Below are 56404 nucleotides of genomic sequence, written 5' to 3' on the forward strand. Positions count from 1 at the left end.
TGCGTTGTCTCTAATCCTCATTCGGGGCCGGTCTCTCCGGCCCGTCGGCAACCGCATGAATCACCGCCGATATGCCTTTGCTCCCGCCTGCCTTCACTCCGCAACACTCTTCCCCGGGGACACGACATGCTGAAAAACATCTATGCCTGGACGATGGCGCTCGCCGCGCGCAAAACCGCCGTGTGGTGGCTGGCAATCGTGGCTTTCGTGGAAAGCTCCATCTTCGTTGTGCCTGCCGATGTGCTTTTCCTGCCCATGGTGCTGGCCAGGCCGAAAAAGGCGATGTTTTATGCGCTCGTGGCAACTGTCGCCTCGGTTTTTGGCGGAATCGCCGGCTGGTTCCTCGGCCACTATGCCTTTGAAAGCATCGCGCGGCCCATTCTCGAATTTTACGGCAAGCTCGACAGCTTCGAGCATCTGAAGAACTCCGTTGACTACGAAACCATCGTTCTCCTGCTGGTGACATCGGGGCTCGCGCATCTGCCGCCGATCAAGGTCGTGACTATCCTGTCCGGCGCGGCCAATATCAGCCTTGGCCTGTTCATTCTTTCGGCCGTCGTCACGCGCGGCGCGCGCTTTTTCATCCTTGCCGGATTGCTGCAGAAATACGGGGAATCGGTGCGTCATTTCATCGAAAAACGCCTTGGCGCCATCACCGCGGCAGCCGCCGCCGCGCTCATCGCGGTCTATGCGGTTTACGTTTTCGTGCGTTGATCAAGCGCAAATTTTCCACTCTTACAATACTGTCGCATAACTTTCAGCTTACTGTCAGAATCCGTCTGTATCGGTTCTCTCGTCGAATGAGGGAACCGTTTTATTATGCGAAGATTTTGGAAGTGCTCCTTTTGGGGCATGGGTATTGCTGTGCTTGCCGCAGGCGGTTACCTCTACGCCATTCAGCTCCTGGGCAATTTTCACGAGGTTGTCGCGGGGCAGCTTTATCGCTCCAACCAGCCGAGCAATGAGCAGCTCGTCCGCTATACCAAAGACCATGGTATCAGGACGGTCATCAATCTGCGCGGTGCGAACGAATCCAAGGCCTGGTATCGCGATGAGGTCGAAACCGCCCGCGAACTGGGACTTAATCATATCGATTTCGGCATGTCGGCAAGTCAGGAGCTCGACATGAACAGGGTCAACGAGCTGGTCGCCATCATGCGCGATGCGCCGAAGCCCATCCTCATTCATTGCAAGGCCGGTGCGGACAGGACAGGCCTCGCCACCGCGCTCTATCTCAGCCGCGTGGCAAAGCTTGATGAGGAACAGGCGGAAAGCCAGCTTTCCTTCCGCTTCGGCCATATCGGCATTCCCTATCTCTCGGAAACTTACGCCATGGACCGGACTTGGGAGAACGCGGAAAAGATGCCAGTCGTCGACGATTTCGCCATCGCCTCCAACGAGTTCTGAAGTCGGCTCGGGGGCATTTCCCACAGGGCACACTTCAATGATCTGAACGGGATCTTGCGTCCTGTCTCGATGGCGGAGGTTATCGGGACGGGCGCAACCCAAAGATCTTGGCCGGCTGAGGGCGCGGCAGCGCTGCATCTATCGCCGCCGCCCAGCGCAATATTTCTCCGACATGCATTTTACCGGAAATGACAATTTTCATTTTTATATTAGCAACTTATGCGATCTTGCAATTTAAGTTGACTCGCAGTGTCACCTTTTATACAGCGGCATTGTTTCAACTTCTGGATCGCATCATGACCCGCAAAAAATTTATCGGCGGCCTTGCCGCATCGTTCTTATCCGTTTTCTTTATCGCACCTTCCGCCACCGCTGCAGAGAAGACCATCACTGACGTCATCGGACGCGAGGTGAAGGTTGATCTTCCTGCAAAACGCGTCGTTCTCGGTTTCTATTTCGAGGACTACATGGCGGTCGGTGGCGAAAAGGCCTATGATTCCGTTGTCGGCATTTCCCGCGAAGCGTGGGAAGGCTGGGTTCCCGCCAACTGGAAAATGCATCTCGCTCACCGCGCCTCGCTTGCGGATATTGCCGATGTCGGCGAAGTCGAAGCCCAGACCTTCTCGGTCGAAAAAGTTCTGAGCCTCAATCCTGATCTGGTGATCCTGGCGGATTGGCAATACAAGGCGCTCGGTCTCGATGCCGACCGTCTGGAAGAAGAGGGCATTCCCGTCGTTGTCGTCGACTACAACGCCCAGACGGTCGAGCGCCACGTCGCCTCCACCCGGCTTTTCGGCGAACTCACCGGCCAGCAGCAGCGCGGCAAGGAAATTGCGGAATTCTACGCCGGTTCTCTGAAGGATGTCGCCGAACGGGTGGCGAAATCCGGTCAGCCGAAACCGAAGGTCTATGTCGAATTCGGCAATAAGGGACCGGCCGAATATTCCTTCACCTATGGCAAGAACATGTGGGGCGCCATGTCCACCGCCGCTGGCGGCGACAATATCGCAGCACCTTTCGTCGAGTGGTGGGGACCGATCAATCCCGAGCAGGTTCTGGCTTCGAAGCCCGACGCCATCTTCATTTCCGGCCGTGAAAACAACAAGAACCCCGCGGCGCTGCCGATGGGGCAGGCGGTGAAGCCCGCGGATGCCCGCGAAAAGCTCAAGGCCTTCGAAACCCGTCAGGGCTGGAGTGAAGTGCCTGCCATCAAGAACGGTCAACTGTTCGGTGTCTATCAGGGGGCGTCGCGCACACTCTCCGATTTCGCCATGGTGCAATATATCGCCAAGCAGCTTTATCCCGAGCAGTTCAAGGATGTCGATCCGATCGCCAACTATCTCGGCTATTACAGGAAGTACCTGCCGGTCACGCCTGAAGGCACCTTTGCCATCGCCGTCAAGGATTGATGGTTCTGTGGCCGGCGGCGGAAAAGCATATTTGCTTGCCGCTGAAGGTTAAATTCCGCGGACGCCACGGCACGGCGTCCGTTTTTCACCGTCTTTTTCAAACAGGTTTTCCATGACAATTGCCGCCCGCAATGCCGAAGCCATCGGTGCGCACCGGCTGCGTGAACGTCGTCGCTGGCGCGTCGTCTTGGTCGTTTTCGTGCTGATGGCGGTGAGCCTCGTTCTCGATATCGCCACCGGTCCATCGCTGCTGTCGCCCGCCGAAGTGGTGAAGTCGCTGACCGGCCTTGGCGAACGGGCGGCGATGACCGATTCCATCGTGCGCGGCCTTCGCCTGCCCATGGCGCTGATGGCGCTTGCCGTCGGAGCGGCGCTCGGCGCCGGCGGCGCGCAGATGCAGACCTTGCTGAATAATCCCATGGCAAGCCCCTACACGCTCGGCATGGCGGCTGCGGCGGGCTTTGGCGCCGCGCTGGTGCTTTCGCTCGGCGGTCTCGGGCTGGATGCCATGATTGCCGTTCCGCTCGGCGCTTTCGTCTTTTCCATGCTCGCTGCGCTTTTCCTTTTCATGCTGGCCTCCATGCGGCAGATGACGGCCGAAACCATCATTCTCGGCGGCATCGCACTTCTTTTCCTGTTTCAGTCGCTTCTGTCGCTCATACAGTTCCTGTCCTCGCCGGAACTGTCGCAGCAGATTCTTTTCTGGCTGTTCGGCAGCCTCACCAAGGCGACCTGGCCAACGCTCGGTCTGACGGCCGCCGTCACCGCCTTCTGCTGCGCCCTGCTCATGGCGGATTGCTGGAAACTGACGGCGCTGAGGATGGGGGAAATGCGGGCAGCCAGCCTCGGCATCAATGTGCGCCGGCTGCGCATGAAGGTTCTCATCATCGTCGCCATCATGACCGCGACGGCAACGAGTTTTGTCGGGGTCATCGGTTTCATCGGGCTGGTCGCGCCGCACATCGCCCGTATGACGGTGGGCGAGGATCAGCGCTTCTTCTTGCCCATGTCGGTACTGAGCGGCGCGCTGATGCTTTCGGCAGCCTCGATTCTCTCCAAATCAATCATTCCCGGCGCTCTGTTCCCGGTCGGCATCGTAACCGCCATTGTCGGCGTGCCGTTTCTCCTTTGGCTGATTTTCGCTCCGAAGAGGCGCGGCCGATGATGGTTCTGGATAATATTTCCGTCGAACGGGGCGGGCAGGTAATTGTGAGAGACCTCTCGGCACGCCTGGAATCCGGGCAAATCCACGCCGTCATCGGCCCAAACGGAACGGGCAAGACGACGCTTCTCAGAGCAATCTTCGGCGACCTGCCGCTCGCCAGCGGCGCGATCAACCTCGGCGATCGTCGCCTTCAGGCTGGGGAAAGGGCAGGGCGGCACAGAAGGGAATGGCGGGATCGTTTCGCCTATATGCCGCAGGATACGGCCGCCGATATAGCGCTCAGTGTGCTGGAGGTGGTGGCGCTCGGCCGCTTCGGCCGGCTTTCGCTTCATATCGACGACGAAACGCTCGATCTGGCGATGACACGCCTGCATCAGGCCGGAATAGCCCATCTGGCGGGCAGGGAGATCGCCTCGCTCAGCGGCGGGCAACGGCAGATGGCGCTTTTTGCGCAGGTCCTGATGCGTGAACCGCAGGCGATGCTGCTCGATGAGCCTGTCAGCGCGCTGGACCTCAAGCATCAGGTGGCGCTTCTCGATCTGGTGCGGCGGGAAACCCGCGCCAATGGCCGGGTGACGCTTGTTGTGCTGCATGATCTCAATCTCGCCTGCCAATATGCCGATAACCTGCTGGTGATTTCGGATGGCGCGCTGAAGGCGACCGGCGCACCGGGCGATATCGTCACGCCGAAGCTTATTTCCGAGACCTATGGCGTTGCCGTGGAGGTGTTGCGCGACCGGCGCGGCAATCCCGTCATCCAGCCGGCGGGCGATCCGCCGCTCGAACATTTCAAAACCCTTGAAGGAATAATTGCATGAAACGATTTTTGATGACGCTTGCCACGGCTTTGGCCGTAATCCTGCCCGCCACACCATCCCTTGCCGCCGAACACAAGATCCTGATGCTCAATTACGGCAAGGATGGCGGCATGGTGTTCGAGCCTTCCTATGTGAAGGCGGAGCCGGGCGACACCATTACCTTCGTGCCGCAAAATTCCAGCCACTATGTGCAGTCCTATGCGGTTCCGGAAGGCGTTAGCCCCTGGAAAAGCAAGCTCGATGAGGCCTTCACCGTCACTGTCGAGAAGGAGGGTGTCTATCTCTATTATTGCCCGCCGCATCTGATGATGGCGATGATCGGCATCATTCAGGTCGGCAAGCCCGTCAATCTCGAAGCCGTCAGACAAAAGGCCGAGAAGCTGCGGCCCAAGCTCGTCATGAAGAGCGAAAGGCTGGAGACGGCGCTCGGGCAGGTGACGCCCGCACAATAACGCCCCGCCTTTCAGGCCGCGCCAATCCGCACCGCAAATCCGCTTCTTCAACCCCGAAACCAAGGATGAAACCATGGCAAACAAAGTTATCGAAACGACGCTAAACGATCTCCTCAATGGCGAGCTGCGCGCCCACCACGCCTATCTTCAGGCGGCCGCATGGGCGGCGGAACGCAATCTCGACGGTTGCTATAAATTCCTGCTCGGCCACGCGGCGGAAGAGCTGGAGCACATGCACCGCATCTTCGGCTTTCTGAACGATCTCGGCGCACGCGTCACCTTTTCCGAACTGCCGGCGCCGCAGGTCACGGCAAACGACATCAAGGGGCTGTTCACCATCGTGACGGAGCACGAATCCCGCGTCACCGCCGCCATCAACGCGGCAGTCGATCTTGCCCAAGTGGAAAAAGACCACGCCACAACCTCATTCCTGCAATGGTTCGTGGATGAGCAGCATGAGGAAGACAGCCTTTGCCGCACCATACTCGGCAAGATCGAGCTGATCGGCGACGGCCCCAACGCGCTTTACCTGATCGACCGCGAAATCGGTCAGCTGGCGGACAAGGGCTGATTGCTGCGCCAGTTTTCTTGCGCTCCACAAGCTGCATCGAACACGGCTTGTGGAGTGGAGGCCGTTGGCTCAATCGCGTCCGATATCCGGCGTCCATCCACGCGTGTATCCCTTTCCCATGATGGCGACCGCCAGGGAAAGCTGTTCCTGCAGATGCTCGATTTCGCCGAGAAGAGCTTCGACAGCCGCCTTCGCATCGCCGTCGTGACACTGGATGACATATCCGGCTATGTCGTCAGGCCGTATGGGGGTGATTTTTTCAGCGTCGGACATAGTGGATGACCTCTCTTTTGTTCACTAAATGTTCTAATTTTAGCAGAGAGTCAACAACGCAATGGGCGTCGCCCTTTACAGTCCGGCATTGCGGAATTGAACGTTAGTGAACAGACGGTTCTTCGCCATCCAGAAAGCTGCGAATCCCGTCCTTCTCACACGTTGCCAGGAATTCTTCCCAGGCGTCTTTGTCGGTCGCGAAGGGTTCGTCCCAGGTGGTGACATCGTCGTGCTCGCTGATGACCTCGAGCGTCCAATCCTGCTGGGTGCCAGCGGGCCGGTAGATATCAACCAGAACCGTGATGCCGTCGTCTTCAAACTCGCCCGAGAATTCTGAGTGTTCTATTTTCGTTTTTTTGGCCATCTCGGCACACCTCATTCTCAGGCCTGGACAAACGCATAGCCCAATCCGGGCTTTTAAATTCGCGCATGGCGCAGGTTACCAGATAGCTGAAACAAATATAGCCAGCTCTGGGGGAACTGGCTATCTATCTGATTTTAATGGTCGGAGCGGCGGGATTCGAACCCACGACCCCTTGACCCCCAGTCAAGTGCGCTACCGGGCTGCGCTACGCTCCGAACCTGAAAGCCGTTTATATATAAGCCTGTTAGGGCGCAAGCGGAAAATGGTCTTTTCATAAAAAAAGGAGCAAAGGGTGTGGATGGCCTAGAGAGGGCTAAGCAGCCCGGATGGGCGGCCGTCAAACGCATGACACATCCCCTTTCCATCATTGCCGGAACAAGCCGCCCGCTTCGGCGTTCAATCGCAGCGGAAGTGAAACTCAGGGAGACGAACTATGTCCGAACTCGTCGTTGTTGGTTTTGACGGAACGGAAGTGGCCGACAGGGTGCTTCTGAAGCTTGCAGGCCTTAAAAAGGAATATCTGGTCGATCTGGAAGATGCCGTGGTTGTCGTTCGCGATGAAGATGGCAAGGTGCATCTGAAACAAAGCGTCAATCTGACGGCGATCGGCGCAAGCTCCGGTTTCCTGTCCGGCGGTCTCTGGGGCGGCCTCGTCGGCCTGCTTTTCCTCAATCCACTGGCGGGATTTGCCATCGGCGGCGCGATCGGTGCCGGCACGGGGGCTCTTGCGGGTTCGCTAACGGATTTCGGCATCGACGACGATTTCATCAAATCGCTCGGCGAGACCATTCCCAACGGTTCTTCAGCGCTGTTCGTGCTGATCCGCAAGGTGCAGCCGGAAAAGGTGCTGGCGGAATTCGAAGGCCTGCGCGGGCGGGTCATCAAGACGTCGCTGTCGCCGGCGCAGGAAGCGCAGTTGCAGAAGGCGCTTTCCGGCGGAGCCGAAACGGCTGCCGCACCTGCCGTCTGAGCAGACGTTGAAAGCGAGGCTGCGGCATTTTCCATGTCGCGGCCATCCGCTCGGGCATCGGGGAATTCAGCTTATACGGTCAAAGTGCCGTTTTTCGCCTGCGGCCAGGTGAGATAATAATAGCGGCTGCCGACACTGCCGAAAAACGCGTTGTCGCCGGAAACGGTATCGACATAGGCGCCGGTCTCGCTTCTCGCATAGGCCGAGCCGTCGCGTTTGAGATGGTCTTTCAGAAAGTCGCTCCATCCCGTCATGGCGATATCCGTGGCCGGCCTGGAGGTGGTCTCTTTATCGGAGGCCACATCCCAGGCCTTTATTTGCGCACCCTCGGCGGGATCGGAGACGGTCAGCGTGCCGGCCGTCAAAGCCTCCAGCATGGCCTTGGCCTGCGAAGCCTTGTCCGGATCCGCGGTCAGTTCTTCCAGCGTCTCCTTCAGCTCCTTCATGAAATCGGCCTTGGTGATATCGCCGGAAGAAAGCTGGGTATCCGTGTCGTCGGTCTGCGTATCCTCGTTCGAGGTCTGGGCATATTGCGCCAGAAGCTGCGTGAGCCGCGTGTTGGTGGAAGACGAGGAGGAGGTGGTGTCCAGCCCGTAAGAATCGAGGAGAGACGTCCGCGTTGTGGAGGAGGATGTGACGGCGGAATTGTCTTCCTGCTCCTTGATGGCCTTGAGGGCCAGTCTGGTGGCGGTGAGGCGTGTGGACAGGTCGATGGAGGAGACCATTGCGCTAGCTGTTTCCTTGATCGGGCGATACGCATCATTCGTACCGAACCGGCTCGGCGGGCATCGATCCCGCCTTTCGTCTCCTCTCATAAGAAGACCGGGCGAATCCCTGCCGCGTTCGGCTTGGGATGCACCCGGTCTTAATGGCCGGACTTTGCGCGACGCTTGCGGATCAGTTCTCCTGAACGGAGACGCCGTTCGGGCCGATATTCATCTCGATCCCCTTCGGCTTGCTTTCCTCGTGCCAGACATAGACGCCAAGGCCTGCGATGACCACGATGAGTGCGCCGATGATAAGATAGAGATTATTGGTCTGCGTCATTAAGATGTCTCCCCGTTTGACAATCAGAATCCGGGGCTAAACGCATGAAATGGCGTAAGGTTCCGTAAGGGTAAGCGGTTTAGGCGACACGCGTGCGGCGGCGCAGGCTTTCGCGTTTTTCAAGCGCCATGCATCCCCACAATATGCCGAGCAGCAGGAAGAAGTGTCGCCAGTGGTCGGTATCGATGACGGCGCCGATCATTACATGCCCGACGAACGTCACCCAGGAAATGATGAGGAACGGCTGCCAGGGGCGTGGCCGCAGCAGGTGCCTGAAACCGGCGGCGATGGTCCAGCAGATCAACACGAGATAGATCACGAAACCGAACCAGCCATGCGTCGTCAGGCTCTTCAGCCAGATATTATGTTCGGCGGCGGGAAAAATATTGTCGAACACCATGGGGCCGATGCCGAGCGGGTGCTCCATGGCGAGCAGGAAGCCGAGATAGTGGCGGGCAAAACGCCCGAGATGGCCGCCATCATAAGATTGTACCGCCGAAGCGCGGCTGGAGAACAGATCCGCCACCTGCTTGAACTGCAGCGCGATGATGACCGCCGCGACCATCAGCCCGGCGGTGACTAGAAACAGCACGAGGATCTTCAGGCGAAACGCGGCCGTGCGCTCTTTCAGCAGCATCACGAAGACGAGGAGGATGGTGGCGAACAGAAACAGGCCCCAGGCCGCGCGCGAGAACGACAGGAACACAGCAAGCGAAAGGATGAGCAGCCCGGCGATCCGCCAGGGCCCATGCATCGCCTTGCCGGTGAGAAGGCCGTAAATGAGGTAAAGCGAGGGCGTCACCAGAAAGGGGCCGAAAACGTTCGGGTCCTGAAAGGCGCCCTTGGCGCGGTCGTAAAGGGTAAAGACTTCGAAACCCGGAATGGCGTGGAAATATCCGATGATGCCGAGCAGGGCGGTGATCAGCGCCGCCGCAAGCCAGGCCCGGAAAATCAAAAGCAGCCGCTGGTATTTGTCCTCTATGATCGCCGCATAAAAAACCGAGGTCAGCGCCAGAAAGGTCGAGACGGCGAGATAAAGCGGTCCCTCATCCAGATCGGCCATGGTGGTGAGCGAAAGATAACCGCCGACATTGAAGGCCAGCAGCAGGCACAGAAGCAGGATGACGGTGCGCGAAAGGCGAAGGCCGAGCAGGAACCACAGGGCCACCTGTCCCACCATCATCAGCTCATAGGGCGCCGGCTCGGAAATGACGAAACCGGAAAGGAACACGCCGAATGCGATGAAGAACGAACCGACGAGCCGCATGGCGGCCAGCGGCGCGTCGAAATCCGGTGCGTGCTGGTAGCCGGTGTGGGTCAATAGGCGTTTTCCGATTTCAGCAGCCGTATCGGCGTGAGGAACAGGATCTTCAGATCGAGGAACAAAGACCAGTTCTCGATGTAGTAGAGATCGTATTCGGTGCGGAACTTGATCTTGTCGCCATGGTCGATCTCGCCGCGCCAGCCGTTGATCTGCGCCCAGCCGGTAACACCGGGCTTGACCTTGTGGCGCGCGAAATAGTGCTCCACCACCTCGGTATATTTCAGGTCGCCCGTCTGGGCATGAACGGCATGCGGACGCGGCCCGACGAGCGAAAGATCGCCATAAAGAACGTTGAAAAGCTGCGGCAGTTCGTCCATCGAGGATTTGCGCAGGAAGCGGCCGACGGGCGTGACGCGCGGGTCGTTCTTCGTCACGGCCTTTTTCGCGGTCGGATCGCTGAGTTCCGTATACATGGAACGGAACTTCCAGACGTTGATCGTCTCATTGTTGAAGCCGTGGCGCTTCTGCTTGAAGAGGACCGGGCCTTTCGAGGTCGCTTTCACGGCAATTCCCGCGCCCACCATCACCGGCCATAAAAGGGCGATGCCGATGAGGCTGAAGGTGATGTCGAACACCCGTTTCGCCACCGAATCCCAGTCGCGGATCGGCTTGTCGAACACATCGAGCATCGGCACCTTGCCGACATGGGAATAGGCGCGGGGGCGGAAACGCAATTTATTGGCATGCGCCGCAATGCGGATATCGACCGGCAGCACCCACAGCTTGCGCAGAAGCTGGAGAATGCGCGCCTCTGCGCTGAGCGGCAGGGCGATGATCAGCATGTCCAGCTTCGTCAGGCGGGCAAATTCCACCAGCTCCGCAAAGGTGCCAAGCTTGGGATAGCCGGCGACAACCTCGGGAGAACGGGCGCTTTTCCGGTCATCGAAGATGCCGCAGATGCGGATATCGTTATCGGACTGCTGCTCCAGCGAGCGGATAAGGTCCTTGGCGGTATCGCCGCCGCCGACGATGACGGCACGGCGTTCCATGACGCCGTTGCGGCCCCAGTGGCGAATGGCGAAGCCGAGGATCAGCCGCCCGGCGAAGATCGCCACCGCACCCGTTGCATACCAGATGCCGAAGGCCTGCCAGGAATGCAGCGCATCGGGAAAGAAGAGGAGAAGGAAACAGGCAATTCCCACGAAGGAGAGGCACACTGCGCCCTGAATGCGGGCGAACATCTTCAGCGGCGTGCGCAGTGTCGGAAGCTGATAGCAATCACCGGCCTGCAACAGAAACACGCAGAGCGCCGCCCCCAGCACGCCGCCGCCGAAAACCGACAGAAAGGTTTCGAGACCGCGATCGGCTGCGATGCCGTTGACGATGGCGGCGATGACGACGAGCATCGTGAATTCCAGAAGCCGCAATTGCCCGATCACCATGTTGGGCGAATGGTTGCCGGCGCGAAGCTGGTTGGCGATCTGCCGTGCAAGCGGATTGAGAACGACGGTTTCGGAGGCCGCAGCCCCGCCGGCTTCATGGTCGGAGAGTTTCTTGCGCAATGACGCCAGATCGAATTGCAGCCTGTCCTTGTCAGTCTTGGTCATTGCCTTGGTCCGCACCCTCCAGCGCATCGGCCTTAAAATCGCATTGGATTTTCGACCGGAACGATGCGCAACCTCAAAGTGGTAGAGCGCCCTTCGTGCATCCGAATGGACACGCGGCGCTCTACGAGCAGAAAACTAGCCGAAACATGCTAAGAAACGTTTATGATGAGTTTCTACAGGACGGCCGGAATATACAATTAAAAATCGTGTTTTTGAAATGACTATCAGGTCGATAACAGGTCGCGATAGAGTTTCATCATCTCATCCGCCATGACCGGGGTTGAAAATTTCGCCTTGAAGCTGTCCGGGCGAGGCATGATCCGCTGCGCCCAGCCGGCATCCTCGGCATCCTTGACCATGATCAGTGCCAGCGCATCGGCGTCGCCAGCCGGCACGAGCGCCTCGCTGTCTTTTCCAAGGACTTCGGGAATGCCGCCGACATGCGAGGCGATGACCGTTTTTCCCGCCGCAAGCGCTTCGAGCACGATATAGGGCATGGCTTCGGCGCGCGACGGCACTACCACTGTCGTTGCCAGTTCGAAGGCCTGCCTGGCGGGCATGGCCGCATGCATGGAAATCCGTCGGGAAAGCCCGGCCTTGTCGATCATCGCGGCATATTTGTCCCTGTCCGGTCCGTCGCCGACGATCACGCCGGTCATCGGCTGGCCGATGCTGCGTTCCATTTTTGCGAATGCCCTGATGAAGACATCCGGTCCCTTGAGGTCGCGCAACATGCCGATATAGAGAAAACGGGCCGCATCTTCGCGGGCGGGCACGGTTTCGAACTCGCTTTCCTGCACGCCGTTATAGATCATCGCAGTGCGGGTGCGTGGCCTGCCGACCTTGGCCTCGTAAGTCGCCTGCTCGAAATTGCAGACGAAACAGAGCGCATCGGTGAAATGCTCCTGAAACCGCTCCAGCCGCAGGAAAAGCTGCCCTTTGAGGCTGTTTCTGGCGTAATGCAGGCTGCCGCCATGCGGTGAATAGAGGCGGGCTACGCGATACCTGTTCGCCCGCAGGAGTGAGCCGATCAGCCGGGCAAGAGCGCCACCCTTGGCGCTGTGCCCGTGCAGAATGTCCGGCCGCAAACTTTTGATGTGCTTGTAAGATTTCCACAGCGCCATGAAGTCGCCGGGGCTGATGGACCGACGGATGGGCAGACGGGTGAGGCCAAGCTCCAGCATCGGGGTGATCTGTGCGAAAAGCCGTTCCTCATGCGCGCCGCCGGTGGAGCTGTCGCAGACGATGCCGACCTTGTGGCCCTGTTTCACATGTTCTTCGATGAGGTCGCGCACATGGCGGAAGACACCGCCCACCGGGGAGCGGAAGCAGTGAATGATGCGCAGGGGAGGGCCGTCATCCGACACGTTCGCCACTCCGTTTTCAGAAGAAGCGTTCACGCACATAGACGGTATCGCCGGCCAGAATGGGGGCGGTGATACCGATCCGGCCGGTCATCACCTCGGCATTGATCTTGCGGGTAATGTCGACATCGGCCTGATTGGCGCGCGGGGTGAAGCCGCCGGCAATGGCGATGGCGTTTTGCACGGTCATGCCCGGCACGTAGGAATATTGGCCGGGACGGCCGACTTCGCCCATGATGAAGACCGGGCGATAACGGTCGATCTCGATCGTCACGTCCGGATCGCGAAGATAACCCTGGCGCAGTTTGGCGGCGATGGCGGCTTCGAGCTGCGGCAGGGTCTTGCCGCGTGCCGGAACCTGGCCGACGAGCGGGAAGGCGACATAACCGGCCTGATCGACCGTATAGGTATTGGTCAGCCCGGCCTGCTCGAACACGTTGATGCGCAGCCTGTCGCCGCTATCGACATGATAGGGCTGCAGGGCGGCTTCGTTGAACGACCTCGGAGCGGGTTGATATGCCGCGCAGCCGGAAAGGGCCGTCAGAACGGCGAGCGTCAGTGCGGTGACATGTCGTGATCCGGCGAGCGGCATCTCATCTGGCTCCGAGTCGAACTTTGATCATTCTTATCGTTCTGTTAGGGTTAATGTGCGGTAAACGACCGGCGCGAGCGTTGGTAATATCGGCTTTATTTCGTCGGATTCGCAGGGATTAACTGTTGTGTTACCGGCAAGACTTAAGCTTCGCGAAAATTGACCATCTATATTTGAGCGCCCGAGGTTTGTCTCGGTTACGGAGCCCGCATGAACGGCGATCGCATTGACGACAGGGATGTGGATATCGATCTTGCGCAGCTTGTCGCGGCCATTTGGCAGCGCAAGGGCCGGATCGCGGCAATCACGCTTCTTGCCGGGGGCGCCGCCTTCGTGATCTCAAGCATGATGTCGCCCGCCTACAAGGGCGAGGCGCGCGTGCTTATCGAATCCCGCGCGGCCTCCTTCGGCGCCTCGCAGCAGTCCAATGCGCCCGCCGAACCCGTGCTCGACGAATTGACCGTTTCCAGCCAGGTGCAGATCCTGCAATCGGTCGACCTCATCAAGCAGGTCGCCAAAGACATGAAGCTTTACGAGCTGGATGAGTTCGATCCGGAGGCCCATCCTTCGCTCATCTCGCAGCTCCTGGTCGCCGTCGGCGTCAAGAAGGACCCGCTTCAGGTGCTGCCAGAAGAGCGGGTGCTGAGCGCCTTCCGGGAAAAGCTGCAGGTCTATCAGGTCGAAAGCTCGCGCGTCATCACGGTCGAATTTTCCTCGCAGGACCCCAAGCTGGCCGCCGCCATCCCCAATGAGATGATGAAGGCCTATATCGCCCTGCAAAGCGGCGCGAAGCTGGATACAAGCACGGAAGCGGCGCGCTGGCTGGAGCCGGAAATCGCCAATCTGCGCGAAAAGGTGCGCGAGGCCGACAGAAAGGTCGCGGATTACCGCGCCTCCTCCGATCTTCTCTCGGCGGGGCAGGGCGAAACGCTCGCCACCCGCCAGCTCAGCGATATCTCCACCGAACTCGGCCGTATCCGCGGAGAGCGCGCCAATGCGGAGGCGCGGGCGGAAGGCGTACGCAGCGCGCTTGCAAGCGGCCGTCCACTCGATACTTTTCCCGATGTCGTCGGTTCCCCGACGATCCAAAGGCTGAAGGAAAACGAAACGACGATCCGCAGCCAGATTTCCGATCTCTCGTCCTCGCTGCTGGAAGGCCATCCGCGCATCCGCGCGCTGCGCAACCAGCTCGACGGCATACAGCGGCAGATTCAGGAAGAGACCCGCAAGGTGCTGGCGAGTCTCGAAAACGAAGCCAATGTTTCGCGCCTGCGGGAGCGACAGCTGGTCCAGCAGCTGAACATGCTGAAATCGGAAAGCGTGCGGGCGGGCGAACAGCAGGTCGGCCTCAACGATCTGGAACGGGAAGCCTCAGCGCAAAGGCAGCTTCTGGAAACCTATCTTGCCCGTTACCGCGAAGCGACATCGCGCGCCGGCTCGGTGGATTCCACGCCGGCCGATGCGCGCGTCATCTCGACGGCGGTGGAGCCGCGCGAACCCTATTTCCCGAAGACGGGCGCCATCACCATCGTTGTGACGCTGGCGGCGTTTCTGCTGTCCTGCATCGTCGTCATGCTGGTGGAGCTTTTCACCGGCCGGGCTCTAAAGCCGATGGGCAGGAACCAAGTTCCGCCGCTCTCCGATCCGCCTTCTCCTTCGCGTGCTCCAGCCGATCCGGACAAGACCGCGGACGTGCCGGAACAGCCTGTAGCGGCGCGCCCTGAAACCGTGCAGCCTGCTGCGCGGGCCATGCCGGTCGCGGCATACCAGCCCGTTGCCGAAGAGGAAGAACGGCATGTACCGGCCGTCGCCGCTGCTGCCATGCCGGCCTTACCGGTGGAAGATGTCGCGACTGCGAAAGAGGAGGCAATGGAGGAGGAAATCGATAGCGATGACGATTTCTCCATCGACGCCGTTGCAGGTTTCCTGGCCACCCGCCTCGCCAAACCGGTCGCCGCAATCGTGTCGCCGGTCGGTGATAGCGGTTCGACCACGTCCGTCATGCTGGCGCGTGCTTTGTCCGAAATGGGCCGTTCGGTCGTTCTCGTCGACATGACGGCGTCAGCCTGTCCGACGCGGCTGATGGCGCCGGAAGCCGGGCTTCCCGGTGTCATGGACCTTCTGGCGGGCGCGGCCGCCTTCGGTGAAACCATTCACGGCGACCGCCTGTCCGACGCCCATATCGTGCCGCGCGGCAATGCGCAGCCGCGTGAGGCCATGCGCGCGATAGACCGTCTGACGATGATCCTCGGCGCGCTCTCCGACGCTTATGATACCGTCCTCGTCGAATGCGGCGCGGTGCAGATTTCGAGCCTCGGGAAAATGCTGCGCAACCTGCCGGCGGAAATCATCGTCTCGGTTCCCGGTAAGGATAGCGAATTGCTGGAAAAGACGCTCGGTGAACTGGTTGCTGAGGGCTATGAACAGGCATTGCCGATGACCGGCATGCGCAAGCCGGACCATCTGAGCGCGGCCTGAGACGCGGCAAAAAAACTGCTCAGTCGGTGGCAGTGTCCAACTTCGAGCGTCCGGCGCGAAAACGCTGTATGAGCGCATAAAGCGCCGGGTTGGATTTGATCAGGCTCTTTGTCCGGGCGATGGCGACATAGGCTGAGGCCGCAACACGACCCTTCAACGTCACCGGCAGGAATATATCGTGCTGCACGGTGAAAAGCGGGCACCAGCTGCGCTTATAGAGCTGGTCGCCCACGCCGAAATCGAAGATCGCCGCCTTTTCGCGGCATGCCCTTTCGATCATCAGCCAGAACAGCAATTCACCGGGGCTGAGTTCCGAAACGGATTCATCGATCGAACCGAACTGGCAGATGATGTGATCCTGCTTGCGCGAAAGGCCGGCGATCGCGGCGATGACGCCCTCGCTTTCGCCATGCAGGCGAATGGCATGCAATTCCAGCAGACTGTCCGTGCCCGTCTCGGGAAAATTGGCCAGATCGTAGAAGAAATCCCGCACCGATTGATCCCGAAACACATCCGGAATGCCTTGCGAGGCGAAACGGGCAGCCTTCTGGCGGAAAAATGCCTGCAACAATTCGCACTTTTCCTGTGGTGACCGTGCGATCACATGGCTGTAACCGCCCATTTCCTCGGCCCTTCGGCTCTGGATGCGGAATTTCTTCCGTCGCCTCTTGGCATTGACCTGCCGGAGCGTGGCTTCGAAGCTTTCGAACAGCGGAAGCTGGAAGGCCGGATTCTGGTTTTCGACGGAAGCAAGATGCGAGAGCGGATTGGTCCTGTCGCGCCACGTCAGCGGTATGTTCTGCAAGGCCAGGATATCGGCCCGGCCATGCAGCAGCTTGCGCGCCTCGCGGGCAATCGCTGCTGCGATTTCCTGTCCGGCCTGTTCGGCAAAGGAGGGGTCGAAAAGCCCCGTATTGATGTTGTTGAAACGGCCGCCGGGAAAACGCGCCTTGCGGATGCCGCCTTCCAGTACGATTTCGAGTGGCAGCAGAAAGATCGTCTTGCCGCCCTGCCGGCCGCGAAGCGTCAGGAGCGCGCTGTCCTGCGTCTGCGCCCAGATGGAGCACCAGCCGAAACCCTGATGCAGCGAATTGAGCGGGTCGTTTTCCAGCCGCTCCCAGTCGGAGCGGATGGTGGAGGCGTCATCGACCAGATCGATCAACAGACGATCAGAACTCCGCCGCTCGTTTTGCACGGCGGTCGGTGCTTGCTCGTCGCTGATAAAGACCGGCCCCTCAGCCGCCATCCACTCTCTCCGGTTGTTTCGGTCGGACTATATCGCTGAGCGGCAAACAATCGGTTTATAAAATTGCGACCTCAGGGTGTCATGCGATGGCTGGCGCTTAACCCTGCTTTTTGGGTCCGGCCATCCATTTGATGATCAGCATCGCCGGCAGAACCCACAAGATTCCGGTCAGCACGAAATAAGCGAGATGCACCCACCAGGGCGATTGCGCCAGCGCCGCCGATGCAATGGCCGTCGCCACCACGGCGTAAACGACGACGAGGCAGATGATGACGATGGTGCCGATAAGCGATCTGAGGCGAGGGTGCATGAAGTCTTCCGTCATTGAGTATCTGCGCGGGACTATAGCGCCGCGACCGCATGCCGCAAACCCTGAGGCCTTGTTTTGTGGTGCCGGTTGGGGCTAATCAACATGACTGTATGAGGGAGACCTGAAAGATGCGTTCGAGCGGCATGACGATGGCAAATGGTTCTGCGGAAATGGTGGTGGAGGCTGCCCTGCAGAAACAGGAGAAGGACCGCCGCCTGCTGCGCATCTGGCTGCGCGTCGTGCTTTTCACGCTCTTCTGTCTGGTCCTCGTCGGCGGCGCCACGCGGCTTACCGAATCCGGCCTGTCGATTACCGAGTGGAAGCCGATCCACGGCGCCATTCCGCCGCTTTCAGTCGCCGAATGGGAAGAGGAATTCCAGCTCTACAAGCGCATTCCCCAATATCAGGAAATCAACAAGGGCATGTCGCTCGACGAGTTCAAGACGATTTTCTGGTGGGAATGGGCGCATCGCCTGCTTGCCCGCACCATCGGCGTCATCTTCGCTTTGCCGCTTGCCTTCTTCTGGCTCACCGGCCGCGTCGAAAAGCGCTTGCGCCTGCCGTTGGTCGGCCTTCTGGCGCTGGGCGGCTTTCAAGGCTTCATCGGCTGGTGGATGGTGTCCTCCGGCCTCGTTAACCGCACGGATGTCTCGCAATATCGCCTTGCCACGCATCTGACGATCGCCTGCCTCATCTTTGCGGGCTGCATGTGGATTTTGCGCGGGCTGTCGCATCATTCCCCCGAGGCCGCCGACGAAAAGACGGGCAGGGGTTTTGCCGCGCTGCTGACGGTGCTCTGTCTCTTCCAGATCTATCTCGGCGCATTGGTGGCGGGGCTGAATGCCGGCCTCTCCTATAATACCTGGCCGCTGATGGACGGCTCGCTGGTGCCGGGCGATCTCTTCCTGCAACAGCCCTGGTGGATCAACCTCTTCGAGAACCCCAAGACGGTGCAATTCGTCCACCGCCTCGGCGCCTATACGCTGTTTGCCGCCACGCTGTGGCATATGGTGTCTATGACGCGCGCCTTGCCTAATACACCGCATGCCCGCCGCGCGGTGCTGTTCTTCGTGCTCGTCTCCATTCAGGCGGCGCTCGGCATCACCACGCTGCTCATGCATGTGGATATTCATGTCGCGCTCGCCCATCAGGGCATGGCGCTGATCGTGCTCGGTTTCGCCGTTGCCCACTGGCGCGGATTTATCGGCGAATATCCGGCGCCTGTTGCGGTCGAAGTCAGGGACTGAGGCGGCTTAGAACTGCCCGAGCACCGTTTTGATGGTGGCCGCGACGGCGAGTTCGTTGTCGCGTTCCTCCGCATTGCCGTCCTCTTCGTGCCACGCGGCAGAAAGGCAGCCATAGGCAAAGGCATATTGCAGCAATAGCCGTTCGTCCCGTTGCAGAGCCTTCGCAAAAATCGCCGCCATGGAGGCGATGCGCGCCTCGCTGCGGGTAAGGTCGAAACGGTCGAGCGGGTTGGAGAACATGTTGGCGACATCGAGCGCCGCATCGCCGATCAGGCCGGCCGGGTCGATGATGATCCAGCCGCGTTCACTGCGCATGATGTTCTCGTGATGCAGATCGCCGTGCAGCGGCTTGATATCTCGCTGCCGGTCGATCAGTGCCTGCGCCAGCGCGGCGCCCTCGATATAGGGGCTGTCCACGCCGTCAGTACGGTCCTGTTCGGCCTTGCGGAACAGGCTCTCAAAATAGAGCGGCAGCGCCAGCAGGCTTGAGGGCGGCGGCTGCTGCGATGGCTGGTGATATTTGAGCAGGACATCGGCGGCGATTTCCGTGGTGGCATTGTCGTTGCCGTCGCGAAACAGCACGTCGCGCAGGGTCTCCGTGCCGGCATGTTCCATCAGCAGAATATCGTCGGAGCGGTCGAGCAGCTCCACGCAGCCGATGCCGGCGCGCCATTTAATGAAATCCGCGCCGCGAAGGCTATCCTTCAGTACTCTCTGTTTCAGAACCTTGGCGACGGCGAGGGAACCGTCGCCGCGCGTAAGCTCGTAAACCACCCCGGCCGGCGTATCGGCAATCTGTTTTGCGGCCTCGATATTCCACGAGGCCGGAAAAGATGGGGTGGTGGTCACGAGATAACTCTCATGCGGAGAGCATCAGTTCCATGTTCTGCACGGCAGCACCGGATGCGCCCTTGCCGAGATTGTCGAGCAGCGCGACGAGGTTGATGTGTTCGCCGCCCGGCGTACCGAAGACGAAGAGTTTCATCGTGTCCTTGCCTGCCAGTTCCTCGGCGTCGATGCGCGCGAGCCCCTTGCTTTCGGCAAGCGGCACCACGTTGACGATGTCCTGTCCCGCATAGTGGGCAGTCAGCGCCGCATGGATCGTTTCCACGGTCGCGCCTTCCTTCAGGTCGGCGGCAAACAGCGGCACCTGCACGATCATGCCCTGCGGGAAACGCCCGACGGAAGGCGAAAACAGCGGTGCGCGGTCGAGCTGGCCATGAATGGTCATTTCCGGCACGTGCTTGTGCTTGAGCGTCAGGCCATAAAGGAAATTATTGGCGCTGATCGCGTCATCGCGGCTCTGGTCTTCCATCTGGGCGATCATCTGCTTGCCGCCGCCGGTGTAACCGGAAACCGCATTGACGCTGACCGGATAACCGTCCGGCAGCAGGCCTGCGGCGCGCAGCGGGCGAATAAGGGCGATAGCACCGGTCGGGTAGCAGCCGGGATTGGCTACGAGGCGGGCAGAGCGAACCTTCTCGCCCTGGTCCTTATCCATTTCGGCAAAGCCATAGGCCCAGTCCTGATGGACGCGATAGGCGGTCGAGGTATCGATGATGCGGACATTATTGTTGCCAGCCACCATGGAAACGGCTTCCCGGGACGCGTCGTCCGGCAAGCAGAGGATCGAAATGTCGGCGCTATTGAGCATATCCTCGCGCATCGCCGCATTGCGGCGCTCGGCCTCGGGTATGGACAGCAGCTCAATATCGCGGCGACCGGCAAGGCGCGTGCGGATCTGCAGACCCGTGGTGCCGTGTTCGCCATCGATGAAGATCTTCGCTGTCATGTCCTTGTCCTGACTTTTCAAAGGGTTGCGAGGGTAATCGGAATCAGTTTGGCAGGCGCCGGCTCCTTTATCAGCCGGCCTTGGCCAGCCGTTCGGCGCGCAGGCCAAGCATATACATTGCAACGGTGGCTCCGGCAATGGTGGTAATATCGGCATGGTCGTATGCGGGCGCGACTTCCACGACGTCCGAGCCGCGAATATCGAGCTGGCCAAGCCCGCGCAGAACGGAGAGAATTTTGGCACTGGTCGGCCCGCCGGCCACCGGCGTGCCCGTTCCCGGCGCAAAGGCGGGATCGAGGCAATCGATATCGAAGGTCAGATAGGCGGGCATGCCGGCAGTATGTTTGACGATCAGCGAGGCGATATCGCTCGCCCGCATTTCCTCCACCTCATAACCGTGGAGAATGCGAATGCCGAAATCGTCAGGCGCATGGGTGCGGATGCCGATCTGGATCGACCGGTCGGGGTCGATCAAGCCATCGCGCACGGCGCGGGCCACGAAGGAGCCGTGGTCGATGCGCTTGCCGTCATCGAACCAGGTGTCCTGATGCGCATCGAACTGTACCAGCGCCAGCGGTCCATGTTTGGCCACATGCGCCTTCAAAAGCGGCCATGTAATGAAGTGATCGCCGCCGAGCGTCAGCAGGTAATCCGTCTTGGAGATGATCCGGCGCGCTTCCTTTTCGATTGTATCAGGCGTTTTCCAGTGATTGCCATAGTCGAGCAGACAGTCGCCATAGTCGATGGTCGGCATATGGGCGAAAAGATCGCGCGCGAAGGGATATTGCGGGTCATTGTCGAAGATCGCCGAGGCGCGGCGGATCGCCTGCGGCCCGAAACGGGCGCCCGGCCGATTGGAGGTGGCCGCATCGAAAGGAATGCCCCAGATGGCCGTCGATACGCCCTTGAGGTTCTTGGTGTATTTGCGCCGCATGAAGGAGAGGACGCCCGCATGGGTCGGGTCGGTGGCGGCCGATGTCAGGGTCGTTGCGGTGAAGGCATGGTCGATGGTTTTATTGGGCATTATTTATCCGCCTTTTCTGCAAGATCGGCGAAGTTGCGAATTTTGATCGCGCGGCCGTCGAAGCGCGCGACGATTTCAAGTTCGCCGCCCATCGCCTCGATGAACCGGCGTAAGGTCCCAACATACATATCAGCGCGCTTTTCCAGTTTTGCGACGGAGCTTTGGCCGATATCCAGTGCCTGCGCTATTTCGTCCTGCGAGAGTTTCAGCGCCCTGCGAACATCCGCAAGGTCCATTTCTTCTTCCAGACGATCTGCTTCGGCTTTCGACTTAACACGCGCGTCGTCCGACATCCGGTTGCGCAACCGCGCAAAACTGTGCCTACCGCTCATTGTGTTTCTCCTTTTCAAGCTCGGCCAGATGCTCGTCATAAAGGTCGTCGGCAATCGGGATCATGCGGTCATAAAACCGTTTGTCTCCCGTCTTGTCGCCGCCAATCAAGAGGATCGCCATTCGACGGGGATCGAAGGCATAAAAAATCCGCAACGGTTTTCCGCTACTTTGGATTCGCAATTCGCGCATATGCGCGTGACGCGATCCATAAATGCCGCTCGAATAGGGGAACGGCAGTCGAGGGCCGCGTTCTTCCAGTTTCTGAACATGAGCGTCGATGCTGATGTGCTCGCTTTCTTCAAGCGTTTCCCACCATGCTCCGAATTCGTCCGTATACTCGACGACATAGCTCATGAGACAATATTATTCCCCTGAGGGAATAATTCAAGATGCCGTACGGGGACAAAATAAAAAAAAGCGGAGCCGAGGCCCCGCCTTTCGAAGTTCTGAATGAACCGTTCTGAGAAGCGATTAGCGCTTCGAGAACTGGAACGAACGGCGGGCCTTGGCCTTACCGTACTTCTTACGCTCGACAACGCGGCTGTCGCGGGTCAGGAAGCCACCCTTCTTCAGAACGGAGCGCAGGCCCGGTTCGAAGTAGGTGAGGGCCTTGGACAGGCCGTGACGAACGGCGCCGGCCTGACCGGACAGACCACCACCGGCAACGGTGGCGATGATGTCGAACTGACCCGTGCGGGCAGCGGCGACGATCGGCTGCTGAAGGATCATCTGCAGAACCGGACGTGCGAAATACGTGGTGAAATCGCGGCCGTTGATGATGATCTTGCCAGAACCGGCCTTCACCCATACGCGGGCTACGGCGTTCTTGCGCTTGCCGGTCGCGTAGGAGCGGCCGAGGGTGTCAACCTTGCGGACATGCACGGGAGCCGAAGCTTCCGATGCCGGGGCGAGGTCTTTCAGAGAGGAAAGATCGGCCATTTATCAGGCGCTCCTTACGTTCTTCTTGTTAAGCGCGGCCACGTCGAGAACGGTGGGCTGCTGTGCTTCGTGCGGATGGTTCGAGCCGGCGTAAACGCGCAGGTTCTTCATCTGGCGACGGCCGAGCGGGCCGCGCGGGATCATGCGCTCGATGGCCTTTTCAACGACGCGCTCCGGGAAGCGGCCTTCGATGATCTGGCGAGCCGTACGCTCCTTGATGCCACCCGGGTGACCGGTGTGCCAGTAGTACTTCTTGTCGGAGTACTTGTTGCCGGTGAAGGCAACCTTTTCCGCGTTGATAACGATGACGTTGTCGCCATCATCAACGTGGGGGGTGTAGGTAGCCTTGTGCTTGCCGCGCAGGCGGGTTGCAACGATGGTGGCGAGGCGACCAACAACGAGGCCTTCGGCGTCGATGATGACCCACTTCTTCTCCACCTCAGCAGGCTTCTGAACGAAAGTAGACATGGATTTCACTTTCTAACGTGGACCCGGCATCCTCTTTTAAATAAGAGCATACGGGCGTTTCTTGTTGCTTGGTTTGGTTGCCGTCAAAGGCAACCGCAAATGACCCTATTCCGGCTGGAATCCGATCTGGCGCGCTTATACGGTGCGCGGGCGAAGGCGTCAATATGACGGATTCTGGAGGTCGCAAAAATAAGATAGCAAAAACAATGACTTGATGATGGGGTATTATTTTACCTCATCCAGCGCCCCCGTTTTACCCCAGTCGCATCACCAGAACGCCCGCCGCAATGATGCCTCCGGCAAGATAACGCCAGATGCTGGCACGTTCTTTCAGGATCACCACGGAGATCACCAGCGCAAAGAGAATGGAGGTTTCCCGGAGCGCCGCAACCACGGCGACGGGCGCTTTGGTCATGGCGTAAAGTGCCAGCCCATAGGAGAGAATGGAGCCGCCGCCACCGATCAGGCCGCGCCACCAGTTGCGCCGGACATGGTCCGCGACCGGGCCCACGCCGCGCTGGTAGAAGGCGAAACCGAAAAGCAGCACGGGCGGCAGAAGCGACATCCACAGCGTATAGGAGATGGCGTTGCCGGAAAGCCTTGCGCCGACACCGTCGACGAAGGTGTAGGATGCGATCACGAAGGCGTTGAGCAGGGCGACCATGATCGCCTTTCCGCCACCGCGTCGCGCCTCGAAAGCGAGCGTCAGAATGCCGCCGGAGATGACGGCGATGCCGGCAAGGGCTAGCGGGCTTAAAATCTCGCTCAGGAACAGGCTGCTCGTCGCCGCGACGATCAGGGGCGCCACGCCGCGCATGACGGGATAGACAAGGCCGATGTCGCCGATCGTATAGGCGGCGGCGACAAGCCGGAAATAGGCGAATTGCAGAACGGCCGAAGCGATCAGGAAAGGAATGGCGACCGGCGCGGGAAATGGCAGGAAAGGCAGAAACGGTAGCGAACAGGCCGCAGCGCCCGCCGCGATCAGCGAGGCGTCCAGCGATTTGTCGGATCCGGCTTTGACCAGCGCATTCCATCCGGCATGCAGCATCGCGCCCAGGAGCACCAGAAGAAGAATGTCAAATGTCACAATAGAGACTCGCTCGCGGGCTACTTTGAGCAACCTACAGCATCGGCTTGAAAACCGGAATCGATTTTCGGCGAGGGCGGCAAGCCTTTCCCGATTGTTCGAGCACGCTTTTTTCGCCCGGGAAACCGCCCGCAAGCGGCATGTGGTCACCGCGGAAACTGCGACGCGCGTAAAATTTATGCTTTGTGCATGTCATGGCGCCGGGGAATGATTTTGCGCCGGGATCATGTGACGTTCTGCTCATGATTTCATCCGTCAGATGGAGGCATGAGCGTCCGACGCACAGCTTCTGGTTTCGCCTCGAAGCGAATTTTCACTGAAAATACTACCAAATTCGTCAAATATTGGTGCGCAGTGCGCTGTGACGCTTTGGGCGCAAGATGTATCAATCGGACCACGGTGCATGTGAAAAACAATTTCATATCTTCCATGAACTGTAATCTGTAACGTTGTAGACTTCTATGTAGTTTGATTTGCAGAATAACTTTCTGAAAATTAGATATCTCTAATTTTCCTGTGAACGGAATGAAAACAAACAGGAGACGAAGAGCGCATGAATTGCACGCTAATGTTGTTTTGGCCCTTATTTGCGCCAATTCGCACCATTTTGAAAACTGGACAAAAATAGTCAGTACCACCGCCATTCCGGCGTTTGGTGAAATCATTTTGCGTGGGCGAAAACGTGCCGCTGCGCGGCGAGGTGTCTGCAGGAGCGGCAATTTTTCAGCCGTGCAGGGGTTCAAGAGAGCGAAGAACCTTCCTAGATGGAAGGGTGGACGCAACCGGTAGCGTCAGGGATGCGTCAGTGGAATATGCAGGAGACGCTATGCTCGCGGCGCTTTTTTATGGCGCAGTTGCATTGGTATTCTCCAAACCCTGCGACGCGCCAGAAGGGATAAGTTGACATGCAGCATGATAGTTACGAGCCCGACTACCTCAGAAGAATTCTGACCGATGTCAAAACCATCGCCCTGCTCGGTGCTTCGCCCAACCCGGACAGGCCGAGCCACGGCGTGATGCGCTTCCTGCTGTCCAGGGGGTATCGTGTGTTTCCGGTCAATCCCGGCCAGGCAGGCAAGGAGATACTTGGGCAGAAGGTCTATGCCAAACTCGCCGATATTCCCGAGCCGGTGGACATGATCGACGTTTTCCGGGCGCCGGAATATTTGTCGGCAATCGTCGAGGAGGCGATCTTGCTGCCGGAGCGGCCATCGGTAATCTGGGGCCAGCTTTCCGTTCGCGATGACAATGCCGCCGCCAAGGCGGAAGCCTACGGTATGGAAGTCGTGATGGATCGTTGCCCTGCAATTGAGTATCCGCGTCTCAATATTGTGCGATAGTTGGTACGGATCGGACTTATCATTTGGCGGCAAGGCATTATGATCCCTCCGAAATTCCAATTGGAGGAAACATCATGCCGAGCAGCAATCCCGGGTTTTCGACGCTGGCCGTTCATGCGGGCGCGCAACCCGATCCGACCACCGGCGCGCGTGCCACGCCCATTTATCAGACCACGGCCTATGCTTTCCGCGACGCCGATCACGCCGCCGCCCTGTTCGGACTGAAAGAATTCGGCAATATCTACACCCGCATCATGAACCCCACCCAGGCGGTTCTGGAAGAGCGCGTGGCAGCACTTGAGGGCGGCACGGCCGCGCTTGCCGTCGCGTCCGGCCATGCCGCGCAATTGCTGGTCTTCCATACGCTGCTGCAATCCGGCGACAATTTCGTCGCCGCCCGCCAGCTCTATGGCGGCTCGATCAATCAGTTCGGCCATGCCTTCAAGGGCTTCGACTGGCAGGTCCGCTGGGCCGACGCCACCGATCCGGCCAGCTTCGAGGCGCAGATTGACGAGCGCACGCGCGCCGTCTTCATCGAAAGCCTTGCCAATCCGGGCGGTACTTTCGTGGATATCGCCGCAATCGCCGATGTTGCCCATCGGCATGGCCTGCCGCTGATTGTCGACAACACCATGGCAAGCCCCTATCTGCTGCGGCCGCTGGAACACGGTGCGGATATCGTGCTGCATTCGCTGACGAAATTCCTCGGCGGCCATGGCAACTCCATGGGCGGCATCATCGTGGACGGCGGAACCTTCGACTGGTCGGCGACGGACAGATATCCGGCGCTGTCACAGCCCCGGCCGGAATATTCCGGCGTCGTGCTGCACCAGACCTTCGGCAATTTCGCCTTCGCCATCGCCTGCCGTGTGCTTGGCTTGCGTGACCTCGGTCCGGCGATCTCGCCCTTCAACGCCTTCCTCATCCTGACCGGCATCGAGACGCTGCCGCTGCGCGTTCAGCGCCATTCCGACAATGCGCTTGCCGTCGCGAAATGGCTGAAGGCGCATCCCAAGGTTGGCTGGGTGCATTATGCGGGGCTGGAAGACAGCGACAACCACGCTATCCAGCAGCATTATTCGCCAAAGGGCGCAGGCTCCGTCTTCACCTTCGGCGTCAAGGGTGGTTATGCGGCCGGCAAGGCGCTGGTGGAAGGGCTGCAACTCTTCTCCCATCTCGCCAATATCGGCGACACGCGCTCTCTCGTCATTCACCCGGCCTCCACCACCCATGCGCAGCTGACACCGGAACAGCAGACGGCCGCCGGCGCCGGGCCGGATGTGGTTCGCCTGTCGGTCGGTATCGAGGACGTCAAGGACATCATCGCCGATCTCGAGCAATCGCTCGCCAAGGTCTGATGTGGTTGCTCACGCGAGTCTGGTGACCGCGTGACCCCCAGTGATATTTAAGTGTGATTGAGAGGCCGCCGGAAAACCCTGAAAACAGGGTGCTTTCGGCGGCAGCGGATTTGAGTGCAGGCCCCCGCCGTCCCATCGCGAAAGATGCGCCATATGGAAAACCGAACCGGAATGCTCCGTATTGTCGCCCTTCTCCTTGCGATCGGGGTCGCGGGTGTGGCTGACATACCGGTCGTAGCTTCGGCTTCGCCGGCAAAGGCCGGGGCGGAATATTTCCCGACGCAGCAGGATTTTGTCGGAAAATGGAAGCTCACCGGTGCGATCAGCCGCCCGCCGCGCAATATGAAGACTGCGCCCACCGCCCAGCAGGAAGCGGATGCGACACTGTTCCAAGAAACGGTGACGACATTTTACTCCGCGTTTGATTATCTGGAGATCACCGCGGACGGTCGCTACAATTTTCATCAACCCGGCGATCCCTCAGGTTCATGCGTCTGGTGCGGCACATGGTCCTTTGACAAGAGTTCGCTGTGGCTGAAGCTGGATACCGCGCCCCGGCTCGATATCTACGCGAAGGACGGCGATATACAGATGACGTACACCGCTGAACCCGACAAGAAGTCGAAATACACCTGGCTGGTTTTCGGCTGGACGAAGATGGAGTAGGCGTCTCATTTCCTCGGCGGTAACGCCCAACCGGAATACCCAAGACTGTTTGACGAAGCGCTCAGAATTGAGCAAAGCTGTGTGGCCAACCATATTTGACGGACAGGGGACGTCATGACGAATTTTCTGTCCTTCGATGATATCGCCGAGCTGGAATACGGTGCACCCGCCCCGGAAAGACTGATTTCCGGCGATCCCAAATTCACCACATGGAATATCGAGGAAGCTCCGGGCGGCATCTATGCCGGCATCTGGCAGTCCACGCCCGGCAAATGGCGGGTGGTCTATGACGAATGGGAATATTTCAACATTCTCGAAGGCCATTCCATCCTGACCGAAGACGGCGGTGCCCCGCGCGATCTGAGACCGGGCGACCGCGTTATCCTGCGTCCGGGCTTTACGGGCACGTGGGAGGTCGTCGAGACGACGCGGAAGGATTATGTCATCCGGCTCTGAAACCGGATGATCCTTGCGAGTGCTCTACCGGCCAAATCTCACCAGCTGAGATCGAGCCGCTCCAGACCATGGAAATGATAGACATCCTTGACCCTGGGCGGCTCGGCGATCTTCAGGCCCGGCAGGCGTTTTAAAAGCAGGGGCAGGGCAAGATTGAGCTCCAGCCTTGCCAGCGGCGCGCCGATGCAGAAATGGATGCCGGCGCCGAAGGAGACGTTGGCGCCCTCGTTGCGGTCCGGCCGGAAGGTCAGCGGATCGGAAAATTTTGCCGGATCGAGATTGGCGGCGGCGAGGATGAGGCTGACCTTGTCGCCGCGCCTGAACGCGACGCCGTCAATTTCGACGGGCTCCAGAACCCAGCGCTGGAAAATATGCACCGGCGCGCAGATGCGCAGGGTTTCTTCCACCGTGCGTTCCGTGGCGGCATCGTCGTTAAACAGCGTCTCGGGGGAGATGCCGCTTTCCAGAATGATGCGCACGGAATTGCCGATCTGGTGCACGGTCGCCTCGTGCCCGGCATTCAGCAGCACGATGGTGGTGGAGATGAGCTCGTCGTCGGTCAGATACTGGCCCTTGTGCTCCGTATGGATCATGTGGCTCAGCAGATCGTCCTTCGGCTCCGCCCGCCGCTCGGCGATCACGCTGCGCACATAGTCTGAAAACTCATGCGCGGCCCTGTCGGCCAGCAGCTCATCTTCCGGCGTGCGTTTGAACATATACATGCCGACATAGGCATGCGACCATTTCAGAAGCTGCGGCCCCATCTCTTCGGGAATGCCGATCATGCGGGCGATCATCGTCACCGGAATGATATCGGCATAGGAAGAGAGCAGTTCCGTCTCGCCCTTGCTTTCGAAGGCGTCGATCAGACGGTTGGCGAGTTCCTCGATTTCCGGCTTCATCTTGTCGACGTGCCGCGACACGAAGGCGCGGTTGATGAGCGTGCGCAGCCGCGTGTGCTCCGGCGGTTCCAGTTCCAGCAGCGAATGCTGCTCGGCAGCATCGAAATGCTTCACATGTTCCAGCGGCTCCGCCAGGCCGATCTCTTCGCGGCTTGCCACATGCAGGATCTGCCGTCCGAAGCGGCGGTCGCGCAACAGCGCGCTCACGTGGTCGTATCCGGTGAAAAACCATTGCCGCTGTTCCTCCCAGTAGAAGGTGGGACATTCAGCGTGCAGGGCCGCATAGACCGGGTTCGGATCGCTGTAGAAAGCCGGGTCGCGGGCATCAAGGGAAATGCGGCGGGTGGCGGGATCGATTTTGAGAAACGGAAATGTCGCTGTCATGCCCATGGTCTATTCCGCGCGCGGCGCTTTGGGAAGGGAGGGAAATCCCTTCCGGATACCTCTATGCCTGTCACTGGGTGGTTACATCGTCACCGGCTGGCGATGGCGGCTATCCGGTTCAGCGCCGCGACCTGGCGGTCGGCATTGTTGTCCATCGGATTTTCGTCGCGGTCCGAGGCGGGCACGACGACATTGGCTGAATTGACATGGATGACCGTCCGGTTGCGCCCGGCCTTCTTGGCGGCATAAAGCGCGCGGTCGGCTTCCGTCATCATCGTGTTGAGGTCGGCGTCCTTGATCATGGCTTCCGATATGCCGACGCTGGTGGTCACCTCGATGGCTTCACCGCGCGAACTGATCTTCGAAAGGCGCAGATTGCTGCGGATGGCTTCCGCAAGCGTCGCCGTGCTGGAAGGGCTTTCCACTTCGGCAACCAGCGCGAATTCCTCGCCTCCCATCCTGACGAAAAGGCCGCGATCGCCGATTGCGCGCTGCGCGATATGACAGAAATGCACGAGCACCGCATCGCCGGACTGGTGGCCGTATCTGTCGTTGATCTTCTTGAAATGGTCGATATCGAACAGCACCAGCGCCACGTAACGGCTGGAGACCGGCGACCTTTTCTTGATACGCTCGAACTCCTCCAGCAGGCCGCGCCGGTTGAGAACGCCAGTCAGATGATCGGTCATGGCGAGGCGATGGAGGCGGCTTTCCGTATCCTCCATGATGATCTTGGCGCTGATCATGATGATGGCCGTGAAGCCGAGCATGCCGGAGAGGGCAAGCGCCGATGTCATGGGAATGGCGTTGGGGATGGCGGCATTGACGGGGATGACGATGGATGCGACGAACGCCCCGGCAAAAGCCTGCAGGATCAGGATCGCGGCCAGAACCCGGCGGCTGCGTGAGGCGCGCGCCTTGCTGGCCAGAAGGACGCCGGCGAGCATGAAATAACCCGTGGCCGCACTGGCGTGATAAAGCAGGATGCGGGCCACCATGTTTTCACGCACGGGCGGCAGGAACATTCCGGCGATCCACAGGAGAGCCGGAATGGCGACCCAGCCGCCGATTTTCCGCTGTTCGAAGCACAGCAGGCCCGCAAGCCAGAAACCGAAGGCGGAAAGTGCGAGCGTATTGCCGACCTGGATGGACAGAAAACTGGAAATATCCCCGCGAAACGCCACCATGACAGCGCCGAAGCCCGTGGCGAGGAAACCGGCGGCGAAAAAGAGATTATGCCGGCGGGAAGGGCGGTGCAGCCACAGCGTTCCCAAAAGCACGGCAAGGGTGAACGTTTCCGCCGCCCACAGTAGCGTGCTCGTCTTTGCATCCAGCATTGCAAAATCCTATCTGCGCCATAATGCGATAAAAGCGGGCTCTTTCGCACGAGGTGCGTTATGCCCGCTGGAATTGTTGAGCTGCCATTTCGCCCGGTGGGCCCATTCCCCAAAGGGAACCGGAAATTCGCTGGCCAGTATCGGCAGCAAATACTAACGAGTTCTTGCCGGTGAGAAGTTATATCTGTGCATGGCGGGCGATTTTTGCCGTCGTCGCCTGCCATAGTAAAAAAATGGTGGCAGCGGGGAAAGAGGCCCGGCTGGCGCCGCCCGGTCCGAAAGCCCTGTCAACCTCGGCCCGAAAGGCCTGCAAACGCTGTTGAGCCGTTAAGGATATGCGGCTTCGTGTCTTGAAGTACGGGGCAGGGACACTCTATGTAGGGAGTATGAAGGTTAGAAGTGATTCCGGAGCGGTTTTTCGCGAAGGGCAGAGTTTGACAAAGGACGGACATGAAAAATCCAGTTGATACCGCCATGGCTCTGGTGCCGATGGTCGTTGAGCAGACCAATCGCGGCGAACGCTCCTACGACATATTTTCCCGTCTTCTCAAGGAACGCATCATTTTCCTCACCGGCCCGGTGGAAGACCAGATGGCTTCGCTCGTCTGCGCGCAGCTGCTTTTCCTCGAGGCTGAAAACCCGAAGAAGGAAATCGCGCTCTACATCAATTCGCCGGGTGGCGTTGTGACCGCCGGCATGGCGATCTACGATACGATGCAGTTCATCCGCCCTGCGGTCTCCACGCTCTGCGTCGGCCAGGCTGCCTCCATGGGCTCGCTGCTTCTGGCTGCCGGTGAAAAGGGAATGCGTTTCGCAACCCCGAACGCCCGCATCATGGTGCACCAGCCTTCCGGCGGTTTCCAGGGGCAGGCATCGGACATCGAGCGCCACGCCCGCGACATCATCAAGATGAAGCGCCGCCTCAATGAAGTCTACGTGAAGCACACGGGCCGTACGCTCGAAGAGGTTGAAAAAACCCTCGATCGCGACCACTTCATGGATGCAGACGAGGCGAAGGACTGGGGCGTGATCGACAAGATCCTGACCTCGCGCCAGGAAATCGAAGGCGCCGCCGCGAATTGAGGCGCGCCGCTTTTTGACGTTTGTTTGAACCCGCAAAAGTAATTTCGGGGCTTTCAACCGCAACAGAAAGCGATATTAGTATATATAAAGGCTATGTTGAATTTTTATGACGTGGCCTTTGGTTTGATGGGGAATTCGTTGCAGCCGGTTGTCAGCTCATGTATCTGATACCGGTTAGTACCCCGGGAAACGAGGCGGATACGGCGATGCACCCCAAGGGCTGCCGTATCGGCGGGCGGTAAGTTGACCGCGATCCGTTTGGCGGACCTGCGGCGTGCTGGAAGGAAAGTGATATGAGCAAAGTCAGCGGCAGCAACGGCGGCGACTCTAAGAATACACTCTATTGTTCATTCTGCGGCAAGAGCCAGCACGAAGTCCGGAAACTCATTGCCGGACCGACGGTATTCATCTGCGATGAATGCGTCGAATTGTGCATGGACATCATCCGCGAGGAGAACAAGACGTCGATGGTGAAGTCGCGTGAGGGTGTTCCCACCCCGCAGGACATCATCAAGATCCTCGACGAATACGTCATCGGCCAGAAGCAGGCGAAGAAGATCCTGTCTGTTGCCGTTCACAACCACTACAAGCGCCTCGCGCACGCCTCCAAGAATGGCGATGTCGAGCTTGCGAAGTCGAACATCATGCTCGTCGGTCCGACGGGCTGCGGCAAGACCTATCTTGCCCAGACGCTCGCCCGCATCATCGACGTTCCCTTCACCATGGCGGACGCAACGACGCTGACCGAAGCCGGTTACGTCGGCGAGGACGTGGAAAACATCATCCTGAAGCTGTTGCAGGCTGCGGATTACAATGTCGAGCGCGCCCAGCGCGGTATCGTCTATATCGACGAAGTCGACAAGATTTCCCGCAAGTCGGACAACCCGTCCATCACGCGCGACGTGTCGGGCGAGGGCGTTCAGCAGGCGCTTCTGAAGATCATGGAAGGCGCGGTCGCTTCCGTACCGCCTCAGGGCGGCCGCAAGCATCCGCAGCAGGAATTCCTGCAGGTGGATACGACCAACATCCTGTTCATCTGCGGCGGCGCCTTTGCCGGTCTCGACAAGATCATCTCGGCCCGTGGTGAAAAGACCTCGATCGGCTTCGGTGCGACCGTCAAGGCGGAAGATGATCGCCGCGTCGGCGAGGTTCTGCGCGAGCTGGAGCCCGAAGATCTGGTGAAGTTCGGTCTCATCCCGGAATTCATCGGCCGTCTGCCGGTTCTCGCCACGCTGGAAGACCTCGATGAGGATGCGCTGATCCAGATCCTGTCCGAGCCGAAGAACGCGCTGGTCAAGCAGTATCAGCGCCTGTTCGAGATGGAAGATGTGGAACTGACCTTCCACGAGGACGCGCTGCGCGAAATCGCCCGCAAGGCGATCACCCGCAAGACCGGCGCCCGCGGCCTGCGCTCGATCATGGAAAAAATCCTTCTGGACACCATGTTCGAACTGCCGACGCTGGAAGGCGTGCGCGAAGTGGTCATTTCCGACGAGGTCGTCAGCGGCCTTGCACGCCCGCTCTACATCTATGCGGATCGTCAGGAAGAAAAGACCAACGTTTCGGCCTGATCGGCCGGTCCGGTGCTTCGATGAAGTCAGAAGGCCCGCCTCCGTGCGGGCCTTTTCTGTTGTCGCCGGGTGTGAAACTTGCGCCTAACTTGGCGAAGCCCGATTTTGCGTTTGGAGCGGATTGCGCTTTGCTGATAAAGTCTTACAACTGATTTGCAGCGCGATGTGACGGAAATGTGAATTTCGTCGGCGACCCGGTTCCTGAGCCCTCAAGGATAACCGGAAATGTCGGTAGTATTAGCCGGCGCTGGGTTTTGTTGAATTTCACGGTCCTACCTTCGCGTAAGGCCGTCTGTTCCGGCGACTTGAAATCGGTGTTTCGAAACTCCACTTTCAGTCTCGAGAAATGAATGTGCCGGATGCCCCAAGCTGTCCGGCAAAGTGTCCCGAAAGGGACCATGGAAAGGAAATGATATGACGAACATCACGTCTGCGGCATCTGGCGGTACCTATCCGGTACTTCCCCTGCGCGACATTGTCGTTTTCCCGCATATGATCGTTCCCCTGTTCGTCGGGCGGGAAAAATCCATCCGTGCGCTCGAGGAAGTCATGGGGTCGGACAAGCAGATCATGCTTGTTACCCAGATCAACGCCAGCGATGACGATCCGGCCCCGGAGGCCATCCACAAGGTCGGCACGGTCGCCAATGTCCTGCAGCTTCTGAAGCTTCCCGACGGCACCGTGAAGGTGCTGGTGGAAGGCAAGGGCCGCGCCCAGATCGACAGCTACACCGGCCGTGAAGACTTCTATGAAGCCACTGCGACGCCGTTGCAGGAGCCTGCCGAAGATCCGGTCGAGATCGAGGCGCTGTCGCGTTCGGTCGTGTCTGAATTCGAGAGCTATGTGAAGCTCAACAAGAAGATTTCGCCCGAGGTTGTCGGCGCCGCCGGCCAGATCGACGATTATTCGAAGCTTGCCGATACGGTCGCTTCGCACCTGTCGATCAAGATTACCGAAAAGCAGGAAATGCTGGAAACCGTCAGCGTGAAGCAGCGGCTTGAAAAGGCGCTCGGCTTCATGGAAGGCGAAATTTCCGTGCTCCAGGTCGAAAAGCGCATCCGCTCGCGCGTCAAGCGCCAGATGGAGAAGACACAGCGCGAATATTACCTGAACGAACAGATGAAGGCGATCCAGAAGGAGCTCGGCGACGGCGAGGACGGTCGTGACGAGATGGCCGAGCTGGAAGAGCGCATCGCCAAGACCAAGCTTTCCAAGGAGGCCAAGGAAAAGGCCGAAGCGGAAATGAAGAAGCTGCGCCAGATGAGCCCGATGTCCGCGGAAGCGACCGTCGTGCGCAACTATCTGGACTGGCTGCTCGGTCTGCCATGGGGCAAGAAGTCCAAGATCAAGGCGGACCTCAACAATGCCGAGAAGATCCTGGATCAGGACCACTTCGGTCTGGACAAGGTCAAGGAGCGTATCGTCGAATATCTGGCCGTGCAGGCCCGTGCGACGAAAATCCGTGGCCCGATCCTCTGCCTCGTCGGCCCGCCCGGCGTCGGCAAAACCTCGCTCGCCAAGTCGATCGCCAAGGCGACCGGCCGCGAATATGTGCGCATGGCGCTGGGTGGCGTTCGTGACGAAGCGGAAATCCGCGGTCACCGCCGTACCTATATCGGCTCAATGCCGGGCAAGATCGTCCAGTCGATGAAGAAGGCCAAGAAGGCGAACCCGCTCTTCCTGCTCGACGAAATCGACAAGATGGGCATGGATTTCCGTGGCGATCCGTCGTCGGCTCTGCTCGAGGTGCTCGATCCGGAACAGAACTCCACCTTCATGGACCATTACCTTGAAGTGGAATACGACCTGTCCGACGTGATGTTCGTGACCACGGCCAACACGCTGAACATTCCCGGCCCGCTGATGGACCGCATGGAAGTGATCCGCATTGCCGGTTACACGGAAGACGAAAAGCGCGAAATCGCCAAGCGTCACCTGTTGCCTAAGGCGATCAAGGAACATGCTCTGCGTCCGGAAGAGTTCTCGGTTACCGATGACGCCCTGATGGTCGTCATCCAGCAGTACACCCGCGAGGCGGGCGTGCGCAGTTTCGAACGCGAGCTGATGAAGCTGGCGCGCAAGGCTGTCACCGAGATCATCAAGGGCAAGGTCAAGTCCGTGGAAGTCACCGCAGCAAACGTTCCGGATTATCTGGGCGTTCCGCGGTTCCGCCACGGCGAGGCCGAGCGCGAGGATCAGGTCGGTGTCGTCACGGGTCTGGCCTGGACGGAAGTCGGCGGTGAGCTGCTCACCATCGAAGGCGTGATGATGCCGGGCAAGGGCCGCATGACGGTGACCGGCAACCTCAAGGAAGTGATGAAGGAATCCATTTCGGCGGCGGCATCCTATGTCCGTTCGCGCGCCGTGGACTTCGGCATCGAGCCGCCCCGCTTCGACAAGAGCGACATCCACGTGCACGTTCCGGAAGGTGCGACCCCGAAGGACGGACCGTCCGCCGGCGTTGCCATGGCGACCGCCATCGTCTCCATCATGACCGGCATCCCGGTCTCGAAGGATGTGGCGATGACGGGCGAGATCACGCTTCGCGGTCGCGTGCTGCCGATCGGCGGCCTGAAGGAAAAGCTGCTCGCAGCCCTTCGCGGCGGCATCAAGAAGGTGCTGATCCCGGAAGAAAACGCCAAGGACCTGGCGGAGATTCCGGACAATGTGAAGAACGAGATGGAAATCATCCCGGTGTCGCGCATGGGCGAGGTCATCAAGCACGCCCTTATCCGCCAGCCGGAGCCCATCGAGTGGGACGGCAGCATCGAGACGCCGGTGATCGCAACCGTCGAAGGCGTCGACGACGGCAGCCAGACCATCGCGCATTGATAATGCATCGTCGCGAGGGGCGGGAATCGCCTTTCGCGATGGCTGATGCATAGATTCAATGTCTTAGGTGTCGGAAGGCGCATGTGGCGTAAAGCTGCGCACAAGTGATGCGAATTTGGCACGAATATGTGGAAGGCCGGCAGAAATGTCGGCCTTTTTTGTGAAAAAAAACGCAGACCCCTTGTTTTTCAGGCGATTCCAGCGCTTTTGGGTTGCTGCGCGCGGATGCGAACGTATTCTGCGCCGGCTTAATTTGAGTCGTTTCAAACCATTGAAAGGGGTGGAAACATGAACAAGAACGAGCTCGTCTCTGCTGTTGCCGAAAAGGCTGGTCTCACGAAGGCAGATGCTGCTTCCGCTGTTGATGCTGTATTCGAAACTGTACAGAGCGAACTGAAGAACGGTGGCGACATTCGCCTGGCCGGCTTCGGCAGCTTCTCCGTCAGCCGTCGTGAAGCCTCCAAGGGCCGTAACCCTTCCACGGGTGCTGAAGTCGATATCCCGGCTCGCAACGTACCGAAGTTTTCCGCAGGCAAGGGCCTGAAGGACGCCGTCAACTCGTAAGGTTTCCGGAAAGCCGCAACGCCCGGCGGCGGGCGGGCAGCTTTTCAGGTTCACGAGGAAACATGTTTTGACGCCCTGACGCCGTCACATCGCCGCCAAAAGCGGGCGGTGTTTCGAAAAACTCTTTTCGGACAGGCCGGGTTCTCCCGGTCAAGATGTGAATGAAAGCAGGGAAGCGCCTGTGTAGCTTCCATCCGGACACACGGCGTTTTTCGACGCGGAATGTGGGCATAAACACGAAAGCCCGGCCTTCCAGGCCGGGCTTTTTGATTCAGCGGTCAGGAAGTGTCATGCCACTGTCATGTCTGTAACGCAGAAGCCTTGGGGTATTTTTGGACCCAAGGGGGATTAAAATGGCGTTCCGATTTTCTCAAATGGCTTTGACCGCCGCGCTGCTCACGTCCGCAGCCATCCCGGCCGCGGCCGAGCCGGTTTTCAACCGCATCGCATCTTTCCCGGTGGCGAAAAACCTTCCCGCGGACAAGGACGCCAAATCCGTCACCTCGGCTGAAATCATTACCGCCAGCGAAGACGGCAAGACACTGATCTATTCGGACAGCCCGCTTGGCGGCATCGGTTTCATCGACATCACCGACGCCAAGGCTCCCAAGGCCGGCGGCGCGCTGCTGCTCGAAGGCGAACCGACCTCCGTTGCCGTTGCCGGTCTCAAGGTGCTGGCCGGCGTCAATACGTCGGAAAATCGCGCTAAGCCCTCCGGCAAGCTGGTGACGGTCGATATTGCTACCAAAAAGATCGAAGCAAGCTGTGATCTCGGCGGCCAGCCCGATTCCGTCGCCGTTTCCCCGGACAAGACCTTCGCCGCCATCGCCATTGAAAACGAGCGCGATGAAGAGGTAAACGAAGGTGCCCTGCCGCAGATGCCAGCCGGTTATCTGGTGACTGTCGGCCTTAAAGACGGCGTTGCCGATTGCGCGACCCTGAAGAAGATCGAACTCACCGGCCTTGCCGAAATTTCCCCTGAGGATCCGGAGCCGGAATTCGTGTCGATCAACGCCAATGGCGAGATCGCGCTGACGCTTCAGGAAAACAATCATATCGTCATTCTCGACGGCAAGACCGGCACGGTGAAGACGCATTTCTCCGCCGGCAAGGTCGATCTTGAAGGCATCGATACGAAGACCGACGGGCAGCTGAAGTTCACCGACAAGCAGGAAGGCCGCAAGCGCGAGCCGGACGCCGTGAAGTGGCTGGACAATGACCGCATCGTCATCGCCAATGAGGGCGACTGGCAGGGCGGCTCGCGCGGCTTCACCATCTTCGACAAGACTGGCAAGCTCGTCTACGAATCCGGCTCCTCGCTCGAACACGCGGTTGCGGCCATCGGCCACTATCCGGAAAAGCGCTCCAAGGCCAAGGGCATCGAGCCGGAAGGTCTGGAAGCTGCGACATTCGGCGACCAGAAATATTTCTTCGTGTTGTCGGAGCGCGCCTCTGTCGTCGCTGTCTACAAGGACACCGGCAAGGAGCCGGAACTGACGCAGCTCCTGCCTTCGGGCGTTTCGCCGGAGGGCGCTGTCGCCATCCCGTCGCGCAACCTCCTTGCCACGGCCAATGAGGTCGATCTGATCGAAGACGGCGGCGTGCGCTCGCATGTCATGCTCTATGAGCGCGGTGAAGGTGAAGCAGCCTATCCGCAGCTGGCTTCCGCCACCGTCGATGGTGCGCCGATCGGCTGGGGCGCTCTTTCGGGTCTGGTCGGCGATGCCGAAAAGCCCGGCATTCTCTATGCCGTGTCCGACTCGGTCTATGGCAACCAGCCGTCGATCTTCACCATCGATGCGACGAAAAAGCCCGCCACCATCACCAGCGTGCTGCGCGTCAAGCGTGACGGTATTGCCGCTCAGAAGCTCGACATCGAAGGCATCACGCTGGACGGCAAAGGCGGTTTCTGGCTGGCTTCTGAAGGCGACAGCGCCAAGCTCGTTCCGCACGCGCTCTATAACGTCAACGCCAAGGGCGAGATCAAGGCTGAGATCGCATTGCCGAAGGAACTTCTCGCCGGCGACACCCGCTTCGGTTTCGAAGGCGTGACGATGATCGGCAAGGGCGACGACGCGACGCTGTGGATGGCTGTGCAGCGTGAATGGGGCACGGACGAAAAGGGCTTCGTCAAGCTGGTCTCCTACAATCCGAAATCCAAGGAGTGGGGCGCCGTCCGTTACCCGCTCGACAAGACCGAGGCAGGCTGGGTCGGCCTCTCCGAAATCGCCGCGCAGGGCGACTATGTCTATATCGTCGAGCGCGACAACCAGATCGGCGACAAGGCCAAGATCAAGAAGCTCTACCGTGTTGCGATCGCGGACCTGAAGCCGGGCAAGATCGGCGGCGAACTGCCGCTGGTGGCCAAGCAGGAAGCCCATGACTTCCTGCCTGACCTCAAGGCCCAGACCAACGGTTATGTCGTCGACAAGCTGGAAGGCTTCACCTTCGACAAGGCGGGAACGGCCTATGCCGTGACCGACAATGACGGCGTGGACGATTCTTCCGGCGAAACGCTGTTCTTCACCGTCAATATGAAGGCGATCAACTGATCGGGCCGATTGGCACCGCAAATGAGAAAAGCCGGGCTATGCCCGGCTTTTTTGTACGGCGAGGGGCCTCTTGGCCGCGTTTCCCGATCCTGCACGATGCCTGACGATGCAAGCCGTTAAAATCGGCATTGCCGCTTCGATATCGGATTGTGAAGGATTCGTCCGGAGCCATCCGGGAAAATGCTGCGGATCGATGGTAACAGATCACCGCCCCATGGAATTCTTGCTTTTGGGAGTATCTTGTTTCTCCGAGTCCTGCTGGACCCAGCGGAAAAAAATATAAACAGGCAGCGCTATAAGCGCGAGTGTTACAAACGCGTCGATCGACATGGTTTCATCCATCAGTTCAACCGTTCATCATGAAACGGTGCGCAAACAATGCCTGAAATCTCTTTAGAAAGTCTGAATCTTCCTTATTTTCCGGTATGTTGCGGGGTGATACAGGGGGTGGTCAAGTTGTCGGAATATGGAACAGCAGTGCCGATTTGGCATGGCGTAACTGGAGAAATGCGATTCCAGCGGTTGGGAATCATGACGACGCTCTACCTACCGCAGTAAGGGCAGGGGGCGATAATTCCGAATACTCGAGGGCTTATCGCATAGCGAAAGCAAACACGAACAACCTCGGTATCAGGGGTGATATTTAAATCTTTCGGGGAAATGGTGGGCGATGAGAGACTCGAACTCCCGACATCCTCGGTGTAAACGAGGCGCTCTACCAACTGAGCTAATCGCCCTTCGCGTCTTGCGGATCATGTCCGCCGCGTCGGTGGCCGTGATGTATGCGGATCGGAAAAAAACCGCAAGGGCTTTTGTGAAGTTTTTTTGTTTTTTTGCCGAGAGAATTTTCCGTCGCCGGGGGACGGGGGCAAAAAGCCGGGAACTGCGGGCTTTTTTCCCGAAACAGGACCCGAGGACGCCGTGATGTTCATGTGGAAATCCCGCTACGGAAGCCTCCGGCTGTGGACAAGTTTTTTGTTTTCGTTGGGAAAAGCCCGAAAAACAGGGCGTTTGCCGCAATCGCCTTCCAAGGCCTTTCGGTTTTTCCCGATCAAAATGAAGAAGCTTATTCTTTTGTCGTGAAACCTGCTTGACACCCCCGCACGAACGCCGTAGTTAGCCGCTCATCGAACAGCCGAGGCTGGTTCGAGCGGCGGGACTGGTTCCTGTCGTCAGGAGATGCGGGTGTAGCTCAGTCGGTTAGAGTGCCGGCCTGTCACGCCGGAGGTCGCGGGTTCGAGCCCCGTCACTCGCGCCATCCTGTCCCTCGGAAAACGCAGATGAATGTCTGTGGTGCGCGGGTGTAGCTCAGTCGGTTAGAGTGCCGGCCTGTCACGCCGGAGGTCGCGGGTTCGAGCCCCGTCACTCGCGCCATTTCTCTCTCCTGAAATGTCTCCTCAAAAACAGATCGACGCGAGATTTGTGCGCTCGTCTATTGACGATTCCAGCGCCTGATTCCGGGCTTTTTAAACGCGATTTTTCCTGCATTTTTTAGTCAAGTTTCGATTCCCGAATATCGTCACTTCACCGCCATCCGGCCGTAAAATTCGTGTGACTTTTTTGCGGTTGCGTCGTTCAATCGATTATTATTGTATTTGAGTGGCTTAGGCCGGAATTGTGGCCCAAATTTGCGTCAATTCCGGCAATATTGTTGCCAATCAATGCGGCAGGTGTCTTGAAATGGTGCCTAAACTCTTGCAGAGAGAGCGCGGCTGCGCTAACGACTTTGGCGTTGCAACATATTGTCCGCTCTTTGAGACTTAAGGTCACAAAGGCAGGCCCGGCACCCGGCCGGGCAGGGAAGAGACCATGACTGAACTCCTCAGTTCCTACATTCCGATCGCAATATTCATCGGTATCGCTCTCGTCATCGGCCTGGCGCTTCTCATTGCGCCGTTCGCTGTCGCTTACAAGGCGCCGGACCCGGAAAAGCTTTCTGCTTTCGAGTGCGGTTTCAATGCCTTCGACGATGCCCGCATGAAATTCGATATCCGCTTTTATCTCGTGTCGATCCTGTTCATTATCTTTGACCTGGAAGTCGCCTTCCTGTTCCCATGGGCGGTGTCTTTCGGCGAGATGGGCTGGTTCGGTTTCTGGTCGATGATGGTGTTCCTCCTCGTTCTCACCATCGGCTTTATTTATGAGTGGAAGAAGGGAGCGCTGGAATGGGCATGAGCCAGAACAACACCACGCTCGTTGCGCCGCAGCCGAAGGGGATCATCGATCCCTCGACCGGCAAGCCGGTTGGCAGCAACGACGCCTACTTCACGGAAATCAATGACGAGCTGGCCGACAAGGGTTTTCTCGTCACCTCGACCGACGAGCTGATCACCTGGGCCCGCACCGGCTCCCTGATGTGGATGCAGTTCGGTCTGGCCTGCTGCGCCGTCGAAGGCCTGATGCAGGCGTCCGGCCCGCGTTATGACATGGAGCGCTTCGGCGTCGCCCCGCGCGCCTCACCGCGCCAGTCGGACGTGATGATCGTCGCCGGCACGCTGACCAACAAGATGGCGCCCGCTCTGCGCAAGGTCTATGACCAGATGCCCGAGCCGCGTTACGTCATCTCCATGGGCTCCTGTGCCAATGGCGGCGGTTATTACCATTATTCCTACGCTGTCGTGCGCGGCTGCGACCGCGTCGTGCCGGTGGATATCTACGTTCCGGGCTGTCCCCCCACGGCGGAGGCGCTGCTTTACGGCGTGCTTCTGCTGCAGAAGAAGATTCGTCGTACCGGTACGATCGAGCGCTAAGGGCAAAGGACGGATTAAGAATGAGCGAAGCTCTCAACGATCTTGCTGCTTACGTTAAGGAAGCGCGCGGTTCCCTCGTGGTGTCGGCTGATATCGCCTATGGCGAGCTGACGCTGAACACGACGCCTGAAAGCGTGATCGCGCTTTTGACCTTCCTGCGTGACGACGTGCAGTGCGGTTTCGTCAACATCATCGATATTTGCGGTGTCGACTGGCCGCAGCGCGAGAAGCGTTTCGATGTCGTCTATCACCTGTTGTCGCCGCGCCAGAACCTGCGCGTACGCGTCAAGCTGCAGGTGGCGGAAGACGAGGGCGTACCGTCTTCGACCTCGGTTTATATGGGTGCCGAATGGTTCGAGCGCGAAGCCTGGGACATGTATGGCATTCCGTTCGAAGGCCATAAGGATCTCCGCCGCATCCTCACGGACTACGGTTTCGAAGGCCATCCGCTGCGCAAGGATTTTCCGGTTACCGGCTTTGTGGAAGTGCGTTACGATGACGTGCTGAAACGGGTTCTTTATGAACCGGTTGAACTGAAACAGGAATTCCGCAACTTCGATTTCCTCTCCCCCTGGGAAGGGACCGAATATGTTCTCCCGGGTGACGAAAAGGCCAAGCAATGAGCCAAGCCCCCGCGACAGAGCATGGACAATGTCTTTGCGGCGCCGTCGGCCTCAATGCCGTCATCGGTGCCCGCGAATTCGGCGTTTGCCATTGCTCCATGTGCCGCCGCTGGTCCGGCGGTGCCTTTCTGGCTGTCGAATGCGCTGATATCTCCGTTGAGAACGAAGAGAACCTCGGCGTCTATTCCTCGTCGGAATGGGGTGAGCGCTGCTTCTGCAAGAACTGCGGCAGCACGCTGATGTGGCGCTCGAAGGACGGCAAGCATTTCGCCGTTTCGCTGCAGGCTTTCGATAACCCTTCCAGTTTCAAGTTCGCGTCGCAGATTTTCACGGATGAGAAGCCTTCGAGCTATTCTTTCGCGGAAACCACGCAGAACATGACCGGCCCCGAATTCATCGCCATGATCACCTCGGCGGAGCACTAGAATGACTGAGCATAACGTCCGCAATTTCACGATCAACTTCGGTCCGGAACATCCGTCCGCGCACGGCGTGCTGCGTCTGGTTCTGGAACTGGATGGCGAAATCGTCGAACGCGTCGATCCGCATATCGGTCTCCTGCATCGCGGCACCGAAAAGCTGATCGAGACCAAGACCTATCTGCAGGCCGTTCCTTATTTCGACCGCCTCGACTACGTCGCGCCGATGAACCAGGAACACGCTTTTGCGCTCGCTGTCGAAAAGCTGCTCGGCCTCGAAATCCCGATGCGCGGTCAGTTGATCCGCGTCCTGTATTCGGAAATCGGCCGCATCCTGTCGCACATCATGAACGTGACGACGCAGGCCATGGACGTCGGCGCGATGACGCCGCCGGTCTGGGGCTTCGAAGAACGCGAAAAGCTGATGGTGTTCTATGAGCGCGCCTGCGGCGCCCGCATGCACTCGGCCTATGTCCGTCCGGGCGGCGTGCATCAGGACCTGCCGCCGGAACTGGTGGATGATATCGGCAAGTGGTGCGACCCGTTCCTCACCGTTCTCGACAATATCGAGGGCCTTTTGACCGACAACCGCATCTACAAGCAGCGTAACGTCGATATCGGCGTCGTCTCGCTTGAAGACGCCTTCGCCTGGGGTTTCACGGGCGTGATGGTGCGCGGCTCGGGCGCTGCCTGGGATTTGCGCCGCGCGCAGCCCTATGAGTGCTATTCCGATCTCGAATTCGACATTCCCGTCGGCAAGAACGGCGATTGCTATGATCGTTACCTGATCCGCATGCAGGAAATGCGCGAATCGGTGAAGATCATGAAACAGTGCGTCGATCTTCTGTCCGGCAAGCACCGCATCGGCCCGGTCTCCTCGCTGGATGGCAAGGTGGTTCCGCCCAAGCGCGGTGAGATGAAGCGTTCGATGGAAGCGCTGATCCACCACTTCAAGCTCTACACCGAAGGTTACCACGTTCCCGCTGGCGAAGTTTACGCCGCCGTGGAAGCGCCGAAGGGCGAGTTCGGTGTTTATGTGGTTGCCGATGGTTCCAACAAACCCTACCGCTGCAAGATCCGCGCGCCGGGTTATGCCCATCTTCAGGCGATGGATTTCCTGTGCAAAGGCCATCAGCTTGCCGACGTTACAGCCGTGCTCGGCTCTCTCGACATCGTGTTCGGGGAGGTCGACCGCTGATGCGTCTGCCGCTGGCCATACCGGCTTTTCTCGCTGCGATGTCTGCCCCCGCTTTCGCCCAGACGGCGACGGACGAGGGCGGCATATCGCTGTCGAGCGGCGGCTCTTCGACCATCAAGCAGCTTCTGTCGTCGGGATACGAGATCAAGGCCTCGGTTCCCAATGGCAGCAAGTTCATCGTGTTCATGCAGAAAGACAAGGCGGCTTACGCCTGCGAATTCGTCACGGTGGCGAGATCGCGTTGTGAGACGTTAAACTGAAAAGGCGTGAGGAAGTATGTCCGTTCGTCGACTAGCCGAAGATCAGTTCCAGCCCGTGGCGTTTGCCTTCAATGCGGAAAATACCGCATGGGCTGAAAAGACGATCAAGAAATATCCCGAGGGACGCCAGCAATCGGCGGTCATCCCGCTGCTCATGCGTGCGCAGGAGCAGGACGGCTGGGTTACCCGCGCCGCCATCGAGAAAATCGCCGACATGCTGGATATGGCCTATATCCGCGTCATGGAAGTGGCGACCTTCTATACCCAGTTCCAGCTGAAGCCGGTCGGCACGCGCGCCCACGTTCAGGTTTGCGGCACCACGCCCTGCATGCTGCGCGGCTCGGAAGCGCTGATGGATGTCTGCCGCAAGAAGATCCACCACGATCCGCTGCACACCAATGAGAGCGGCACGCTCTCCTGGGAAGAAGTGGAATGTCAGGGCGCCTGCGTCAACGCGCCGATGGTCATCATCTTCAAGGACGCCTATGAGGACCTGACGCCCGAGCGTCTGGAAGAGATCATCGATACGTTCGAGGCAGGCAAGGGCGACACCGTCAAGACCGGCCCGCAGATCGACCGTCACCAGTCGGTCCCGGTCGGCGGCCTGACGACGCTGACGGAAGAGATCAAGCCGGATCGCTCCAATCTCGACAAGCCGGCCGAAGTGGCTGCGGACGCCGCACCGGTTCCGCCCTCCAACGCCGCCAAGCCGAAGACGGATGCGCCTGAAACCGATCCGAAGCTGAAGACGCCGGTGACCGCGCCGAAGGCTGCCGAAGCCAATGTGAAGACCGCCGAAAAGGAAGCTTCGGGATCTGCGAAGCCGTCGCTCGATTCCAAGGATCGTCCGGCAGGCATCGAAAAGCCCGCAACGCCCGACGACCTGAAGCTGATTTCCGGTGTAGGCCCCAAGATTGAGGGTACGCTGAACGAGCTCGGCATCTTCACCTATGCGCAGATCGCCGGCTGGAAGCAGGCCGAATGCGACTGGGTCGATGGATATCTGAATTTCAAGGGCCGTATCGGCCGTGATGACTGGGTCAAGCAGGCCGAGGCGCTCGCCAAGGGTGGCGAAGCCGAGTATATCAGGGTCTTCGGCAAGAAGCCGCGGTAAGAGGTGAAGCATGTTAAAAGATCAGGATCGCATCTTTACCAATCTCTACGGCCTCAAGGACAAGTCCCTGAAGGGCGTGAGAGCGCGCGGCCATTGGGACGGCACCAAGCAGATCATCGAAAAGGGCCGTGACTGGATCATCAACGAGATGAAGGCTTCCGGCCTTCGCGGTCGCGGCGGCGCTGGCTTCCCGACGGGTCTCAAATGGTCATTCATGCCGAAGGAAAATGACGGCCGCCCGCATTACCTCGTCGTCAACGCCGACGAATCCGAGCCCGGCACCTGCAAGGACCGCGAAATCCTGCGCAACGATCCGCATACGCTGATTGAAGGCTGCGTGATCGCCGGTTTCGCCATGGGCGCGCATACCGCCTATATCTACGTTCGCGGCGAATATATGCGCGAGCGTGAGGCGCTGCAGGCGGCTATCGACGAGTGCTACGATGCCGGCCTGCTCGGCAAGAACAACAAGAACGGCTGGGATTTCGACATCTACGTCCATCACGGCGCAGGTGCCTATATCTGCGGCGAAGAGACGGCTCTGCTCGAAAGCCTCGAAGGCAAGAAGGGCCAGCCGCGCCTGAAGCCGCCGTTCCCGGCCAATATGGGCCTCTATGGCTGCCCGACGACCGTCAACAACGTCGAATCCATCGCCGTTGCGCCGACCATCCTGCGCCGTGGCGCGGCATGGTTCTCGTCCATCGGCCGTCCGAACAATGTCGGCACCAAGCTGTTCATGGTCTCCGGCCATGTCGAGCGTCCGTGCACCTTCGAAGACGCGTTGGGCCTGTCCTTCCGCGAGCTGATCGAACACCATTGCGGTGGCATTCGCGGCGGCTGGGACAATCTGCTCGGCGTCATCCCCGGCGGCGCATCCTGCCCCATCGTTCGCGGTGAGGACATGAAGGACGCCATCATGGATTTCGACGGCATGCGCGAAGTGAAATCCTCCTTCGGCACCGGCGGCATGATCGTCATGGACAAGTCCACCGACGTCATCAAGGCGATTGCCCGCATCGCGGCCTTCTTCAAGCATGAAAGCTGCGGTCAGTGCACGCCGTGCCGTGAAGGCACGGGCTGGATGTGGCGCGTGCTGGAACGCATGGTCAAGGGCAATGCCCAGAAGCGCGAAATCGACATGCTGTTTGAAGTGACGAAGCAGATCGAAGGCCACACCATCTGTGCGCTCGGCGACGCCGCCGCATGGCCGGTACAGGCGCTGATCCGCAATTTCCGTCCGGAAATCGAAAAGCGCATCGACCAATATACTTACAGGGCCATGGATGATGGCGCTGTTCTGGAAGCCGCTGAATAAGCATTGAGGCTTCAGGCGGAGCCGGAATTTTCCGGCCTCGCGACACCATGAAACGTCTGGCAGACGATACGAGTGCCGGGCGTGATTAAGGATTTGTTGCGGACCGTGTGAGACATGGGACGAACAGGCAACAGGACGTAAGTAGAACCATGGCAAAGCTCAAGGTTGACGGTAAAGAGATCGAGGTTCCGGATCATTTCACGCTGTTGCAGGCGTGCGAGGAGGCTGGCGCCGAAGTTCCGCGCTTTTGTTTTCATGAGCGCTTGTCGGTCGCGGGTAACTGCCGCATGTGTCTCATCGAGGTGAAGGGCGGACCGCCCAAGCCCGCCGCTTCCTGCGCCATGGGTGTTCGCGACGTTCGCGGCGGCCCGAATGGCGAATTGCCGGAAATTTTCACCAACACGCCGATGGTCAAGAAGGCCCGCGAAGGCGTGATGGAATTCCTGCTCATCAACCACCCGCTCGATTGCCCGATCTGCGACCAGGGCGGCGAATGCGACCTGCAGGACCAGGCCATGGCCTTCGGTATCGCCGGTTCGCGTTATGCGGAAAACAAGCGCGCGGTTGAAGACAAATATATCGGACCGCTCGTCAAGACGGTCATGAACCGCTGCATCCACTGCACGCGCTGCGTCCGTTTCACCACGGAAGTGGCCGGCATTGCCGAACTCGGTCTCATCGGCCGCGGCGAAGATGCCGAAATCACCACCTATCTCGAGCAGGCCATGACCTCGGAGCTTCAGGGCAACGTTGTTGACCTCTGCCCGGTCGGCGCGCTCACCTCCAAGCCTTTCGCCTTCACCGCCCGTCCGTGGGAACTGAACAAGACCGAAACCATCGACGTGATGGACGCGCTCGGTTCGGCCATCCGCGTCGATACCCGTGGCCGCGAAGTCATGCGCGTCATGCCGCGCGTCAACGAGGCGATCAACGAAGAGTGGATTTCCGACAAGAGCCGCTTCATCTGGGACGGCCTGAAGACGCAGCGCCTTGACCGGCCTTATGTCCGCAAGGATGGCCGGCTGCAGCCCGCCACCTGGGGTGAAGCCTTCGGCGCGATCAAGCAGGCGGTTGCCGCGACATCCGGCAACAAGATCGGCGCGGTTGCCGGCGATCTGTCCTCCGTCGAAGAAATGTTCGCGCTGAAGTCGCTTCTCGCTTCGCTCGGTTCGGCCAATGTCGATTGCCGTCAGGATGGTGCAGCGCTTGATCCGTCTTTTGGTCGCGCCAGCTACATCTTCAATTCCACCATTGAAGGCATCGAGCAGGCCGACGCCCTGCTGATCGTCGGTTCCAACCCGCGCTACGAAGCGGCCGTGCTCAATGCCCGCATCCGCAAGCGCTGGCGTCGCGGCGGTTTCCCGATCGGCGTAATCGGCGAAGCTGGCGAACTGCGCTACAATTACGAATATCTCGGTTCCGGCGCTGAAACGCTCTCCGATCTGGCCAATGGCTCGCACAGCTTCATCGACAAGCTGAAATCCGCCAAGAACCCGCTGATCATCATCGGCCAGGGTGCTCTGGCGCGCGCCGATGGCGCAGCCGTACTGGCTGCCGCCGCCAAGCTCGCTACCTCGGTAGGTGCTGTCACCGAAGAGTGGAACGGATTCTCTGTCCTGCACACCGCCGCTTCCCGCGTCGGCGGTCTCGATATCGGCTTCGTGCCGGGCGAGGGCGGTGTTGCCGCCGCTGACATGGTCGCCTCCATGGACGTTCTCTTCCTGCTCGGCGCCGATGAACTCGACCTGTCGAACAAGGGCGCCAAGTTCACCGTTTATATCGGCAGCCATGGCGACCAGGGCGCGATGAATGCCGACGTCATCCTTCCGGGTGCGGCCTATACCGAAAAATCCGGGATCTGGGTGAACACCGAAGGTCGCGTCCAGGTTGGCAACCGCGCCGGTTTCGCACCGGGCGAAGCCCGCGAAGACTGGGCGATCCTGCGTGCGTTGTCCGATGTTCTCGGCAAGAAGCTGCCGTTCGATTCGCTGTCGGCGCTCCGCGGCCAGCTCTATGTAGCGCATCCGCATCTGGCGGAAACGGACGAGATCGTCGCCGGCAACGGCAAAGATATCGAAGCGTTGGCTGGCAAGACCGGCTCGCTCAACAAGTCGGCGTTTGCCTCGCCGGTAAAAGACTTTTATTTGACGAACCCGATTGCGCGCGCATCCGCCGTCATGGCCGAGTGCTCCGCATTGGCCCGCAACAATTTCCAGGCTGCGGCAGAGTAAGGGTAGGGGATTTATGGAACAGTTTTTCTGGAGCTACGTCTGGCCCGCGCTGATCATGGTCGGCCAGTCCCTGCTGCTTCTCGTTTGCCTTCTGGTGTCCATCGCGTTCCTGCTGCTTGCCGACCGCAAGGTCTGGGCGGCGGTACAGCTGCGCCGTGGTCCGAACGTCGTTGGTCCCTTCGGTCTCTTCCAGTCCTTCGCCGACCTTCTGAAGTTCATTCTGAAGGAGCCTGTCATTCCGGCCGGCGCCAACAAGGCCGTTTTCCTTCTGGCGCCGCTGGTAGCGGTGACGCTGGCGCTCGCCACCTATGCCGTCATTCCCTTCAACGAAGGCTGGGTTGTCGCCAATATCAATGTCGGCATTCTCTATATCTTCGCGATTTCTTCGCTTGAAGTATACGGCATCATCATGGGCGGCTGGGCTTCGAACTCGAAGTACCCGTTCCTCGGCGCGCTGCGTTCGGCCGCGCAGATGGTGTCCTACGAAGTGTCGATCGGCCTCGTCATCGTCACCGTTCTGCTCTGCGTCGGTTCGCTGAACCTGACGGACATCGTGCTTGCCCAGAAGACCGGCCTCGGCACCATGCTCGGCCTGCCGGCCTCGTTCCTCGACTGGCACTGGCTGTCGCTCTTCCCGATGTTCATCGTGTTCTTCATTTCGGGCCTTGCCGAAACCAACCGTCCGCCCTTCGATCTTCCGGAAGCGGAATCGGAACTGGTCGCCGGTCACATGGTCGAATATGGCTCCACGCCTTACATGATGTTCATGCTCGGCGAATATGCTGCGATCGTGCTGATTTGCTGCCTGACGACGATCCTGTTCATGGGCGGCTGGCTGCCGATCGTGGATGTGTGGTTCCTGAACTGGGTTCCGGGCATTGTCTGGTTCGCATTGAAGGGCTGCATGGTCTTCTTCATGATCGCGCTGACCAAGGCTTTCGTTCCGCGTTACCGTTATGACCAGCTCATGCGTCTCGGCTGGAAGGTGTTCCTGCCGCTGTCGCTCGCCATGGTCGTTATTGTTGCATTCGTATTGAAGCTGACGGGGTGGGCCGGTTGATGTCCGTACTCCTCGCTCAGAAATCTGGAGACTGAGATGGCAAGCCTCTCCCAAGCCGTCAATTCGCTGTTCCTGAAGGAGTTCGTCGGCGCGATCCTGCTCACGATGCGCCACTTCTTCAAACAGAAGGCAACGGTGAACTATCCTTTCGAAAAGGGCCCGGTCTCTCCGCGCTTCCGTGGTGAACATGCGCTGCGCCGTTATCCGAACGGTGAAGAGCGCTGCATCGCCTGCAAGCTGTGTGAAGCGATCTGTCCCGCTCAGGCGATCACCATCGAAGCCGGCCCGCGCCGCAATGACGGCACCCGCCGCACGGTGCGTTACGATATCGACATGGTGAAGTGCATCTATTGCGGTTTCTGCCAGGAAGCCTGCCCGGTGGATGCCATCGTCGAAGGCCCGAACTTCGAATTCGCGACGGAAACCCGCGAGGAGCTTTATTTCGACAAGCAGAAGCTTCTCGACAATGGCGACCGCTGGGAGCGTGAAATCGCACGCAACCTCGCACTGGATGCGCCTTACCGTTAAGGCGCAACCGTCTTTCCGGGGGAAGCCCCGGAGAGCGATGAAAAGTAAAATGCCTGCGCGGTTTTCGCCGGCGGGGACGAAACGGGTGAGGGGCCTTCGAGCCATCTTTGCCCGATGAGGACAAGAAGGCACCAACATGGGTCTGCACGCTGTATTCTTTTATATATTCGCTTTCGTCGCCGTGGCGTCTGCGTTCATGGTCATCGCATCGAAGAACCCAGTTCATTCGGTGCTCTTCCTGATTTTGACCTTCTTCAACGCAGCCGCGCTGTTCCTGCTGACGGGCGCCGAATTCCTCGGCATGATCCTGCTGGTGGTTTATGTCGGCGCCGTGGCGGTGCTCTTCCTCTTCGTCGTCATGATGCTGGATGTGGATTTCGCAGAGCTTCGTTCGGGCGTGCTGCAATATGCCCCGGTCGGCGCGCTGATCGGTGTCATTCTTGCGGCGGAACTGATCGTCGTGGTCGGTGGCAGCATGCTGAACCCGATTGCGGCCAAGTCCATCACCATGCCGATCCCGCCTGTCACCGAACGTACCAATACGGCCGCACTCGGCGACGTGCTCTATACCAATTACGTCTACTTCTTCCAGCTCGCCGGCCTCGTGCTGCTGGTGGCCATGATCGGCGCCATCGTGCTGACGCTGCGTCATCGCACCGACATCAAGCGGCAGGATATCTCCACGCAGGTCGGCCGCGACCCGAAGACCGCCGTCACCACGGTCAAGGTCAAGCCGGGCCAGGGCATCTGAGGCGCGAACGGATCCAAGGAAACAGAATATGGAAATCGGTCTTTCCCACTACCTGACGGTCAGCGCGATCCTCTTCACGATCGGTGTCTTCGGCATCTTCCTTAACCGGAAGAACGTCATCGTCATCCTCATGTCGATCGAACTCATCCTGCTTGCGGTCAACATCAACATGGTGGCCTTCTCGGCCTTCCTGAACGATATCGTCGGCCAGGTCTTCGCTTTGTTCATTCTGACCGTCGCAGCCGCCGAAGCGGCCATCGGTCTTGCAATACTCGTTGTCTTCTACCGCAACCGCGGATCGATCGCCGTCGAAGACGTCAATATGATGAAGGGCTGATAAGGCTATGATCTACAAGGCTATCGTCTTTCTTCCACTGATCGGCTTCCTGATCGCCGGCCTGTTCGGCCGCTCCATCGGCGCCAAGGCTTCCGAATATGTCACCACCGGTCTGATGATCGTGGTCGCCATCCTGTCCTGGATCGTCTTCTTCACCGTAGCACTCGCCCATGGCGAGCCGGGCGAGGTGATCAAGGTCACCGTGCTTCGCTGGATCCAGTCCGGCGGCATCGATGTCGAATGGGCGTTCCGCATCGATACGCTGACGGCCGTCATGTTCGTCGTGGTCAACACCGTCTCGACGCTGGTGCATCTCTATTCGATCGGATACATGCACCACGATCCGCATCGTCCGCGCTTCTTCGCCTATCTGTCGCTCTTCACCTTCGCCATGTTGATGCTGGTGACCTCCGACAACCTGCTGCAGATGTTCTTCGGCTGGGAAGGCGTGGGTCTGGCGTCCTATCTGCTGATCGGCTTCTGGTTCAAGAAGCCGTCCGCTTCGGCCGCCGCTATGAAGGCCTTCATCGTCAACCGCGTCGGTGACTTCGGCTTCATTCTCGGCATCGGCGGCGTGTTCGTGCTGTTCGGTTCGATCAATTTCGAAACGATCTTCGCTGCCGCTGCGACCTATCTGCCGGCTGAAGGCGCTGTCTCCTCGGAAACCGTCATCAACCTGTTCGGCATGCATCTGGACAAGGCCAATGCGATGACGGGCGTCTGCCTGCTGCTCTTCATGGGCGCCATGGGTAAGTCGGCGCAGTTCCTGCTGCACACCTGGCTGCCGGACGCGATGGAAGGCCCGACCCCGGTGTCTGCCCTCATTCACGCTGCAACCATGGTCACCGCCGGCGTCTTCCTCGTCGCCCGCATGTCGCCGCTGTTCGAACTGTCGCATGATGCGCTCACCGTCGTGACGCTGATCGGCGCCATCACCGCCTTCTTTGCGGCAACGGTCGGCCTCGTGCAGAACGACATCAAGCGCGTGATTGCCTATTCGACCTGCTCGCAGCTCGGTTACATGTTCGTGGCGCTCGGCGTCGGCGCTTATGGCGCTGCCGTGTTCCACCTCTTCACGCACGCCTTCTTCAAGGCCCTGTTGTTCCTGTGCGCCGGCTCGGTCATCCATGCCGTCGATGGCGAGCAGGACATGCGGTACATGGGCGGTCTGCGCAAGCATATCCCCATCACCTTCTGGACCATGACTGTCGGCACGCTGGCGCTGACCGGCGTTGGTATCCCGGGCACGATGATCGGTTTTGCCGGCTTCTTCTCCAAGGACGTCATCATCGAATCCGCTTATGCGTCGCATTCGGTTCTGTCGGGCTTCGCCTTCACGCTGCTGGTCGTCGCCGCGCTGTTCACCAGCTTCTATTCCTGGCGTCTGGCCTTCATGACCTTCTTCGGCAAGCCGCGCGCTTCGGCCGACGTCATGCACCACGTGCATGAATCGCCGATGGTCATGCTCATCCCGCTCTTCATCCTCACCGTTGGCGCGATCTTCGCCGGTGTTGCCTTCGAAGGTTATTTCTTCGGTCATGAATATGCCGAATTCTGGAAGGGCGCCCTGTTTACGCTTCCGGAAAATGAAATCCTCGAAGAGTTCCACCACGTTCCGCTGTGGGTGAAGTGGAGCCCGTTCTTCGCCATGGCGCTTGGTTTCGTGACCGCCTGGTACATGTACATCAAGTCGCCGGAGACGCCGAAGCGTCTGGCCGAGACCCATCGTGGCCTCTACCAGTTCCTTCTCAACAAGTGGTATTTCGACGAACTCTATGACTTCCTCTTCGTTCGTTCCGCAAAGGCGCTTGGCCGCTTCCTGTGGAAGAAGGGTGACGTCGCCGTCATCGACCACTATGGACCGAACGGCATTGCAGCGCGTGTGGTTGACGTGACCAACCGCATGGTCCGCCTGCAATCCGGTTACCTCTATCATTATGCCTTTGCGATGCTGATCGGCATCGCGGCGCTTGTCACCTGGATGATGCTCGGGAGTGCCCTCTGATGACCGATTGGCCCATTCTTTCAACGGTCACCTTTCTGCCGCTCGTCGGCGTGGTGCTCCTGCTTCTGACGAATGAGAACGGCCCCTATGGTCGCCGCAACATTCTCAATGTCTCGCTGCTGACGACGGTCTTCACTTTCATCGTGTCGCTGTTCATCTGGATCGGGTTCGACAATTCGAACCCCGGTTTCCAGATGGTCGAGAAGCATCAGTGGTTCGGCAACATCGCCGCCTATCATCTTGGCGTCGACGGCATTTCCATGCTCTTCGTCATCCTCACAACTTTCCTCATGCCCTTCTGCGTGCTGGCAAGCTGGGATTCCATCGAGAAGCGTATCAAGGAATACATGATCGCCTTCCTGCTCTTGGAAGTCGTCATGATCGGCGTTTTCGTGGCGCTGGATACGGTTCTCTTCTACGTCTTCTTCGAAGCGACGCTGATCCCGATGTTCATCATCATCGGTGTGTGGGGCGGCAAGGATCGCGTTTACGCCTCCTACAAGTTCTTCCTCTACACGCTGCTCGGTTCGGTTCTGACCATGCTCGCCATCATGGCCATGTACTGGCAGGCCGGCACCACCGACATGACGGAACTCTTGAAATACGGCTTCCCGGCCGGCATGCAGACCTGGCTGTGGCTTGCCTGTTTCGCCGCCTTCTCGGTCAAGATGCCGATGTGGCCGGTGCACACCTGGCTGCCGGACGCCCACGTTCAGGCTCCGACCGCAGGTTCGGTCATCCTTGCCGGCGTCATGCTGAAGCTCGGCGGTTACGGTTTCATCCGCTTCTCGCTATCGATGTTCCCGCTGGCTTCGGATTATTTCGCTCCCTTCGTCTTCACGCTGTCGGTTCTCGCCATCATCTACACCTCGCTGGTGGCGATGATGCAGGACGACATCAAGAAGCTGATTGCCTATTCCTCCGTCGCCCACATGGGTTACGTGACCATGGGTATCTTCGCCGCCAACGTTCAGGGCGTGCAGGGCGCAATCTTCCAGATGCTGTCGCACGGCATCGTGTCGGGCGCGCTCTTCCTCTGCGTCGGCGTTGTCTACGACCGTCTCCACACCCGCGAAATCGCGGCCTATGGCGGCCTCGTCAACAACATGCCGAAATATGCCGTCGCCTTCATGATCTTCACCATGGCCAATGTCGGTCTGCCCGGCACCTCCGGCTTCGTCGGTGAGTTCCTGACGCTGATCGGCGTCTTCCGCGCCAACACGCTGGTCGCGCTGTTTGCGGCAACCGGCGTCATCCTCTCGGCCGCCTATGCGCTGTGGCTCTATCGCCGCGTGATCTTCGGTGCGCTTGAGAAGGAAAGCCTGAAGTCGATGCTCGATCTGTCGACCCGCGAAAAGGTCATCCTTTATCCGCTGGTTGTGCTGACGATCTTCTTCGGCGTCTATCCGGCACCGGTGTTCGATGCGACAGCCGCATCGGTCGATCTTCTGGTAAACAACTATACGGCTGCATTGCAGGCGGCGCAAAATGTTGCGCTCTCTATGAATTGACGACAGGACCCGTTGGACATGACCGCTGAAATCCTTTTTGCCAGTCTGCACATTGCGACGCCCGAGCTGATCCTTGCGGTCGGCGCGCTGGCGCTGCTCATGATTGGCGTCTTCTCGGGCGACAAGTCGACAACGACGGTCACCGGCCTTGCCGTTGCCCTCCTGCTCGTCGTCGGTCTCTGGATCATCTTTGCCCCCGCTTCAGGCGTGGCCTTCGGCGGTGTCTACATCGCCGATGCCTTCGGCAACTTCATGAAGGTACTGGCGCTGATCGGCTCCATCACCGCCATGATCCTGGCCGTCGGTCAGGGCCGTTTCGAACCCATCGGCCGTTTCGAATATCCGGTGCTGCTGGTTCTTGCGACGCTGGGCATCCTGCTGATGATCTCGGCCAACAACCTGATCTCGCTCTACATGGCGCTGGAACTGCAGTCGCTGGCGCTCTACGTGGTCTGCGCCATCAACCGTGAAAGCCTGCGCTCCACGGAAGCGGGCCTGAAGTATTTCGTGCTCGGCGCGCTGTCTTCCGGCATGCTGCTTTACGGCATGTCGCTGGTCTACGGCTTCACCGGCAATACCGGCTTTACCGAAATCGCCCAGGTTCTGGCCTCGGAAACCCGTTCGCTCGGTCTCGTTTTCGGCCTGGTCTTCGTTCTCGCCGGTCTCGCCTTCAAGATTTCGGCCGTGCCGTTCCACATGTGGACGCCGGACGTTTATGAAGGTGCGCCGACCCCGGTAACGGCGTTCCTGTCGGCTGCGCCGAAGATTGGCGCTATGGCGATCCTCGTTCGCATCGTCATCGAGGCGTTCCAGCCGGTCTTCGCCGACTGGCAGCAGATCGTCGTGTTCATCTCCATCGCCTCCATGCTGCTCGGCTCCTTTGCCGCAATCGGCCAGAAGAACATCAAGCGCCTGATGGCTTATTCCTCCATCGGTCACATGGGTTATGCGCTGGTCGGTCTCGCTGCGGGCACCGAAGCCGGTGTGGCTGGCGTCATTCTCTACATGACCGTTTATATGGTCATGA

General features: G+C 59.3%; 56 protein-coding genes and 4 tRNA genes (1 of these 60 only partly in view). 38 read left to right on the forward strand and 22 right to left on the reverse strand.

Annotated elements, in window-relative coordinates; genetic code table 11:
* Positions 1–126: 126 nt before the first annotated feature.
* The 7 genes from AGR7B_RS05905 (at position 127) to AGR7B_RS05935 (ending at position 5822) form a co-directional block, all read left to right on the forward strand.
* Complete coding sequence (locus tag AGR7B_RS05905; RefSeq protein ID WP_080856238.1) at positions 127–714, forward strand: YqaA family protein; 588 nt, start codon at positions 127–129, stop codon at positions 712–714.
* Positions 715–852: 138 nt separating this feature from the next.
* Positions 853–1407 carry a dual specificity protein phosphatase family protein gene (locus AGR7B_RS05910; protein ID WP_003521565.1) on the forward strand — a complete coding sequence of 185 codons (555 nt, stop codon included), beginning with the start codon at positions 853–855 and terminating at the stop codon, positions 1405–1407.
* A gap of 296 nt (positions 1408–1703) precedes the next feature.
* Positions 1704–2816 (forward strand): ABC transporter substrate-binding protein, encoded by a 1113-nt coding sequence (locus AGR7B_RS05915; RefSeq protein ID WP_245317690.1) that lies wholly within the window; start codon positions 1704–1706, stop codon positions 2814–2816.
* 112 nt (positions 2817–2928) lie between these two features.
* Positions 2929–3981: a FecCD family ABC transporter permease gene (locus AGR7B_RS05920; protein WP_080856239.1), complete on the forward strand. Its 1053-nt coding sequence runs from the start codon at positions 2929–2931 to the stop codon at positions 3979–3981.
* On the forward strand, positions 3978–4799 hold the full coding sequence (locus AGR7B_RS05925; protein ID WP_065654009.1) for an ABC transporter ATP-binding protein: 822 nt from the start codon (positions 3978–3980) through the stop codon (positions 4797–4799). Before AGR7B_RS05920 ends, AGR7B_RS05925 begins: the two co-directional genes overlap by 4 nt.
* Positions 4796–5251 (forward strand): pseudoazurin, encoded by a 456-nt coding sequence (locus AGR7B_RS05930; protein ID WP_080856240.1) that lies wholly within the window; start codon positions 4796–4798, stop codon positions 5249–5251. The genes AGR7B_RS05925 and AGR7B_RS05930 overlap by 4 nt, the downstream gene beginning before the upstream one ends.
* Before the next feature lie 73 nt (positions 5252–5324).
* On the forward strand, positions 5325–5822 hold the full coding sequence (locus tag AGR7B_RS05935) for a ferritin (RefSeq protein ID WP_065654008.1): 498 nt from the start codon (positions 5325–5327) through the stop codon (positions 5820–5822).
* Between the two features lie 69 nt (positions 5823–5891).
* Here the strand turns inward: AGR7B_RS05935 and AGR7B_RS05940 are convergent, their stop codons facing one another.
* The 3 genes from AGR7B_RS05940 to AGR7B_RS05950 form a co-directional block, all read right to left on the reverse strand.
* Positions 5892–6095: a hypothetical protein gene (locus AGR7B_RS05940; RefSeq protein ID WP_020811145.1), complete on the reverse strand. Its 204-nt coding sequence runs from the start codon at positions 6093–6095 to the stop codon at positions 5892–5894.
* Positions 6096–6198: 103 nt separating this feature from the next.
* Entirely contained in the window at positions 6199–6459 is a 261-nt protein-coding gene (locus AGR7B_RS05945; protein WP_065654007.1) for a hypothetical protein, read from the reverse strand.
* A gap of 138 nt (positions 6460–6597) precedes the next feature.
* A tRNA-Pro gene (locus AGR7B_RS05950) sits at positions 6598–6674 on the reverse strand.
* Positions 6675–6892: 218 nt separating this feature from the next.
* Between AGR7B_RS05950 and AGR7B_RS05955 the strand changes: the two genes are divergently transcribed.
* Complete coding sequence (locus AGR7B_RS05955) at positions 6893–7429, forward strand: DUF1269 domain-containing protein (protein ID WP_080856241.1); 537 nt, start codon at positions 6893–6895, stop codon at positions 7427–7429.
* Positions 7430–7500: 71 nt separating this feature from the next.
* Here the strand turns inward: AGR7B_RS05955 and AGR7B_RS05960 are convergent, their stop codons facing one another.
* From AGR7B_RS05960 to uppC, 6 genes are all read right to left on the reverse strand, one after another.
* Positions 7501–8154, reverse strand: a complete 654-nt coding sequence (locus AGR7B_RS05960) for a hypothetical protein (protein ID WP_080856242.1) — start codon at positions 8152–8154, stop codon at positions 7501–7503.
* 172 nt (positions 8155–8326) lie between these two features.
* Positions 8327–8476 carry a hypothetical protein gene (locus tag AGR7B_RS25415; RefSeq protein ID WP_104679367.1) on the reverse strand — a complete coding sequence of 50 codons (150 nt, stop codon included), beginning with the start codon at positions 8474–8476 and terminating at the stop codon, positions 8327–8329.
* Positions 8477–8555: 79 nt separating this feature from the next.
* Positions 8556–9797, reverse strand: a complete 1242-nt coding sequence (gene uppF / locus AGR7B_RS05965) for a polysaccharide biosynthesis O-antigen ligase family protein UppF (RefSeq protein ID WP_080856243.1) — start codon at positions 9795–9797, stop codon at positions 8556–8558.
* Complete coding sequence (gene uppE, locus AGR7B_RS05970) at positions 9794–11347, reverse strand: polysaccharide biosynthesis glycosyltransferase UppE (protein ID WP_080856244.1); 1554 nt, start codon at positions 11345–11347, stop codon at positions 9794–9796. The genes uppF and uppE overlap by 4 nt, the downstream gene beginning before the upstream one ends.
* A gap of 224 nt (positions 11348–11571) precedes the next feature.
* Positions 11572–12714: a polysaccharide biosynthesis type 4 glycosyltransferase UppD gene (gene uppD, locus AGR7B_RS05975; RefSeq protein ID WP_161987838.1), complete on the reverse strand. Its 1143-nt coding sequence runs from the start codon at positions 12712–12714 to the stop codon at positions 11572–11574.
* A 16-nt stretch (positions 12715–12730) separates the two neighbouring features.
* On the reverse strand, positions 12731–13303 hold the full coding sequence (uppC, locus tag AGR7B_RS05980) for a polysaccharide export protein UppC (RefSeq protein WP_003502309.1): 573 nt from the start codon (positions 13301–13303) through the stop codon (positions 12731–12733).
* A 210-nt stretch (positions 13304–13513) separates the two neighbouring features.
* On the opposite strand from uppC, the gene uppB reads away from it, so the two are divergent.
* Positions 13514–15781, forward strand: a complete 2268-nt coding sequence (gene uppB, locus AGR7B_RS05985; protein ID WP_080856246.1) for a polysaccharide biosynthesis protein UppB — start codon at positions 13514–13516, stop codon at positions 15779–15781.
* Positions 15782–15800: 19 nt separating this feature from the next.
* Here uppB and uppA read toward each other — a convergent pair whose 3' ends face one another.
* Both uppA and AGR7B_RS05995 read right to left on the reverse strand, forming a co-directional pair.
* The gene (gene uppA, locus AGR7B_RS05990; RefSeq protein WP_080856247.1) at positions 15801–17027 is read right to left on the reverse strand and encodes a polysaccharide biosynthesis GNAT family N-acetyltransferase UppA; all 1227 of its coding nucleotides are present in this window, start codon (positions 17025–17027) and stop codon (positions 15801–15803) included.
* A gap of 97 nt (positions 17028–17124) precedes the next feature.
* Positions 17125–17337, reverse strand: coding sequence for a DUF2842 domain-containing protein (locus AGR7B_RS05995; RefSeq protein WP_020811154.1), 213 nt, complete (start codon positions 17335–17337; stop codon positions 17125–17127).
* Positions 17338–17480: 143 nt separating this feature from the next.
* On the opposite strand from AGR7B_RS05995, the gene AGR7B_RS06000 reads away from it, so the two are divergent.
* Positions 17481–18584 carry a COX15/CtaA family protein gene (locus AGR7B_RS06000; protein WP_162934150.1) on the forward strand — a complete coding sequence of 368 codons (1104 nt, stop codon included), beginning with the start codon at positions 17481–17483 and terminating at the stop codon, positions 18582–18584.
* A 6-nt stretch (positions 18585–18590) separates the two neighbouring features.
* Here the strand turns inward: AGR7B_RS06000 and AGR7B_RS06005 are convergent, their stop codons facing one another.
* The 8 genes from AGR7B_RS06005 to AGR7B_RS06040 all read right to left on the reverse strand — a co-directional run bounded on the left by AGR7B_RS06005 (position 18591) and on the right by AGR7B_RS06040 (position 24230).
* On the reverse strand, positions 18591–19433 hold the full coding sequence (locus AGR7B_RS06005; RefSeq protein ID WP_080856249.1) for an aminoglycoside phosphotransferase family protein: 843 nt from the start codon (positions 19431–19433) through the stop codon (positions 18591–18593).
* Positions 19434–19443: 10 nt separating this feature from the next.
* Positions 19444–20376 (reverse strand): N-acetyl-gamma-glutamyl-phosphate reductase, encoded by a 933-nt coding sequence (gene argC / locus AGR7B_RS06010; RefSeq protein ID WP_080856250.1) that lies wholly within the window; start codon positions 20374–20376, stop codon positions 19444–19446.
* Positions 20377–20446: 70 nt separating this feature from the next.
* Positions 20447–21400 (reverse strand): agmatinase, encoded by a 954-nt coding sequence (gene speB, locus AGR7B_RS06015; RefSeq protein WP_080856251.1) that lies wholly within the window; start codon positions 21398–21400, stop codon positions 20447–20449.
* Positions 21400–21771: an XRE family transcriptional regulator gene (locus AGR7B_RS06020; RefSeq protein WP_223215619.1), complete on the reverse strand. Its 372-nt coding sequence runs from the start codon at positions 21769–21771 to the stop codon at positions 21400–21402. The genes speB and AGR7B_RS06020 overlap by 1 nt, the downstream gene beginning before the upstream one ends.
* Positions 21722–22087: a type II toxin-antitoxin system RelE/ParE family toxin gene (locus AGR7B_RS06025; protein WP_080856253.1), complete on the reverse strand. Its 366-nt coding sequence runs from the start codon at positions 22085–22087 to the stop codon at positions 21722–21724. The genes AGR7B_RS06020 and AGR7B_RS06025 overlap by 50 nt, the downstream gene beginning before the upstream one ends.
* 117 nt (positions 22088–22204) lie before the next feature.
* A complete protein-coding gene (rpsI, locus tag AGR7B_RS06030; protein WP_003521540.1) occupies positions 22205–22672 on the reverse strand; it encodes a 30S ribosomal protein S9 in 468 nt (155 codons plus the stop codon).
* A 3-nt stretch (positions 22673–22675) separates the two neighbouring features.
* Complete coding sequence (gene rplM / locus AGR7B_RS06035) at positions 22676–23140, reverse strand: 50S ribosomal protein L13 (RefSeq protein ID WP_003502335.1); 465 nt, start codon at positions 23138–23140, stop codon at positions 22676–22678.
* 253 nt (positions 23141–23393) lie between these two features.
* Positions 23394–24230, reverse strand: a complete 837-nt coding sequence (locus tag AGR7B_RS06040; protein WP_080856254.1) for an EamA family transporter — start codon at positions 24228–24230, stop codon at positions 23394–23396.
* 905 nt (positions 24231–25135) lie between these two features.
* Between AGR7B_RS06040 and AGR7B_RS06045 the strand changes: the two genes are divergently transcribed.
* From AGR7B_RS06045 to AGR7B_RS06060, 4 genes are all read left to right on the forward strand, one after another.
* On the forward strand, positions 25136–25570 hold the full coding sequence (locus AGR7B_RS06045; RefSeq protein ID WP_065653996.1) for a CoA-binding protein: 435 nt from the start codon (positions 25136–25138) through the stop codon (positions 25568–25570).
* Between the two features lie 74 nt (positions 25571–25644).
* Positions 25645–26928, forward strand: coding sequence for an O-acetylhomoserine aminocarboxypropyltransferase (locus AGR7B_RS06050; protein ID WP_065653995.1), 1284 nt, complete (start codon positions 25645–25647; stop codon positions 26926–26928).
* A 153-nt stretch (positions 26929–27081) separates the two neighbouring features.
* Positions 27082–27594 (forward strand): hypothetical protein, encoded by a 513-nt coding sequence (locus AGR7B_RS06055; RefSeq protein WP_080856255.1) that lies wholly within the window; start codon positions 27082–27084, stop codon positions 27592–27594.
* Between the two features lie 114 nt (positions 27595–27708).
* A complete protein-coding gene (locus AGR7B_RS06060; RefSeq protein ID WP_059752625.1) occupies positions 27709–28050 on the forward strand; it encodes a cupin domain-containing protein in 342 nt (113 codons plus the stop codon).
* A 38-nt stretch (positions 28051–28088) separates the two neighbouring features.
* On the opposite strand, the gene AGR7B_RS06065 is transcribed toward AGR7B_RS06060, so the two are convergent.
* Positions 28089–29342 carry a cytochrome P450 gene (locus AGR7B_RS06065; RefSeq protein WP_162934064.1) on the reverse strand — a complete coding sequence of 418 codons (1254 nt, stop codon included), beginning with the start codon at positions 29340–29342 and terminating at the stop codon, positions 28089–28091.
* Positions 29343–29425: 83 nt separating this feature from the next.
* Positions 29426–30673 (reverse strand): GGDEF domain-containing protein, encoded by a 1248-nt coding sequence (locus AGR7B_RS06070; protein WP_080856256.1) that lies wholly within the window; start codon positions 30671–30673, stop codon positions 29426–29428.
* 450 nt (positions 30674–31123) lie between these two features.
* Between AGR7B_RS06070 and clpP the strand changes: the two genes are divergently transcribed.
* The 5 genes from clpP to AGR7B_RS06100 all read left to right on the forward strand — a co-directional run bounded on the left by clpP (position 31124) and on the right by AGR7B_RS06100 (position 39275).
* Entirely contained in the window at positions 31124–31756 is a 633-nt protein-coding gene (gene clpP / locus AGR7B_RS06075) for an ATP-dependent Clp endopeptidase proteolytic subunit ClpP (protein WP_003521529.1), read from the forward strand.
* 293 nt (positions 31757–32049) lie between these two features.
* Entirely contained in the window at positions 32050–33327 is a 1278-nt protein-coding gene (gene clpX, locus AGR7B_RS06080; protein WP_080856257.1) for an ATP-dependent Clp protease ATP-binding subunit ClpX, read from the forward strand.
* Between the two features lie 414 nt (positions 33328–33741).
* On the forward strand, positions 33742–36159 hold the full coding sequence (gene lon, locus AGR7B_RS06090) for an endopeptidase La (RefSeq protein WP_078054020.1): 2418 nt from the start codon (positions 33742–33744) through the stop codon (positions 36157–36159).
* A 288-nt stretch (positions 36160–36447) separates the two neighbouring features.
* A complete protein-coding gene (hupB, locus tag AGR7B_RS06095; RefSeq protein WP_003502360.1) occupies positions 36448–36723 on the forward strand; it encodes a DNA-binding protein HupB in 276 nt (91 codons plus the stop codon).
* A 353-nt stretch (positions 36724–37076) separates the two neighbouring features.
* Positions 37077–39275 (forward strand): esterase-like activity of phytase family protein, encoded by a 2199-nt coding sequence (locus AGR7B_RS06100; RefSeq protein ID WP_080856258.1) that lies wholly within the window; start codon positions 37077–37079, stop codon positions 39273–39275.
* A 661-nt stretch (positions 39276–39936) separates the two neighbouring features.
* Here AGR7B_RS06100 and AGR7B_RS06105 read toward each other — a convergent pair.
* Positions 39937–40012: transfer RNA gene (locus AGR7B_RS06105), tRNA-Val, on the reverse strand.
* Between the two features lie 225 nt (positions 40013–40237).
* On the opposite strand from AGR7B_RS06105, the gene AGR7B_RS26420 reads away from it, so the two are divergent.
* From AGR7B_RS26420 to nuoN, 19 genes are all read left to right on the forward strand, one after another.
* Positions 40238–40369: a hypothetical protein gene (locus AGR7B_RS26420; RefSeq protein ID WP_280940449.1), complete on the forward strand. Its 132-nt coding sequence runs from the start codon at positions 40238–40240 to the stop codon at positions 40367–40369.
* An 87-nt stretch (positions 40370–40456) separates the two neighbouring features.
* A tRNA-Asp gene (locus AGR7B_RS06110) sits at positions 40457–40533 on the forward strand.
* A gap of 39 nt (positions 40534–40572) precedes the next feature.
* A tRNA-Asp gene (locus AGR7B_RS06115) sits at positions 40573–40649 on the forward strand.
* 435 nt (positions 40650–41084) lie between these two features.
* Entirely contained in the window at positions 41085–41450 is a 366-nt protein-coding gene (locus tag AGR7B_RS06120) for an NADH-quinone oxidoreductase subunit A (RefSeq protein WP_003496469.1), read from the forward strand.
* Positions 41441–42025: a NuoB/complex I 20 kDa subunit family protein gene (locus tag AGR7B_RS06125; protein ID WP_003521524.1), complete on the forward strand. Its 585-nt coding sequence runs from the start codon at positions 41441–41443 to the stop codon at positions 42023–42025. The genes AGR7B_RS06120 and AGR7B_RS06125 overlap by 10 nt, the downstream gene beginning before the upstream one ends.
* Before the next feature lie 20 nt (positions 42026–42045).
* Complete coding sequence (locus tag AGR7B_RS06130; RefSeq protein ID WP_003496465.1) at positions 42046–42648, forward strand: NADH-quinone oxidoreductase subunit C; 603 nt, start codon at positions 42046–42048, stop codon at positions 42646–42648.
* Positions 42645–43073, forward strand: coding sequence for a GFA family protein (locus AGR7B_RS06135; RefSeq protein WP_065653989.1), 429 nt, complete (start codon positions 42645–42647; stop codon positions 43071–43073). Before AGR7B_RS06130 ends, AGR7B_RS06135 begins: the two co-directional genes overlap by 4 nt.
* Before the next feature lies 1 nt (position 43074).
* The gene (locus AGR7B_RS06140) at positions 43075–44265 is read left to right on the forward strand and encodes an NADH-quinone oxidoreductase subunit D (RefSeq protein ID WP_003496461.1); all 1191 of its coding nucleotides are present in this window, start codon (positions 43075–43077) and stop codon (positions 44263–44265) included.
* A complete protein-coding gene (locus tag AGR7B_RS06145) occupies positions 44265–44525 on the forward strand; it encodes a hypothetical protein (protein WP_078054018.1) in 261 nt (86 codons plus the stop codon). Before AGR7B_RS06140 ends, AGR7B_RS06145 begins: the two co-directional genes overlap by 1 nt.
* Before the next feature lie 16 nt (positions 44526–44541).
* Positions 44542–45639 carry an NADH-quinone oxidoreductase subunit E gene (locus AGR7B_RS06150; RefSeq protein ID WP_078054017.1) on the forward strand — a complete coding sequence of 366 codons (1098 nt, stop codon included), beginning with the start codon at positions 44542–44544 and terminating at the stop codon, positions 45637–45639.
* A 10-nt stretch (positions 45640–45649) separates the two neighbouring features.
* On the forward strand, positions 45650–46954 hold the full coding sequence (gene nuoF / locus AGR7B_RS06155) for an NADH-quinone oxidoreductase subunit NuoF (RefSeq protein WP_020012329.1): 1305 nt from the start codon (positions 45650–45652) through the stop codon (positions 46952–46954).
* Between the two features lie 149 nt (positions 46955–47103).
* Positions 47104–49185 carry an NADH-quinone oxidoreductase subunit NuoG gene (nuoG, locus tag AGR7B_RS06160; protein ID WP_080856259.1) on the forward strand — a complete coding sequence of 694 codons (2082 nt, stop codon included), beginning with the start codon at positions 47104–47106 and terminating at the stop codon, positions 49183–49185.
* A 13-nt stretch (positions 49186–49198) separates the two neighbouring features.
* Positions 49199–50245 carry an NADH-quinone oxidoreductase subunit NuoH gene (gene nuoH, locus AGR7B_RS06165; protein WP_003521518.1) on the forward strand — a complete coding sequence of 349 codons (1047 nt, stop codon included), beginning with the start codon at positions 49199–49201 and terminating at the stop codon, positions 50243–50245.
* 36 nt (positions 50246–50281) lie between these two features.
* Positions 50282–50773 carry an NADH-quinone oxidoreductase subunit NuoI gene (gene nuoI, locus AGR7B_RS06170; RefSeq protein WP_003496449.1) on the forward strand — a complete coding sequence of 164 codons (492 nt, stop codon included), beginning with the start codon at positions 50282–50284 and terminating at the stop codon, positions 50771–50773.
* Positions 50774–50909: 136 nt separating this feature from the next.
* Positions 50910–51524 (forward strand): NADH-quinone oxidoreductase subunit J, encoded by a 615-nt coding sequence (locus tag AGR7B_RS06175; RefSeq protein ID WP_003521517.1) that lies wholly within the window; start codon positions 50910–50912, stop codon positions 51522–51524.
* Between the two features lie 28 nt (positions 51525–51552).
* Complete coding sequence (gene nuoK, locus AGR7B_RS06180; protein WP_003521516.1) at positions 51553–51861, forward strand: NADH-quinone oxidoreductase subunit NuoK; 309 nt, start codon at positions 51553–51555, stop codon at positions 51859–51861.
* 7 nt (positions 51862–51868) lie between these two features.
* Positions 51869–53866 carry an NADH-quinone oxidoreductase subunit L gene (nuoL, locus tag AGR7B_RS06185; protein ID WP_080856260.1) on the forward strand — a complete coding sequence of 666 codons (1998 nt, stop codon included), beginning with the start codon at positions 51869–51871 and terminating at the stop codon, positions 53864–53866.
* Positions 53866–55377 carry an NADH-quinone oxidoreductase subunit M gene (locus AGR7B_RS06190; RefSeq protein ID WP_065653983.1) on the forward strand — a complete coding sequence of 504 codons (1512 nt, stop codon included), beginning with the start codon at positions 53866–53868 and terminating at the stop codon, positions 55375–55377. Before nuoL ends, AGR7B_RS06190 begins: the two co-directional genes overlap by 1 nt.
* Before the next feature lie 18 nt (positions 55378–55395).
* A protein-coding gene (gene nuoN / locus AGR7B_RS06195) for an NADH-quinone oxidoreductase subunit NuoN (protein WP_078054275.1) crosses the window boundary here: on the forward strand, positions 55396–56404 show its 5' portion. It continues 434 nt past the right edge of the window; only the first 1009 of its 1443 coding nucleotides appear in the window; the start codon lies at positions 55396–55398; its stop codon lies beyond the right edge, outside the window.

The sequence above is a fragment of the Agrobacterium deltaense RV3 genome (assembly GCF_900013505.1).
GTDB classification, from domain to species: Bacteria; Pseudomonadota; Alphaproteobacteria; order Rhizobiales; family Rhizobiaceae; genus Agrobacterium; species Agrobacterium leguminum.

Coding starts and splice junctions, on each gene's coding strand:
- AGR7B_RS05905 (WP_080856238.1), top strand. CDS start 127: ATGCTGAAAAACATCTATGCCTGGACGATGGCGCTCGCCGCGCGCAAA.
- AGR7B_RS05910 (WP_003521565.1), top strand. CDS start 853: ATGGGTATTGCTGTGCTTGCCGCAGGCGGTTACCTCTACGCCATTCAG.
- AGR7B_RS05915 (WP_245317690.1), top strand. CDS start 1,704: ATGACCCGCAAAAAATTTATCGGCGGCCTTGCCGCATCGTTCTTATCC.
- AGR7B_RS05920 (WP_080856239.1), top strand. CDS start 2,929: ATGACAATTGCCGCCCGCAATGCCGAAGCCATCGGTGCGCACCGGCTG.
- AGR7B_RS05925 (WP_065654009.1), top strand. CDS start 3,978: ATGATGGTTCTGGATAATATTTCCGTCGAACGGGGCGGGCAGGTAATT.
- AGR7B_RS05930 (WP_080856240.1), top strand. CDS start 4,796: ATGAAACGATTTTTGATGACGCTTGCCACGGCTTTGGCCGTAATCCTG.
- AGR7B_RS05935 (WP_065654008.1), top strand. CDS start 5,325: ATGGCAAACAAAGTTATCGAAACGACGCTAAACGATCTCCTCAATGGC.
- AGR7B_RS05940 (WP_020811145.1), bottom strand. CDS start 6,095: ATGTCCGACGCTGAAAAAATCACCCCCATACGGCCTGACGACATAGCC.
- AGR7B_RS05945 (WP_065654007.1), bottom strand. CDS start 6,459: ATGGCCAAAAAAACGAAAATAGAACACTCAGAATTCTCGGGCGAGTTT.
- AGR7B_RS05955 (WP_080856241.1), top strand. CDS start 6,893: ATGTCCGAACTCGTCGTTGTTGGTTTTGACGGAACGGAAGTGGCCGAC.
- AGR7B_RS05960 (WP_080856242.1), bottom strand. CDS start 8,154: ATGGTCTCCTCCATCGACCTGTCCACACGCCTCACCGCCACCAGACTG.
- AGR7B_RS25415 (WP_104679367.1), bottom strand. CDS start 8,476: ATGACGCAGACCAATAATCTCTATCTTATCATCGGCGCACTCATCGTG.
- uppE (WP_080856244.1), bottom strand. CDS start 11,347: ATGACCAAGACTGACAAGGACAGGCTGCAATTCGATCTGGCGTCATTG.
- uppC (WP_003502309.1), bottom strand. CDS start 13,303: ATGCCGCTCGCCGGATCACGACATGTCACCGCACTGACGCTCGCCGTT.
- uppB (WP_080856246.1), top strand. CDS start 13,514: ATGAACGGCGATCGCATTGACGACAGGGATGTGGATATCGATCTTGCG.
- uppA (WP_080856247.1), bottom strand. CDS start 17,027: ATGGCGGCTGAGGGGCCGGTCTTTATCAGCGACGAGCAAGCACCGACC.
- AGR7B_RS05995 (WP_020811154.1), bottom strand. CDS start 17,337: ATGCACCCTCGCCTCAGATCGCTTATCGGCACCATCGTCATCATCTGC.
- AGR7B_RS06000 (WP_162934150.1), top strand. CDS start 17,481: ATGACGATGGCAAATGGTTCTGCGGAAATGGTGGTGGAGGCTGCCCTG.
- argC (WP_080856250.1), bottom strand. CDS start 20,376: ATGACAGCGAAGATCTTCATCGATGGCGAACACGGCACCACGGGTCTG.
- speB (WP_080856251.1), bottom strand. CDS start 21,400: ATGCCCAATAAAACCATCGACCATGCCTTCACCGCAACGACCCTGACA.
- AGR7B_RS06020 (WP_223215619.1), bottom strand. CDS start 21,771: ATGACGAGCATCTGGCCGAGCTTGAAAAGGAGAAACACAATGAGCGGT.
- AGR7B_RS06025 (WP_080856253.1), bottom strand. CDS start 22,087: ATGAGCTATGTCGTCGAGTATACGGACGAATTCGGAGCATGGTGGGAA.
- rpsI (WP_003521540.1), bottom strand. CDS start 22,672: ATGGCCGATCTTTCCTCTCTGAAAGACCTCGCCCCGGCATCGGAAGCT.
- rplM (WP_003502335.1), bottom strand. CDS start 23,140: ATGTCTACTTTCGTTCAGAAGCCTGCTGAGGTGGAGAAGAAGTGGGTC.
- AGR7B_RS06045 (WP_065653996.1), top strand. CDS start 25,136: ATGCAGCATGATAGTTACGAGCCCGACTACCTCAGAAGAATTCTGACC.
- AGR7B_RS06050 (WP_065653995.1), top strand. CDS start 25,645: ATGCCGAGCAGCAATCCCGGGTTTTCGACGCTGGCCGTTCATGCGGGC.
- AGR7B_RS06055 (WP_080856255.1), top strand. CDS start 27,082: ATGGAAAACCGAACCGGAATGCTCCGTATTGTCGCCCTTCTCCTTGCG.
- AGR7B_RS06060 (WP_059752625.1), top strand. CDS start 27,709: ATGACGAATTTTCTGTCCTTCGATGATATCGCCGAGCTGGAATACGGT.
- AGR7B_RS06065 (WP_162934064.1), bottom strand. CDS start 29,342: ATGGGCATGACAGCGACATTTCCGTTTCTCAAAATCGATCCCGCCACC.
- AGR7B_RS06070 (WP_080856256.1), bottom strand. CDS start 30,673: ATGCTGGATGCAAAGACGAGCACGCTACTGTGGGCGGCGGAAACGTTC.
- clpP (WP_003521529.1), top strand. CDS start 31,124: ATGAAAAATCCAGTTGATACCGCCATGGCTCTGGTGCCGATGGTCGTT.
- clpX (WP_080856257.1), top strand. CDS start 32,050: ATGAGCAAAGTCAGCGGCAGCAACGGCGGCGACTCTAAGAATACACTC.
- lon (WP_078054020.1), top strand. CDS start 33,742: ATGACGAACATCACGTCTGCGGCATCTGGCGGTACCTATCCGGTACTT.
- hupB (WP_003502360.1), top strand. CDS start 36,448: ATGAACAAGAACGAGCTCGTCTCTGCTGTTGCCGAAAAGGCTGGTCTC.
- AGR7B_RS06100 (WP_080856258.1), top strand. CDS start 37,077: ATGGCGTTCCGATTTTCTCAAATGGCTTTGACCGCCGCGCTGCTCACG.
- AGR7B_RS06120 (WP_003496469.1), top strand. CDS start 41,085: ATGACTGAACTCCTCAGTTCCTACATTCCGATCGCAATATTCATCGGT.
- AGR7B_RS06125 (WP_003521524.1), top strand. CDS start 41,441: ATGGGCATGAGCCAGAACAACACCACGCTCGTTGCGCCGCAGCCGAAG.
- AGR7B_RS06130 (WP_003496465.1), top strand. CDS start 42,046: ATGAGCGAAGCTCTCAACGATCTTGCTGCTTACGTTAAGGAAGCGCGC.
- AGR7B_RS06135 (WP_065653989.1), top strand. CDS start 42,645: ATGAGCCAAGCCCCCGCGACAGAGCATGGACAATGTCTTTGCGGCGCC.
- AGR7B_RS06140 (WP_003496461.1), top strand. CDS start 43,075: ATGACTGAGCATAACGTCCGCAATTTCACGATCAACTTCGGTCCGGAA.
- AGR7B_RS06145 (WP_078054018.1), top strand. CDS start 44,265: ATGCGTCTGCCGCTGGCCATACCGGCTTTTCTCGCTGCGATGTCTGCC.
- AGR7B_RS06150 (WP_078054017.1), top strand. CDS start 44,542: ATGTCCGTTCGTCGACTAGCCGAAGATCAGTTCCAGCCCGTGGCGTTT.
- nuoF (WP_020012329.1), top strand. CDS start 45,650: ATGTTAAAAGATCAGGATCGCATCTTTACCAATCTCTACGGCCTCAAG.
- nuoG (WP_080856259.1), top strand. CDS start 47,104: ATGGCAAAGCTCAAGGTTGACGGTAAAGAGATCGAGGTTCCGGATCAT.
- nuoH (WP_003521518.1), top strand. CDS start 49,199: ATGGAACAGTTTTTCTGGAGCTACGTCTGGCCCGCGCTGATCATGGTC.
- nuoI (WP_003496449.1), top strand. CDS start 50,282: ATGGCAAGCCTCTCCCAAGCCGTCAATTCGCTGTTCCTGAAGGAGTTC.
- AGR7B_RS06175 (WP_003521517.1), top strand. CDS start 50,910: ATGGGTCTGCACGCTGTATTCTTTTATATATTCGCTTTCGTCGCCGTG.
- nuoK (WP_003521516.1), top strand. CDS start 51,553: ATGGAAATCGGTCTTTCCCACTACCTGACGGTCAGCGCGATCCTCTTC.
- nuoL (WP_080856260.1), top strand. CDS start 51,869: ATGATCTACAAGGCTATCGTCTTTCTTCCACTGATCGGCTTCCTGATC.
- AGR7B_RS06190 (WP_065653983.1), top strand. CDS start 53,866: ATGACCGATTGGCCCATTCTTTCAACGGTCACCTTTCTGCCGCTCGTC.